This window comes from Pseudoalteromonas sp. QJM3NY_22 (genome assembly GCF_056173065.1).
In genome coordinates this window covers 3,514,514-3,572,184 of the sequence record NZ_CM149655.1, presented here as the reverse complement: position 1 = coordinate 3,572,184, position 57,671 = coordinate 3,514,514, and the positions used below count along the sequence as shown (strand labels likewise).

Sequence of the window (57,671 nt, the reverse complement as noted above, 5' to 3'; positions counted from 1 at the left end):
GTGAATACGGCACAGCAAAAAATATTCCCTGTATGTTTAAATTTTCACGCGTTTTAAATTGGGCTGAAGTGATACCAACTAAATCACCGTTAGAATTGACTAATGCGCCACCTGAATTCCCTACATTAATAGCGGCATCCATTTGTAATAAGTTATTATAAGGGCTGTCTGTAATTTTTTGCTTACCAGTAGCGCTAATAATACCTTGGGTAATTGTCTGTCCTAAATTAAGTGGGTTACCTATGGCTAGTACTACATCACCTACACTCGACGTATAGCTATCGCTTATAGGAATAACGGGAAGGTGGTCTGCGTTTATTTTAAGTAATGCAAGATCAGTAATCGTATCAAAGCCGATTAGTTGGACATCAAAAAAGCGCCTGCCGTCTGTCAGAATAACCATAATTTGATCTGCATTATTCACTACATGATAGTTAGTAAGAATGTAGCCATCTTGCGACATAATCACACCAGAGCCTAATTCTTGTACGGTATTTTGTCTTTTATAACGAGGCTCTTTCGAAATGCTCTCAGAAAAAATAGTCACTACGGAGGGGGCTGCACGTTTAACAGCATCTGAGAAACTTAAATGACTAGTACTCATTGCACTCGCAAGAGGCACGTTCGGTAATAGAGAAGCTCGCATATTAGGGCTGAAAAAAACCACTAAAAAAGCAATGCTAAGCCCTGCAAATAATGGCGGGAGAATAAATTTTATTAGTTTCAGCACGGGATTCTTATTATAAGGAAGTAATTTCTTTATGATGGCATAAAAAAAATAACAGCGGCAAGTGCCACTGTTACTTTTATTTCATTTATAGCAATATTTATTACTGAATTAAGATAAATATAGATTCACGGCCACGTTTCACGCCAAGCACTATATTGCCTTTTGTGTCATCGATGATCTTATTCATATCACGAATTGTTTCTACGCGTTGACGGTTTACCTGCATTATAATGTCACCCTCTTCAAGGCCAACACGGGCAGAAGGTGAACGAGGATCTACAGAGGTAACTTCAACACCTTTATTACTATTTTTTTGCACGTTTTCAAGCTCGGCACCTTGAAAAGCAGGATGTAGCTCTTCCCCTGTTGCCGTAACGCCTGATGCACCATCGAGTGTAACTTTAACTGTTTTAATTTTTCCGTCACGATAAATGCCGAGCTTGATTTCTCTACCTTCACCCAAGGTTGCTATTTTGCTTCGTAATTCATGGAAGCCGCTAATATCACCGCCACTAATACTTACAATAACATCACCGGCTTTGATTCCTGCTTTACTTGCAGCGGTGTCATCCATTACTTGCATAACGTAGGCACCTTGTTTGACGTCAAGTTGCTGTGCTTTAGCTAGGCCTGCATCAAGTGGGCGCCCAGAAATACCAAGTGAGCCACGACGTACTTCACCGTGTTCAATAATTTGATCTACTAGGTTTTTCATCATGTTAGACGGGATAGCAAAACCAATACCAACATTACCGCCTGAAGCCCCTAAAATAGCAGTGTTAATACCTATTAATTCACCATTTAAGTTAACTAAAGCACCACCAGAGTTGCCTTGGTTAATCGCTGCGTCGGTTTGAATGAAATCTTCGTAGCCTTCAATGTTTAAACCACTGCGACCAAGTGCACTCACAATCCCTGATGTAACAGTATGGCTAAGGCCAAACGGATTACCGATAGCAACGGCAAAGTCACCCACACGCAAATTATCTGAGTTTGCTAGTTTTACTTCAGTTAAATCATCAGCGTCGATTTGTAAAAGCGCAATGTCGGATTCTTTATCAGTCCCAATTTTAATCGCTTCAAACTCACGGCCGTCTTCAAGGGTAACAATCATTTTTTCGGCATCTTGAATCACATGGTTATTAGTTACTACATAACCTTCATCAGCATTAATAATAACGCCAGAGCCTAAACCGCTAAATTGACGTTTTTGGCTTCGGGGTTGTTGCTGTCCGAAAAAGTATTCAAGTGGATCCGCACGGCGACGCACTTCTTTTGAGCCTGAAACTTGAATGCTTACAACGCCTGGAGTAATTTTTTCGAGCATTGGGGCAAGTGTTGGCAACTGCTGGCCATTTACGGCAACCGGTATTTTTGCATAAGACGCTACCGGGCTTAATAAAAGGCTAGTAGAAAGAATAGCTGCGCTGATAAGTGATAATTTCATTTTCATAGTCTGGGTTTACTCCACTTCGAGAAAAGCAAAAAATTGAAAAGGGCTGCATAAGCAGCCCTTTTTAATTTATCAGTAAGATAAAACAACAAAGCTGTTATATCTAAAGACTATGGGGTTAAAAAAAAGTTCATCAAGATGCTTTAGAATGTTCTGAAACTTTATTTTGTCCTGCAAATAAACCTGATTCGCCTGAAACATAATCAGCAGGTTGTGCTTTTGCTGATGAGCGATCGCATCGGCGCTCTTTTATCGATGCTTGTAATTGCTCAGTAGTTTCTTTTGAAAAGAAAGGTTCAGCTGGTGTTTGCTTCCGATCCTCTAGCAGCAGTTGATTGGTTTCTTCAACATGGCTAAGTAGTTGATCGTAATTCTCTTTCATTTTATTTACAAGCTTGCCTGTACTCGCTAAATGATCGGCTACATCTTGACGATATTGCTCTAACGCATTGTTAGCTTGCTCTGCCTGTTTTTCCAACTCATCCTGTTTAAATTGTTTTTTAGTGACAAATGCACCAATAAAAAAAGCTATAACAGCAACAATAACAATTAAACCTACCCACGTGACTGTGCCCATAAATCTACCCCTTTGGGAAAATAACTAACGAATGCTTGATTCAATTATAAATCATACTAAGTGTAATATACCCCGAGTATTGATGCGTGTTAATATGCTTTGCAAATTAAACTGCATTTTAACTGTAAATAGATATGACTCCTTGGCAAACATACCAACAAGATTTGAAGCGAGATGACTTTGTACATGATGTAGCACAAGAAAATGCAGTGCGCCATTTACAGCGTTTATATGACGATTTAACCCAGAACAAAATAAAATCAAAAAGCTTTTTTGCCAAGCTTTTTAATAAAGATGAGCCAGCGCCTATAAAAGGTTTATATTTCTGGGGAGGAGTAGGGCGTGGTAAAACTTATTTAGTTGATACTTTTTATGATGCCTTACCAGGCACGCGGAAGATGCGCGTACATTTTCATCGTTTTATGCATCGCGTACACGATGAACTTAAAAAGCTAAACAATACTGTAAACCCATTAGAAAAAGTCGCGGATATTTTAAAAGCTGAAACAGACATAATTTGCTTTGATGAATTTTTTGTTCAAGACATTACAGATGCCATGCTGTTAGGCGGTTTAATGGAGGCATTATTTGCACGCGGTATTGTACTTGTTGCAACGTCAAATATAGTACCTGATGATCTTTATAGAAACGGTTTACAACGTGCGCGTTTTGTACCAGCTATTGAGTTGGTTAAACTCAATACAGAAATAGTAAATGTAGACTCAGGTGTCGATTACCGATTACGTACGTTAGAACAAGCCGAAATTTTTCATAGCCCGCTTGACGAACAAGCAGATAAAAACCTATTTGATTACTTCGATAAACTTTCCTCAGAGCCTGGCCAATTAGATGAGCCTATAGAGATAGAAGGGCGTTTAATCAAAACGCGCAAAGTAGCTAAATGTGTTGTGATGTTTGAGTTTAGTGAATTGTGCGAAACAGCGCGAAGCCAAGTCGATTACATGGAGATTAGTCGCCTATACAATACGGTTATTATTTCTAACGTGAAACAGCTTGGGCAAACTAACGATGATGCTGCAAGACGCTTTATTGCTTTAGTTGATGAATTTTATGAGCGCCACGTTACTTTAATAATTTCAGCTGAGAAGCCGATCACCGACCTTTATACTCAAGGTAACCTTAATTTTGAATTTAAGCGTTGTATAAGCCGTTTGCAAGAAATGCAGTCTTTAGAGTATTTAGCTAAAGAGCATTTAGTTTAAAGTAAGTAGGCAAATGTGTAATAGGCCAACGCTTAAAAATAAGAGGTACATATATAGTACTTCTTATTTCTAAAATTTCTTGTGGAAAAAACAACCGGCGAGTAGCAATGTGTTTTAAGTGCTGGTATACTCCCGCGTCTGCCACGTTGCGTTCTATGCCATCATATAGTCTAGCCACTTGTGAGCGGCGCAAAAGTCTAAAACTCGAAGGGGTTGTAGCAAACTTAGAGCAGTAGTTAATATTAACTACTTGTGGTTTTAATTGAAAAACATTGGATTTTTATAAATGAAAACGTTTGTTGCTAAACCAGAAACAGTAAAACGTGACTGGTACGTAGTTGACGCTGAAGGTAAAACTTTAGGTCGCATCGCTACTGAAATCGCTCATCGCCTACGCGGTAAGCATAAAGTTGAATATACACCGCACGTAGATACTGGTGATTATATCATCGTTATCAACGCTGAAAAAGTTACTGTAACTGGTAACAAATTCAAAAACAAAGTGTACTATTCACACTCTGGTTTTCCAGGTGGTCTTAAGTCTACTACTTTTGATAAACTTCAAGCTGCAAAGCCTGAAATGATCATCGAGAAGGCTGTTAAGGGCATGTTGCCACGTGGTCCTTTAGGCCGCGCTATGTACCGTAAACTTAAAGTTTACACAGGTACTGAGCACAACCATGCTGCACAACAGCCTCAGGTTCTAGACATTTAAGGAGCACCATCATGGCAAATCAATACTACGGTACAGGTCGTCGTAAAAGTTCAAGTGCTCGCGTATTCTTACGCCCAGGCACTGGTAACATCGTAATCAACAAGCGCTCTTTAGAAGAGTACTTTGGTCGCGAAACAGCACGCATGGTTGTTCATCAAGCTCTTGAGCTAGTTGATATGACTGAAAAATTTGATCTTTTCATCACCGTTTCTGGTGGTGGTACAACTGGTCAAGCTGGTGCTATCCGTCACGGTATTACTCGTGCACTTATGGAGTTTGACGAGTCATTACGTCCACAACTTCGTAAAGCAGGTTTCGTTACTCGTGATGCACGTAAAGTTGAACGTAAGAAAGTGGGTCTTAAGAAAGCGCGTAAGCGTCCACAGTTCTCAAAACGTTAATCTATACGTTATCAAAAATTCAAAACCCAGCTTATGCTGGGTTTTTTGTTTTTAAAAATAGTAATTCCAACAATGAAAGATATGCCTAAATTGACTCGTTATCGTGCCTAGGCTTAATAATTACAGTTACTTGTATTGATCAAACTCCTCAATAACAGCGTATTTAATAAACGAAAGTTAAAAAATACTCAGATAGCTGCAAAAAAGTTAAATAATTATCGTAATTAGTTTAAATCCATCAGTTAATTGGTGGAATTTTTTGCTACAATTGGCATGGAAGTAAAACGATCGAGTTTTACGACACTACGCACCGTTTTAGAGTTTTTGCTTAGTGACGTTGATCTTGGTCAGTACATAGTTTTTACAGAAACGGTATTATGACTATTCGGCCCTATACTCAAACTGGCTTACTGAACCCTAGGTGAAGTTAGGTGTGTTAGAGCATGAGGCTGTGAATAACCTTGTTTTAATCAAGGGTTTTAATTATGATCGTTTCTATTTTAAAAATTTCGAATAATTAACCTGCTGTAACTGATGTTCTCAATATAGCAAGTGTTGAGAATCGTAAGTGGAGATAAGTGGATGAGCAATGCGCCTGTAGACAATGGCCGACGTCGCTTTTTAACCATAGCTACCTCTGTTGTTGGTGGTGTTGGTGCGGCTGGGGCTGCTGTTCCTTTTATTGCGTCTTGGAATCCAAGTGAGCGAGCTAAATCTGCGGGTGCGCCTGTGGAAGTAGATATCAGCAAACTTGAGCCGGGACAATTAATACGTGTCGAGTGGCGTGGTAAACCTGTATGGGTTGTATCACGTACCCCAAAAATGCTTGAGCAGATGAAAGAACATGAAGGTCAACTTCGTGATCCACAATCGCAAGAGCCACAACAATTAGAATCATCAACAAATGATTACCGTTCATTACGCCCAGAAATATTTTTGGCTGTAGGTATTTGTACGCATTTAGGGTGTTCTCCTGGCTTTTTACAAGGTAACTTTGGCGAAAAAGTAGAAGGGACTGACGATGGTTTCTACTGCCCATGCCACGGTTCTAAATTTGATATGGCTGGCCGAGTTTTTCAATCGGTACCTGCACCATTAAACTTAGAAATACCACCTTATACTTTTCTAGATGAAACCACTATTTTAGTGGGCGAAGAAAGAGGGGTAGTCTAATGTTTGGTAAGATTATTGGTTGGATAGACGACCGAATCCCAATGACACGTGTTTGGAATATGCACATTGCACAGTATCCAGCACCTAAAAACTTTAACTTCTGGTACTTTTTTGGCTCACTAGCCATGCTGGTACTAGTAAACCAAATTCTTACAGGTATTTGGTTAACGATGAACTTTGTGCCATCTGCTGAGGGCGCATTCGCCTCGGTTGAATACATCATGCGTGATGTAGAATATGGCTGGTTATTGCGTTACTTGCACTCAACAGGTGCTTCAGCGTTTTTCATCGTTGTATATATGCATATGTTCCGTGGCATGATCTACGGTTCTTACCAAAAGCCACGTGAATTACTGTGGTTATTCGGTATGTTTATTTTCTTGGCATTAATGGCTGAAGCGTTCATGGGGTACTTATTACCTTGGGGTCAAATGTCATTTTGGGGTGCGCAGGTAATCATTTCTCTATTCGGTGCAATTCCGGTTATTGGTGATGACTTAACACTTTGGATCCGTGGCGACTACGTAATATCGGGTGCAACGCTTAACCGCTTCTTTGCATTACATGTAATTGCACTCCCACTGGTTATCGTAATCTTAGTTTTCTTACACATTGTTGCATTGCATGAAGTGGGTTCAAATAACCCCGAAGGTATTGAAATTAAGCGTAAGAAAGGCTCTGTAGCTGAAGAAGATAAACCTAAATTTAAATTTCATGAGTATTACACTGACAAAAAAGATATTGTTGATGCAATACCGTTCCACCCTTACTACACAGTTAAAGATATTGTTGGTGTGGTTGGTTTCTTAATATTGTTCTGTTGGGTTGTGTTTTTTATGCCTGCGATGAATGGCTTCTTTTTAGAAGGTCCAAACTTCGAAGCAGCTAACCCTCTTAAAACACCAGAGCACATTTTCCCAGTTTGGTACTTTACGCCATTCTATGCAATCTTACGCGCAATCCCTGATAAGCTTATCGGTGTTGCAGCAATGGGTGCATCGATTGTTGTACTTGCGTTACTACCTTGGGTAGACCGTGGTAGAGTTAAATCGGTTCGTTACCGTTGTGGTTTCCATAAATGGAACATTGCAGGTTTTGTTGTTACTTTCGTTCTTTTAGGTTGGGTGGGTGCAACTCCACAAACAGACCTTAAGACGATAATTTCTCAAATCTGTACTGTGACTTACTTTATGTTCTTCGTACTGTTGTTTGTATACAGTAAGAACGAAAAAACTAAGCCATTGCCAGAGAGGTTAACGAAATGATGAAAAAGCTTATTATTGGTTTATTTGCTTTATCAGTAAACTTGTTGCCGAACATGGTTATGGCAGCGGGTCCATCGGTTCCTTTAATGGAAGCGAATAACGACCTTACTGATCAACCATCTTTACAGCGCGGTGCAAAGTTGTTCATGAACTACTGTCTTGGTTGTCACCAAATGCAGTATCAACGTTATGAACGTACTTTTCGCGATATTGGTATCCCAACAGAGGTTGGTTTAGAACAATTGATTTTTGACGGTTCTAAAGTCGGTAGCCATATTACTAACGCGATTACAAAAGATGATGCAGCAAAATGGTTTGGTGCGGCTCCGCCGGATTTAACGCTAATTGCTCGTGTAAAATCACCAGATTATATTTACACGTACTTAAAATCGTTTTATAAAGATGAATCTCGCCCGTTTGGTGTAAATAACATTGTTTTCCCATCTGTTGGTATGCCTCATGTTCTTCAAGAGCTGCAAGGTTTGCCAACGCCAATTACTGAAGAAGTAGAAGAGCATGGTCACACTGTGACTAAAGTTATTGCTACTGAAACAGATGGTACGGGTGAACTAAGCGTAGATGAATACGACCAAGCAGCTCGTGATTTAACGAACTTCCTTGAGTACGTGGGTGAACCTTCACGTCTTGAGTCGGAAGCATTAGGTATTAAGGTAATCGGATTTTTAATTATCCTGTTTATCTTGGCATTTATGCTTAAGAAAGAATACTGGAGAGATGTTCATTAAGTTTGAACATATTTAAAGGTAATTTTGCAATAGGGGCTTAAGCCCCTATTGCTGTTTTAGTGATTTAATGGAGGTAGGCATGGCCGTAGCTGCCAATAAGCGCCCTGTAATGACCCTTTTTTCTGGGGCTAACTGTATGTATAGCCACCAAGTACGAATTGTACTTGCGGAAAAAGGTGTAAGTGTAGATATTCATTTGGCTGAAAAAGATAACCTGCCAGAAGCACTTCACGAAATTAACCCTTACGGTACAGTACCAACACTGATTGACCGTGAGCTTGGTTTATATCAGGCAAATATCATCATGGAATACCTTGATGAACGTTTTCCTCATCCTCCACTAATGCCTGTATACCCGGTAATGCGTGGTCGTAGCCGTTTAATGATGCACCGTATTGATACAGATTGGTACAGCCTAGCTGAAAAAATCATCAATAACGCATCTGATGCAGCTCAAGCTCGTAAAGAGTTAACAGAAGCATTACTAGCTGTAGCACCTATCTTTAGTGAAGCTCCTTACTTTATGAGTGAAGAGTTTAGCTTAGTGGATTGTTACTTAGCTCCACTACTTTGGCGTTTACCAGAATTTGGTATTGAGCTTAATGGTGCTGGTTCTAAAGAGCTTAAAGAATACATGATCCGTTTATTTGAACGTGAGTCATTCCAAGCTTCTTTAACTGAAGCTGAGCGTGAGATTCGTTTATAATGACGCCTAATCGTCCTTATTTATTACGTGCTTTTTTTGATTGGATAGTTGATAACGAATGCACGCCACATCTAGTGGTAGACGCTGGGTTTGCTAATGTACAAGTGCCTACACAGTTTGTTCAAGACGGACAAATTGTTTTAAACATAAGTCCATCAGCAGTCACACAGTTTTCGTTAGACCTAACCCAACTTAGCTTTAACGCGCGCTTTAGTGGTCAGCCAATGCAAGTGTATGTGCCCTTAGGTGCAGTGCTGGCAATATATGCACGTGAAAATGGTGAAGGTACGGTCTTTACAGCAGACGAGTTTTTAGGGGACGAAGACGACTTTGCTCCAGAGCTTGAAAGTGTTGACTCATCAGCTGAATTTATTGATGAAGCACCACCAGAAAAGCCTGAAAAGAAAAAAGGATCTCATTTACGTGTTATTAAATAATACATAAATGCCAAAAAAAACCGCTTATTAAGCGGTTTTTTTATGCCTGATACAAAAGCGAGCCGGTGTATGTAATTAGGCTATCTATCATTTTACAACTACATATATTCAAAAACTTTTATTACGCGTTCAACGCCAGATACATTACGTGCAATGTTTACTGCTTGATTAGATTCAGACTCAGAGACTAATCCCATTAAAAATACTTCACCGTTCTCAGTAACTACCTTAATATTATTGCTACTAATATTCTTTGCAGTGAGTAGCTGCGCTTTTACTTTTGAGGTTAACCATGAGTCGTGGGTTTGTGTGGTGATACCAATATTTGATCCAATACGGATTTGATTATGAATTTTACGAATACCAGCAACGTCTTCAATTGTACGTTGAGCTTCACCTTTCATTTCTTGATTTGCGACTTGACCAACTAATAAAACGATACCGTTTACGCTTACTGCATTGATATTAGCAAATTTCTCAATGCGCTCTACCTCACTCAAGGCAATGCTGGCTTTTATCTCAATATTGTTATCATCAATTTGTGAGCCAATAGTGCGGCGATCGTTCGCTGCTGTTACTGCACTAGCTGTACCTGCAACAATAGCGGCCGCACAGCCTTGCAATAATACAACAGTACTTAAAACAATAAGGGAGCGTTTAAACATAGTTTTCATCCTGCGGAAAGAGGGTTAAATCAACAAGTTCGCTTAAACAGTGTAAGTTAACTAAATGCGATTCGATAATACGGCTAGGGCGCTTAGAAGGGGTTCTAATTTCAACGTCATTAGGGCCAAGTAAGCCAACTAATTCCCCTCCATCATCACCGACCATCACGATTACTTTCATATCTTTAGTAAGTGCAGCCTCTACAGCAGAAATAATATGTTTTTCGTTACCGTTTATAGCAAGTGCAAGAAGTAAATCCCCTTGCTGGGCAAAAGCACGAACTTGTCGCGCAAATGTATCGTGATCATCGCCTTGGTTATTTTGACCTAAATTTATATTTTCTTGAGACAAAGCTATCGCGGGGAGACACGGCCGCTCAGTTTCATAATGGTTAACAAGTACACCCGCAATATGTTGGGCTAGCATATGGCAATTTGCAGTGCCGCAACAAATGAGTTTATTACCGTTTATCAAGCTTTGTGCAATGGTAAATGCTGCTGATTCAAGTGCACTGGGTAATACTTCACCTGCAGCGATTTGTACTTGAATGCTCTCTGTAAAAATTTCTTTAATTGTATCTTGCATAGCCTACCAATAATTTATACTTAATCTTTATATGAACTTAAGCCTATATTGCCTAAGTATTTAAAATACGTTTTTAAGCCAGTTAATTTTGGGAGATGATTCTCCTGTAATGGCTACATAATCAATTCTAAGCGCTTCATTTGTTAAATTTTTAGCGGCTAAGTAATGATAAATACTGCGTTTTAGTCTTGCCTGCTTCTGCGGGCTTAATGCATAATTAGCGCCGCCGCGCGCATTGTTTTTGCGAAATTTAACTTCTACAAAAACAAGGGTGTCACCTTCTTTCATAATGACATCAAGCTCACCAAAGGGGCAGTAATAATTACGCTCAATGGGGGTTAATCCCTGAGATACCAAATATTTTTGCGCTTGGAGCTCATAATATTGACCTTTTTCACGGCTATTTTGCCACAGCTCTTTAAACCACGACATGTCGCCCCCTTTAATTACTTGTTTGTATTGTATTTGCAGATTGCATAAATAGTGGTATTGGGCGCTGCGTTTTTAACTGCACAGGTTTTATACGACGATTAGAATACTGCGCCCAATTTAATGTTCGCTCTATGTGCCCACTGCTGTTTATAGATAACTTACCGCTTAAACCACTTAATTCGTTGCCAGGCACAATACTTAGTTGCCTTATTTCTGGAAGTACTAATATTGCATCATACGCCATAGCAAATAAACGCTGGCTTATATCAACTTGTTCAGGCCATAAAGTGTCATATTGTGCTCGCAAGGTATGTAGTTTAACTTGTGAGTTAAGCATCCATGGGAGCTCAGTAAAATATAGTCCTTCTAGATCACCTTTATCTGTACGGTCAATTTGTTTGCTATGACTTTTAGAGCTGGCATAAAGTGGGATACGATCAGCAAATGTACTTACATTTACATCAAGGTAAGGTTTAATTAAACGGGTTTCTATTGCATCACCTAAAATGTAAATAACATCTATGTCACTACGCGATCGCGTTTCGTTCTCTACTTCTTGTTTAAAAAGTGCTTTTACAGTTTTTATACGCTCTTTAGACTTATCAACTTCTAGTAAGCTGGTAATTGTATTAGGCATGTCTTTTTTATCATTATACAGGCCAATCTGAGGTTTGGTTTCACTGTAGCGTTGCCACTGTAAATTAAAGTAGTCAATTAAACGTTGGCCATTTACATTATTAGGTGCAAGCAACATTGGTTTTTGGTAGCCCATGGCTAAAAAGTGTTCTAAAGCTTGTTCTACTTCGTGTTCAGGACTCAGTGCAAAGAAGTAATGCTGCAATGAAATACGCTCACCATCAAAGGTATTTAAATGCAGAGCCGGTATATTTATCAAGGTATTAGCTGCTGTAAGTTTATCAATATTGGCTTTTAACAAAGGTCCAACAACAAAGTCGGGGTTTATTTCCTCAATTTTAGCTGCAAGTTCTTCAGTGTTTAGGTTTTCATCTAGAAACAGAGTTTCACTAATGTTTTGTTTATCAAGCGCAGCTAGAACACCGGCTTTGAGTGCATCGCCTAATCGCTCATTTGGGCCTGATTGTGGGAGCAGTATAACTAAACGTTCTATATTTATAGGGGAAAACTCTGTAAACAATTCATCTTGTTTAGGTAATACCGTTACCGCTGGGTGTCCAACATAGCGGCGTCGCCAGTTATTGATTGCTTGATCTAACTCAACACCGCTGCTTGTATATACTTGATGATATAAGGCAAGGTTAGCCCAACCCTGTTGAATTACTGAACCTCGGTTAAAGCGCTCTAATGCATAAGATGACAGTTTTTTTAAGTTATCCCACAAGTTTTGATTAAGCTGTGGGATCTCAATATTATTCTTAGCTGCTGTCTCAGATGCCCTAAAGAAATAAGGGGCCGCTTTTTTAGGAAAATTTTGTGATGCGTAAATACTGGCAGTTAAAAACTGATGCCATGCAAAGTGCTCGGGTTGGGTTAGTTGCCCGTCTAGCGATTGTAGAATAACCAAGGCTTGAGCATTTTTATCCTGTTTTTTTTGCGAAAACGCAATATAAAGACGGTTTTGAATTTGATCAACACTGGCTGTTAATTCAAGGTCGCTACCTATTTTTTCTAGTAGCGGCCAGTTTTGCTCTGTAATAGCTGCATCTCTTGCGCTATACAACAATTGTATTTTATCAGCCCCTTGACGATTTTGAGCCAATTGATAGATAGATTGTGCGCTGGTAGCTTGATTTTTTAATGCATTTGCACTGTTACTGAAGTTATCACTGTTTTTAGTTGGTTTTTCGGTTGTGCTGCACGCCGATAACCCTGACAATATAATTAATAGACTAACTAGTTTAAGTCGCACAATGATTTCCCAATACGTTAACGCGATTTGCTTATATTACTGACTGACGCAGGAGACCTCAATGTTAAATGAGGAGAATTCACAGAAAATTGGCACTCTTTACATTGTAGCCACCCCAATTGGCAATTATGACGACTTAAGTCAGCGTGCAATCGCGACATTATCGCAGGTTGACTTAATAGCTGCTGAAGATACTCGCCATACCGGCAAGCTACTTAGCCACTTTGGTATCAAGGCTAAAACATTCGCATTACACGACCACAACGAAAAGCAAAAAGCACAACAAATTATTGATCAACTTAATCAAGGTTTAAATATTGCTTTAGTATCTGACGCTGGTACACCACTAATTAGTGATCCAGGCTACGCGGTTGTAAACTTATGCCGTGAGCAAGGCGCGCATGTTACACCTATACCTGGTGCGTGTGCTGCTATTACCGCTGTATGTTGTTCTGGTTTACCCACTGACCGCTTTCAGTTTTTAGGCTTTACGCCAGCTAAAAGCAAAGCTCGGCAAGACTTTTTTACCGAAGCTGTTAACTCAGGTATCACCAGCATAATGTACGAAAGTACGCACCGTATTATGGCAAGCCTTGATGATTTAGCACTAGCACTTGGCGACGATCAACACATTGTGTTTGCTAAAGAGCTAACCAAAACCTTTGAAACATTTTTTAATGGTAGTGTAAGTGAGCTTAAACAGTTTTTAACAGATGATCCTACCAAGCAGCGCGGCGAAATAGTGCTTATGCTTGCGGGCAAACCAAAGCAAATAGACGATGTTCCGCCTGAAGCGCGCAAAATGCTGGCACTTCTTGAGAGTGAAATGCCAATGAAAAAAGCCTGTGGCGTGGTTGCTGAATACTTTGGAATGAAGAAAAACGCTTTATACAAAACAATTATTGAAGAAAAAGAGTAAATTTTACTGCGCTTGGTATTAGCCTCATGTATACTGCGCGCCGAGTCAGCCAAGATGATCGCTGCCTGTGACGAAAATGATCAGGGGGAGGAAAGTCCGGGCTCCATAGGGCAGAGTGCCAGCTAACGGCTGGGGGGCGTGAGCCCACGACAAGTGCAGCAGAGAGGAGACCGCCAATCTTCGGGTTGGTAAGGGTGAAAGGGTGCGGTAAGAGCGCACCGGGCCGCTAGTAATAGTCGGTTGCAAGGTAAACTCCACTCGGAGCAAGACCAAATAGGGTTCTATCATTTTAAATAATGAACGCGTGGCCCACGTGAGAACCGGGTAGGTTGCTTGAGCCATAGAGCGATTTATGGCCTAGACGAATGATTATCACTTTCTTCGGAAAGGACAAAACCCGGCTTATAGGCTGACTCACTCATTCAATAAAAAAGCCCGCAGTTAACGCTGCGGGCTTTTTTGTGCTTAAAAATTAAGATAAGTCACTTTTTTCAGCCGTATGCTCATGGCAATTGGTAGAATTTCAATAAAAAGTAATAATCGGGCTGTGAGAAATTATGATGTATGAAGTCAAGATTTGACCCTGTTGACCTTCCTGTTGACCTTCCATCAACGCTTAATCGAGCTTGGCTTTTTAGAGTATGTAGAACAAGCAGAGGAACGTATTTTATATGAAATAACGTCGGCTGAGAGTATAACTAGTTGGTTCGGTCGTTTAGTTGTAGAGCTTGAAATACCAAGTGTGAATGAATTAGATGAACTACGCAGTTATCACAGCTTTAGACATACGTTCATAAGTAACATACGTAATAACCACTCGTTTGATCTTTCACTGATACAACAAGTGGTTGGTCATGAACTTTCAAAAGGTGGGATTACAGATAAATATACACATGGTGGCGCTAATTTGAAAAGGTTGGAAGAAGTAATAAGTAGTTATAAGTTTAATAACTCGAATAGAAACTGCACTGCTTGACGTAATTTAAATTTTATCCTTTTGCGCTTGACAAAGTATTGTTTTTGTCCGAAGATTGCTTGACAAACCCAGCATTTCACAAAAAGGTTAATTTACTATGTCTGACAAAAAGCCATCTCATTTCGTTGATAGTTTTACGGATGAGAGACTTACAATAATAGCAAAAGCTCTTAAGGAGCAATGTTTTGAAACTGATGATGATCTACAGTCTGAATTTGACTCTGGTTACTCGGTAGGCTGTACTCGTTTTGATCGTCAAAAGAATAAATTGAAACAAATGGTTCTTGATTATGAATGGTTAAATATTAATGACGGTTCAAATCGTTTAATAATGAATATTAATGGAGCACCTTTTAGATTTACACGCGATAATTATTTGGCCCCTAAGAAGCGCTCTTCTACAGCAGTATCTGAAACTGAAGCTATTCAAATAGAAAAATTTACAGCTCATCATCAAGAGAGCTTTAATTGGGGGGAGGATAGTGGCGAATCGATGGAGAGTGTGCTTAAATGGCGCTTTTTTATTGAAGTCATAGAAGCTCCGGAAGGCGAGGAGCGAGATTATGAAATTTACTTCGTTGGTTTAAATGAAGTAGATCAGGTGAAATGTGTTTGGAGCTTACCAGAGAACTCAGCTTCGGGAATATCATCTTCTGATGATACTCGACCTGAAAAGGTTACTACTGAGGCACCTAAAACGACTTTACCCACAAAAGAAGTTCGGAAACTTTCAGATGAATAAAGATGAATAATATTACCAATACAAACCTGAATTTCATAGGTAACAACTTAAAGCTAGCCCGTATATTAAACGGGCTAACTCTTGCTGAATTGGCAGATGCAATTGGAACATCTAGGCAGTATGTTCATCAGTTGGAAGTAAGCTCAAGATTTCCAACTAAGGAGCAGCTTGTCAGTTTGGTAACTAATCTTAAGGTTACAGAAGATTTTTTTTATGTAGTACCTAATAGCGTTTTAGATGATGCAAGTATTCACTTTAGAAGTAAAAGAACAACAAAACAATCTTCAAAAGTTCAAGCTAAAGTTAATATAGCTTTATTTATACGGTTAGTTGATTTACTAAGTAAGTATGTCAACTTTCCTGAGTTAAACTTTCCAAGTTATGATGATTTCACTACAAGTAATGATATAGAAAGAATTGCTGAAAGGACCAGACAACATTGGGGGCTAGGTTTTGGCCCCATTGACAATATGACTCGGGTTGCTGAATGCGCAGGAGCAATCACCACTACTTTTAAAGGAGTTTCAGCCGAGGTTGATGCATTGTCTAGTGTGATAAGAAGACCCGTTATCGTTCGAAATGATGCCAAAGATAGCCCTGGACGTCTCCGCTTCGATATAGCGCATGAAGTTGGTCATATTATAATGCATCAAGATTTAGTTACGGGATGTAAACAAACTGAATCAGAAGCTAACCGGTTTGCTAGTGCTTTTTTGTTGCCTCGAAGTGCTTTTATAAAAGAATTCAAAGTGGGTAACAGGATGGACTGGAAAATGCTTTCTGCTCTTAAAGAGCGCTGGGGAGTAAGTAAAGCCGCCATACTATACAGAGCCAGACAATTAGATCTATTAACAGAAGGCCGCTATAGAGGCCATATAATTACATTAAAAAAATATGAAGCAAAAAAAGAGAAAGATGATTATTTGATTCCATTCGAACGGGCAGAGTTAATTCCTGATGCTATTGATAAATATATAACTGCATATGGTAAGTCTTTAGAGGATTTATTGGGTGAATTGCATGTAGATATTGATTTATTAAAGAATATACTAGATTTTGATGTCGAGAAATTTAGAGCGAATAAGGTTTTTAATAACGTTATTCCTATTTCTTTTACTAGGTAGCGAGCTTAGCCAACAATCTTAACTTTTTAAGATTGTTGGTTTCTTAATCTAAACCCTAAGCATGTTAGCTTTGTATGACTTTTATTCTTCTAAATGACATATACTTAGTAAAGCCTGTTTTAATTATTGCTTTCCCTTTGGTTGAAAATCCAACATGACCTACAATAATAACATCTGATCCATCTAGTTCAGATACATCTTTGAGCTTGAAGTTTGTAAGCAATTCCTCTTTCAAGCGAGAATTAAGAGCTATACTTGGTTCTGTTCTATAATCACCATAGTTGAGCCAAAGGTCTCCATTTTTATCTGTGCTCAGATTATTGACCTTTCCCCAGAAAATATAGTCTTTACCAATATGTTTGTTAGTTACATTTTCTATTTTTACTAAGTTTTGTTTAAGTCCGCCTTCGATAACTATTCGTCCTGAATTAGCTACGATGGTAATCGTTTGATCATTATCTGCGTAGTCAGGATTGCGACATAGGTTGGTTAATAGTTGACGAAGAGACTTTCCTAAAGGGAAACCATCTGAATTACCAATAGCTCTTTTTTTGGACTTGCCTTTCCATTCAGATTCATCATCACCATGTTTGTTATTATCATTAGACACATATATGGATTGTGTTGATACTTTATCTAAATCTACTCTAATATCGCTATTTTGATTTGATTCATCACCTTCATTAACTTCATGATCGTCTGAAATAAACTCTACGGTAGATGCATTACAGCCATCTTTATGCTTTGCACCGAAGCACGCCATTCTGTTTATTTTTTGCGTTTCATAACCTTTGGTAAACCATGCTTTTGCACCGCATTCTATACAATAAATTAAGCCGCGATATTTATCTGGGCTATTTTCATAATCAGTGGTTGTGCAAATTGAGTTATCTTCTTTATAGATGCAGTTGAGCATTTACCGTCCTTAGTTCAAGAGCTATTTTTGTAAATATATAGTTTTCTTTATGCTTAGCATAAAGTTACACGTAAATGATATGAGCGTAAACCAGCAACTTCTAAAAAAATTAGTGACCTATGTTAGATACCCAACTAACGTTAATACATATTAACGTTAGTTTAGACTTAATATTTCAAGGATACTTTTTATAGTCGTGAGTGAGGGCATTCCGAATTATAAAGCTGCGTTTAGAGGCTGCTATGCAAAAATGCTAAGTAAGTCACTATTAAAAGTAATCCCAGTTAAATTATTTTCTTCCACAAGAGTTTTAAATGCGGCATTACAGTAAATTGATTTTCCACCTTGCATGCTCGACTTAAAAATTAGATTTAGATCGGACTTAAAGGCCAGAGATTTTAGACCATCTTCAAATCCATCTAGATAAGCTTTTTCCGTCAAATCTTTATCTTCTTCTTCAAAAATTAGTGGATTGAATAAAAATAATTCTTTCTCACAATTCAATGGAACAAATTCCCCGCAGCCTTGTAAATGATTACCTATGGCCGTGTAAGCTTTTTTATTTAACACCAAGTAACTCGAAAATAAGTTTATATCATAGTCTTGTTGCTCAGCTTCTTTCTCAACTTTACAGTTAAACCCATTTTCTACAACGTCTAATATTTTAGCTTTCCCTCTTGGGAAATCATCCATAGCTATTTTCACTGCCTCGTTAAAACTGCTATCTTTTCTTTAGCAATTTGCTTTGCCATAGAAATAGTCGTGAGGTCGATTATGTCGTATGTTTTTGATGGCTTATGTGTTTTGGGCAATTAGTTGATTAGTAACTTTTACGCTTTGCTATGTAAGTTATTCACACCGTTACACATTGCTGGCAAATATTCACTAAATACATTTATTTTGGTAAGACCAATTAACAATTGGTCCTTTGTTTTTGTGTTTCCTATGATTTTTCATGTTTTTTTTATTTAACCGGATAGTTAATTAACAACTTATATATAACTATTAGCTATAGTCATTATTTCCTGTAACTATTGTAGGCTGCGTGATTGCAGGGTTCTGGTATGTAAATTAGTTGAGTTTTATGTTGATTATAGTTTAATTGGTTTTACCAATTTACAAGAAGTAGACAAAATAATTAGTTTTGTTATTATCCAGTGAATAAATATTTAATTAAATCGATTTTTTATTTTCGATATGGGTTTCAAGGGGGAGAAAAATGGATATAGGTGCTCTACTCACAACGGCTGGTAGTTTAATGCTTACTGGTATGGTTGGGGTGTTTGTATTTCTGTCGATATTAATTGGTGCCGTAACGCTTATGTCTAATTTGGTGACGCGCTATAGCGAACCAGAAGCATCACCAGCTAAATCACCGTCTTTTAAATCTCAAGGTGTGCCTAATGAGCACATCGCTGCTATTAGTGCTGCCATTGCTCAGTACAAATCAAATAATAAATAAGGGGCACACATGGCTAAATTAAAATTAACAGAATTGGTATTACGCGATGCGCACCAATCATTGCTCGCAACACGTATGCGTTTAGACGATATGCTACCGATTGCTAGCAAGTTAGATGATGCAGGTTATTGGTCTATTGAATCGTGGGGCGGTGCTACATTTGATTCGTGTATTCGTTATTTAGGCGAAGATCCGTGGGAGCGTATTCGTGCGCTTAAAAAAGCGATGCCTAATACTAAACAGCAAATGCTATTACGCGGTCAAAACCTATTAGGCTACCGTCATTATGCTGATGACGTAGTTGAGAAATTTGTAGAACGCGCACATAAAAATGGTGTTGACGTATTTCGTATATTCGATGCAATGAATGATGTACGTAACCTAGAAACAGCGATTAAAGCGGCTATAAAAGTAGGCGCGCACGCTCAAGGTACTATTTCGTACACAGTTAGCCCAGTTCATACACTTGATATGTGGCTAACTCTTGCAAAGCAGCTTGAAGATATGGGTTGTCATTCAATTTGTATTAAAGATATGGCGGGCTTATTAAAGCCTTACGATGCTGAAAAACTAATTAAAGCACTTAAAGAAACCGTATCGGTTCCTATTGCTATGCAGTGCCACGCTACAACAGGTTTAAGTACTGCTACTTATCAAAAAGCGATTGATGCAGGCATTGATATGCTCGATACCGCTATTTCATCAATGAGTATGACTTATGGACATTCTGCAACTGAAACTATTGTATCGATAGTTGAAGGGACTGAGCGTGATACTGAGCTTGATTTAAACCACCTAGAAGAAATTGCTGCTTACTTTAGAGATGTGCGTAAAAAATATGCGGCATTTGAAGGTAGCTTAAAAGGGGTTGATGGGCGTATTTTACTAGCTCAAGTACCTGGTGGCATGCTTACAAACATGGAAAACCAACTTAAAGAGCAAGGCGCGGCAGATAAGCTTAATGAAGTTTTACTTGAGATCCCACGTGTACGTGAAGATCTTGGTTTTTTACCTTTAGTAACACCAACGTCGCAAATTGTTGGCACTCAAGCGGTACTTAATGTGCTAACAGGTGAGCGTTATAAAACAATTACTAAAGAAACTGCTGGCGTATTAAAAGGTGAATATGGCTTAACACCAGCACCAATGAATAAAGAGCTACAAGAGCGTGTGCTTGATGGATCAGAAGTTATTACTTGTCGCCCTGCAGATAACATTGCACCAGAACTTGCAACGCTTGAAGCTGAGTTATTAAAAGAAGCGCAAGAGCAAGGCTTAACACTGGCTGATGATCAAATTGATGACGTACTAACTTATGCATTATTTCCGCAAGTTGGTTTGAAGTTTATTAAAAATCGCAATAACCCAGATGCATTTGAACCAGTCCCTTCTGTTGAAGATAAAAGCAGTAAAGCACCCCCTAAATCAGCTTCAAATAGTAATGGCGTAAAAGCTGAGCAATACAGCGTAAAAGTAGATGGTAAAGTTTATGACGTAGTTGTAGCGCAAGGTGGTGAGCTAAAAGAAGTAACCTTAAAAGATTCGGAGCATATGCCTCAGTCTGCTTCGGTTGCATCAGGTGAAACACTTAATGCGCCTCTAGCCGGTAATATTTTTAAGATTAAAGTAAAAGCTGGGCAAGTTGTTAACGAAGGTGATGTAGTGATTATTATGGAAGCCATGAAAATGGAAACTGAAATACGCGCTACGCATACCGGAACAATTGCTGAAGTGTTAGTTGGTGAAGGCGATGCTGTAACTACCGGCGACGCTATGATTGCATTAGCTTAGGAGTAAATAGAGGATGGACGGTATTTTAAACCTCTGGAATGCGACAGGTGTTGCTAACTTTACAATCCCATCGTTAATAATGATTGCGGTAGGGTGTTTATTACTGTTTTTAGCGATAGCTAAAGGCTTTGAACCACTATTATTACTACCTATTGGTTTTGGTGCAATTTTAACAAATGTACCAGTGGCAGGTTTGTCAGACCCAGGTGGGCTTTTGTACTACGTTTATTACGTGGGTATTGATACGGGGATTTTTCCACTGTTGATATTTATGGGAGTAGGGGCACTGACCGACTTTAGCGCGCTTATTGCAAACCCACGTATGTTGTTATTAGGTGCGGCTGCACAGTTTGGTATTTTTGCTACATTGTTTGGCGCCATATTACTTAACTATGTACCAGGTTTTGAGTTTACCTTACAAGATGCCTCAGCTATTGCCATTATAGGTGGTGCCGATGGGCCAACGGCAATATTTTTAGCATCAAAACTGGCACCTGATTTACTAGGCGCAATAGCGGTAGCTGCATATTCATACATGGCACTTGTGCCAATTATTCAGCCGCCAATTATGCGTGCGTTAACCACACCAGAAGAGCGCCAAATTAAGATGCCTGAATTACGTAAGGTATCTAAAAAGGAAAAGATTATTTTCCCCCTTATGGTACTTAGTTTAACGGCAATGTTTTTACCGGCTGCTATACCGCTTGTAGGTATGTTTTGTTTAGGTAACTTAATGCGGGAGTCGGGTGTTGTTGATAGATTAAGTAACAGTGCTCAAAACGAAATCATCAATGTTACAACTATATTTTTAGGCTTAGCTGTAGGGTCTAAATTAGCAGCAGATAAGTTTTTAACTGTTGAGACGATTGGTATTTTAGTGCTTGGCGCACTGGCTTTTGCAATTGGTACGGCATCTGGCATATTCATGGCAAAAGGACTTAACCGTATATCTAAAACACCTATAAATCCATTAATTGGGGCGGCAGGTGTATCGGCTGTGCCAATGGCGGCACGAGTAGTTAATAAAGTTGGCCTTGAAAGTAACCCACATAACTTTTTACTTATGCATGCAATGGGACCAAACGTAGCAGGTGTACTTGGTAGTGCCGTTGCTGCGGGTATTTTATTAGCACTTGTTGGCTAATAATTAACGTGGTAGTTAATAAATGATTTAGCGCAGTTTACTGCGCTTTTTTTGGCTTTTATTTCTCGTCGTTAATAGTTTCTTGTTTCTGTATTTTTGTTTAAAGTGGATGTTCTTCGCAATTTTAAGGATAGTCATAATGCTCCACACACCTTTAGCAAAGTATTTACCTAATGTTAGTAAGCTTGTATTTGGATGTATGGGTCTGGGCGGCGGTTGGAATAAAGACGCAATCACTGATGCACATGTTAAGCAAGCTCATGAATGTATAGATAACGCCATTGAAAGTGGTATTAATTTTTTTGACCATGCTGATATTTATACTTTTGGTAAAGCAGAACAGGTCTTTGGTAAAGCATTAAGTGAGCGACCTGAGCTTAGAGAACATATATATATTCAATCTAAGTGTGGGATTCGATTTGAAGATGACTTAGGGCCGAAGCGTTATGATTTTTCAGCTAAATGGATTGAGCAATCAGTCGAAGCGTCCTTAAAGCGATTAAACACAGAGTACTTAGATGTACTTATGTTGCACCGCCCTGATCCACTCATGGAAGTTGATGAAATTGCACGTGTGTTTAGTTGTTTAAAAGAAAGTGGCAAAGTACGCAATTTTGCAGTATCTAATATGCAGCAGCACCAAATGAACTTTTTACAACATGCGCTCGACATGCCAATTGTTGCCAATCAAATAGAAGCGAGCCTGCAAAAACATCAGTTTGTTGATGAAGGCATATATGCCGGTAACAGTGACGGTAAAGATCTTAATTTTACACCAGGCAGTATTGAGTACTGTCGCCATTTTGAAATCCAAATTCAAAGCTGGGGCAGTTCATGCCAAGGTTTGTACACTGGTAGTGATTTATCAAATGCATCGCAGGCCGATATAAACACCAGTATTTTAGTTAATAAGCTGGCAGCACTTTATGGTACTTCTGCTGAGGCAATTGTACTTGCATGGTTGCTTCGGCATCCCGCATCGATCCAACCAATTATTGGGACGACTAACGCTAAGCGAATTAAAGACTCTTGTGATGCTGTAAATGTAGAGCTAACTCGTGAGCATTGGTATGCACTTTATGTGAGCGCTAAAGGCCATGAGCTACCATAAGTAGGGCACTGATATGAATATATTCGTTATTTTAATTGGTTTGTTTGTAGCACTTGCTGTGCTTATTCCGTTACTTGAAAAGTATCAAAGTAAAATAGGGCTCAACGGCGCAACCAAATATAGTAAATATATTTGGCCATTAGTGATGGTGTCTTTAGTTATTCAGCTCATTTATGTACTGATGTACTAATGGTTTATAGCGTATACAAAAAAGCCTTTGCAGGTTAAACCTGCAAAGGCTTTTTTAATGTTTATTAATAAACTTTATTTAAGTGCTAACTGTAGCTCGCGATTGCGCTCAAGCTGGGCAATAAAGTTATCAGCAATAGGTTTAAACTTGGCAAGTTCTGAGCGAGGTAATGGCTCTGACTTAGGAAGTTTTACAGTTTTAGGGTTACGGTGAACGCCATTTACTAAAAATTCATAGTGTAAATGTGCACCAGTAACACGACCTGTAGAACCTACAGTACCAATTTGTTGGCCCTGTTTAACTTTTTGGCCCGTTTTAACTAGCTTCTTATTTAGGTGTAAGTACTTAGTTACATATTGCGTACCATGGCTAATAAATACGTAGTTACCGTTGTACTTGCTGTAACCCGCTTTAATTACTTTACCGTTACCAGATGCAACAACAGGTGTGCCAGTACGTGCAGCAAAGTCGATACCACGGTGCGCTCTAACTTGCCCAGTAACAGGGTGTAAGCGGCGAGGATTAAAGCTCGAACTAATATACTTAAAGCTTACAGGTGCACGTAAAAATGCTTTTTTCATGCTACGCCCTTCAGGCGTATAAAAATTGCCGTCGGTATGGCGAATAGCTGCAAAGCGCTGACCTTGGTTTACAAATTCAGCTGCAATAATTTTACCGGTACCAATAAACTCGCCATCAACATAGTGAGACTCGTAAATTAAGCCAAATACATCGCCTTTACGAATGTCGTTTGCAAAATCAACATCCCAACCAAATATGTCAGCAAAGTTCATTATTTGGCGTTCGCTTAAACCTGCTGCAATTGCTGAAGTCCAAAAGTTGTTAGATATTTCGCCGCCAGCGGTTTTGGTTAGCGTTTCAATTTCTTTGCTATCAATAGCTGTATCGTAGTTACCTTCTTCATTTAAGGTAACAAATAAAGTATCTGTTTTTGAAATTACATAGCGCAGTTGAGCTAAGGAGCCATCTTCAGCTGTCGCAAAACTAAGTATTTCACCTGGGTGAATTTTAGTCAGTTTGCGAGTCTCTGCATTAGTGTTAATTAGTTTATGAAGCGTTTGAGCCGAAAAACCAGCACGCTTAAAGATAATTGCTAAATTGTCGCCATTTTTAACTTTATGATCGACAAAGTCGTATTCTGGTAACTTTTCTGCTGCTTGCTCTGAATTTAACTCAGTTAATTTTTCGTTGTTATCAACTTTAACTTGTAACTCATAGCGCTTACCAATCTCTAGTGCATTTACACTATTATCTTTAGATGCAGTTGCTTTTTCAGAAGGAAGAAAGAGCAAGCCGGCAATAGCAGAAACCAAACCTAGAATAAGCAATTTGTGTTTTTTGGGGAGGGTGTTAACCACGTGAACCATAACGTGCCTTTTTCTGCTGTCAAGATAATAAATACATAATATTGCAGGATATACCTAATAATGTGCGAATACTAGTGTTTTGTAGATTTAAACTAACGCTGAATTGCGCTAGAATCGAGGTTTGAAGACCTTTTTTAACTGCTTCGTTAACTCAGACTATACGTATTATGTTTAGTTGCATTAATCACTTAAAAAGTTATTTTAATTAGGTAAAATTTGTTATGTTAGTTACATATATAATCTTGGTTTAAACCTGTATTAAATCGAGATAACGCAACTAGCTAGTCGCCTCTTTCGTTGGCAGAATTTTGGAGTAATACACAGTGGATTTACAAACCGCTCTTGCAGAGATAAAACGCGGTGCAGAAGAAATATTAATTGAAGACGAATTAGTTGAAAAACTAAAGACGGGTAAAAAGCTAAAAATAAAAGCGGGTTTTGATCCAACAGCACCCGATTTGCATTTAGGGCACACTGTACTAATTAATAAAATGAAAACCTTTCAAGATCTTGGTCATGAGGTTATTTTCTTAATTGGTGATTTTACAGGCATGATTGGTGACCCAACAGGCAAAAATGTAACGCGTAAACCACTTACTCGTGAAGATGTACTGGCTAATGCTGAAACGTATAAAGAGCAAGTATTTAAAATACTTGATCCAGCAAAAACAACAGTTGCGTTTAACTCTACTTGGATGGAAAAGTTAGGCGCTGCAGGTATGATAAAACTTGCTGCTAATCAAACCGTTGCGCGTATGCTTGAGCGTGATGATTTTAAAAAACGTTACGGTAGCGGTCAGCCAATTGCGATTCATGAATTTTTATATCCACTTGTACAAGGTTGGGATTCGGTTGCACTAGAGTCTGACGTTGAACTGGGTGGTACTGATCAGCGCTTTAACTTGTTAATGGGCCGTGAGCTACAAAAAGTAGAGGGTCAAAAGCCGCAAACAGTATTAATGATGCCATTACTTGAAGGCACTGACGGCGTTCAAAAAATGTCTAAGTCGCTTGGTAACTACATTGGTATTACTGATGCGCCAAACGATATGTTTGGTAAAATAATGTCAATTAGTGATGTGCTAATGTGGCGTTATTACGATTTATTAAGCGCGCTTTCTATTGAGGAAATTGCAGCTCAAAAAGAACGTGTTGAGCAAGGTACTAACCCGCGCGATATTAAAATTGAGCTCGCAAAAGAGTTAATAGCGCGTTTTCATAGTGAAGAAGATGCACAAGCTGCTCATAATGATTTTATTCAACGCTTTCAGAAAAAAGCGCTGCCAGATGAAATCCCTGAGCTGACAGTAACAATTGCCGAAGATGCTATTTTAATTGCTAACTTGCTTAAAGAAGCAAACTTAGTCGTAAGTACATCAGAAGCAATGCGTATGATTAAGCAAGGTGCAGTTAAACTTAACGGTGAAGATAAAATCACCGATACCAAACTTGAAATAGCAAAAGGCACAACGGCTATTTACCAAGTAGGTAAACGTAAGTTTGCAAACATCACTGTAGCTTAAACACAGTTTAAAAACGTAAAAACCAGCCTCGGCTGGTTTTTTTGTGCTCGTATTTTGAGCTCTTTAAATCACTTTTAATATTTCTATGCTGACTATCACTAACAACCAAAATACACGTGCCTGATTCAGTCTATTAATTATTACGGGTACATCATTGGGTGTGGGTAATCTATCAGTACCAATACGCATTTTATTAAAGCGAGTTCCAAAATAAACAGCTGGTCCGCCTAGTTGTACCCCAATAGATGCAGAGCATGTACTGAGTAGCCAGCCCGTATTTGTTTGATAAAAGTGCCGGCCATAATGCTTTATATAATGCATGCTTTGTTTGCTGGCTTTGCTTGCAGCAATTGTTAATGCAAGCAGCCGTATTGGAATAAATTCGATTATAAACAAAAGTATTTTAAGCGGTTTTAAAAAGTGGCTATTGGGTGATATATCGGTGCGCCAAGCTTGCTGCATTAAAGTGAGAAGTCGATATGCTAAAGCGGCAATCGGGCCAAACAATAAAAATATGAATATAACCACAAAGTAATTACGAGCAGTTCGTAAGATTAAGCTTTCAATTAAGGCTTTAATTATACCTGGTGCTGATAGTTTATTAACCTCTCTGGCAAGTAATGGCTTTAATAGTTCACGCGCGGTAGATTTTTGGTTTTGTTTTACTAACTTTGCAATACGCAGCGCTTTTTTATCAATACTTTTACTTTCGAGGCATAAATATAAAATAAGGCCTGCGAGTAATTCAGGGTAAAAAGCGAATTCAAGCAATAGCACCACAATAATGAGAATGACACTTAAAATAAGCGTGCTTGCGAGTGTTGCAGCTAAATATTGGTAACTTTTAGGTTCTTTGCTTTTATATATACGCTTACCAATAGCACTAAAAACAGCATTTAACGCTGTATTGGGGTGATACCAACTAACAAGAGGAATAAAGCGCTCAGCAAAGAGCGCTATAATAAAGGCAATAAAGTCCAAATGGTTCTGAACAATATTGCTAAGCATTTAAAGGCTTACAGCCGTTAGTTTTTCTAAAAGTGCGACAACCATTTTAGATGAGTTGATTGAAGCTGTTTCTAAGTACTCTTCAAATGATTGCGGCGACTCTTTTCCGGCAATGTCAGACATAGAGCGAATAACAACAAACGGTGTATTAAGTGTAAAACATGTTTGTGCAATTGAAGCACCTTCCATTTCAACGGCAAGCATTGTAGGAAAATCGCTGCGTGCTTTATCAATGCGTACAGGGTCACACATAAATGTGTCGCCAGTACAAATTAAGCCCACTAATGTTTTAACATCACTAATTTTTGCGATTGTTTGCTCTGCTGCTTCAACCAATTTAGGGTGAGCTGCAAAGCCTGCTGGCATTTGTGGTACTTGGCCAATCTCATAACCAAAAGCAGTGACGTCTACATCATGGTGACGTACTTCTGACGAAATGACTACGTCGCCAACACTTAGCGATGGATCGAATCCACCGGCTGAGCCTGTGTTAATTACACAGTCAGGTTTAAAGTTATCGATAAGTAAGGTGGTTGCAATAGTTGATGCCACTTTACCAATACCAGATTGAACAAGTGTTACTGTGTTGCCAGCTAGTTCGCCAGTATAAAAAGTGAAACCTGCTTTAGTTAAAATTTGTGGATTTTGCATAGCTTCGCGTAAAATTTTAACTTCTGGCTCCATTGCGCCAATAATACCAACATTCATAATGTTTAATTCCTGAGTTTGAATGACTTGATTATACGTGAAGTTAGCCATAAAAAACAAAAAAGCGAGCAGTTTTCACGGCTCGCTTAAAATACTTTTAGAAACGTGTTTAGCTCAGAGTATTACTAAATTTCAGCTAAAGCTGTTGTTTGTGCCTTTGCTTGAGAAGGTGATAGTACTGCCGGTTTATGAACACGATTACGAATTGGGCGTTTTGCTTGAGAGGCGCCAGGTTTACCAATTTTATACATAATAGCATCGCGTACTTCAGAAGGGCGGTATCCCGACTTTACTTTCATTCGAATATGAGGAATACCTGCTGCTTCAAGTGCACCATTAACAAACCAATCACGCTGTGCTTTGTGGCCATCTTTATTTGCGTTATTAACTAAATCAACTGCGGCTACAATAGTCATTTTATCTTTATCGATTAATACAAAATCAAGTTGTTTATTTTTTGCTTTAGCAATTGCTGCACGTTTAGATTTAGGTGATAAGCCTTCTTTACAATCAATTACATCGACTAATTTTACGCGGCTTACAATTTTGTATTGATCGCCAACAGCACGTTCTAATAAACTTAAAAAGGCACTCTCTACTTGTGTAAATACGCTCTGCTTGCGAGTAAATGGATACGGATTCCCACCATCGTCACTAAATTTTGATACAACAACAGACGCACCCACAACTAATACTAAAATAGATAATAAAGCGAATTCCATACGGTAACCTCATAACAACAAATTGACACTGCATAACTAAAGCAATTAGTGTGCCTAAATAATGTGTATTAAGGTTTTATTGTTATCGCGTTTTTATGCTTTATTCAGTTTATGGTTAAGCTTGATAACCGTTAGTGAGCCCTTTAACTGCAATAGCAACTGCATCATGGGCATGGAGTGATTCATAATGGTTTATTTGTAGCCAATAATCTGCGTAATTATTATGTTCAAGTAATGCTTTTATTTTACGTGCAGCATCTTCGCAAAACATTAAGTTTTGACCATTCAAACGAGCAAACTCCTGTTCATCTTCGCGCTTAACTGCGGCTTGAACAGGTGTTTTTAGTTCCTCCTCAAGCATGTTTATTAAATTTACGACGTCAAATTCATCAGTTTTGCTATTAAGTTTTACTTTTACATTAGCAATAGAGCGTTGTGAGTGAGGGGTGGCAACAATACCTTGCGTTGTACCAAGCCACTCATGTACGTCTTTCTGGCTCAGTGTTTCTTGATTAAACTTTTCACTAAATGCATTTTGTATCAGCTGACGAGCAAGCGCCGCTGAACAGGGGCAGGTTGAAGAATAAGTAACGTTGACTGTTAGCTCATAATGAATATTGTTATTTTCAAGTGTACTAGTGAGCGTAATTGGATAGCTTTTCCAACCTGTTTTACCACTTAGTAGTGATTTACGGCGTAATGGTAGTTCAAATTTAAATTCAATTTGTGCTTTATCGCTCAGGCCTTCGTGACTAGTAATAAATGTATCGAGTGCTTGCGCTATAGTTTGAGGGTTAACTTGCTGCTCAGTAGACAACATATCAAGGGCTAAAAATAGGCGCGACATATGAATGCCTTTAGCCTCTTTTTTGTGAAGGTTAACAAATGCACGGGCTTTAGCATTAACAGTAACAGGCGCTAAATCACGGGATTCAAAAATGAATGGCAGCTCAATTTCACCCATACCAACCCAGTCTAATTTACCTGTTTGTAAAGCGGGGGCGGTGTCAGCTATATCGGGCATATTAGTTTGCATGGTATGTTACTCGTTAATTGCAATGATAAGGCGTCGTATTTTACACGAAATAATCATCTCCTGAAATGAGGACTTTAATAGTGTTTACTTTCGAGCATGAATTTTTTCTGTTTTTGTCGCACAACATGAAAATAGCTAATAGAAAAATGCTAAAATCGGCAAAAATAGTATGTTTAGCAATTTTTACTGCCTTACTTATGTTTAAGCACACCGCTAAGAGATAAAATTACGTATGACCGATTATTCTTTGAGCCCTTGGGTTCGGGTACTTTCCAGCTTAATAACACGATTTGGTGAGTTTAAAACTGCCGCTATTTGTTATTCTTTATTATTAGCCGCATCTCTTATTTTATCGAGCATGTTTTATTATGTCGCAATAGGTGAATTTAACTTTGTTGATATTTTAGCCGTGGTTTTTTTTGCTGCTGTTGTGTCTCCGCTAATTATTAGTGTGCTACTCAATTCAATCCGTCAGTTAGACGCCTCATATGCATATTTAGATAGCGCAACCAAACAAGAAAAATTACTAAATCAGACGCTTAAAGATAATATCAGCCGATTAAATATTGAAATTGATGAACGTAAAATGGCATTTCATGCTAAGCATCGCGCTATTGAAGAGTTACGCCGAGAAATAGCAGAACGTAAAAAAACACAGCAAGAGTTAGCACAACAAAGTATGTTGCAACGTTCTATTGTTGACTCATCACCTGATTTATTTTATTACCGCGATAATAATGGTGTGTTTGCTGGATGTAATAAAGTATTTGAAGAAGTGATGGGAAAGTCCAGCAGTGAGCTTATTGGTAAAACAGTTGAGCAAATATTTCCAAGTGATTTTCTATCTGAAGTTTTAAGAACCGATAAAGAAGTAGAGCAAAATCATCAACCCCTAACTATCGATGTTGGTTACGAAGTAAACGGTGAAACTCGTTGGTTTGAACTACGTAAACTTCCTTTTATTAATGATGAGGGCGATTACATAGGTTTACTTGGCTTTGGCCGTGACATCACCAGCCGAAAAGAAGCCGCGCAAGCACTTGAAACAGCATATAAAGATAAAGGGAAGTTTATTGCAACATTGAGTCATGAGTTACGTACTCCGCTAAATGGTATTGTTGGGTTAACTCGGATGTTACTTGATACGGATCTTAATAAACAGCAACGCAGTTGGTGTAATACAGTCTTCTCGAGTGCTGAAACATTAGGTAATATTTTTAACGATATTATAGATTTAGATAAAATAGATAGAGAACAACTCGATATAGCCACTAATTCAATTAATGTTTCTGACTTCATTAATGACGTTGTGAATTTTGCTGGGCTTATTGCTGAACAAAAAGAACTAAAGTTTAATATTGAGCGTCATGGTGTGCTTGACGTATATGCAGAGTTAGATCCGACCCGATTGCGTCAGGTTGTATGGAACTTAATTAATAACGCTGTTAAGTTTACTCAGCAAGGTGAAGTTAAGCTTGTTTGCCGTAGAGAAAATCGCTCTGAAGGCGCTTGGTTAGTCATGAAAATTTCAGATACAGGCCAAGGCATACCGCAAGAGCAGCTCCCGCGAATATTTGATATGTATTATAAAGCACCAGATATAAAAGGGACTAATGCAATTGGTTCAGGAATAGGACTTGCTGTTACAAAGGCCTTAGTGAGTGCTATGAATGGTATTATCACTGTCGATAGTACCGAAGGGAAGGGCAGTTGTTTTACGGTTCAAATACCGTTAAGCCTCTGTATTGCTCCAACGGAACAAGGTTATGTTGGTCGAAGCTTGCATATTTTACTGGTAGAAGATGTGCCGCTCAATGCAGAGATTGCGACTAACTTATTAGAGCAGCGAGGACACGAAGTATTATGGGCCGAAACAGGTGAAGATGCTCTATCTTTTGTTGAAACTGAAGACGATTTAGATTTAATTTTACTTGATATGCAATTACCAGATATAAATGGTGACGAAGTAGCTAGGCAGATACGAGCAGATAGTTATTTTGATAAATTACCGATTGTTGCACTTACTGCTAACGTTCGAAGCGCAGAAGAAGAGCTTGCGGGAATATCAATACAAGGAGCACTTGCTAAACCTATTAATACAGTGAAACTTGATAAAATGCTTGCTGACCTATTTGATATTAAAAAAATAGAGAATAAAGCGCCTCAGTTAAAAGTAAGTGCAGAAGCACTTAAAGGCATTGATGCTCATTTACTTGATGTTGAGACAATAGAAGACTTTGTTAACTCAATGGGAGTGGTTGTATTTAAACGCAGTAGTCAGTTGTTTGAAAAGTTAAACCCACAATACCAACAAGAGTTACTTGCTTCATTAAATAGCGGTGATAGAGAAGAGTACAAATCGGTAGCGCACAAGCTTAAAGGAGCCGCTGGATCTGTTGGTTTAAATGATGTGCAACTTCATGCAAAAGTAATGGAATATGGCGCTATTGATGAAACTGATGAAGTTTTGAACGAATGGTTAGATGTTCTAGCAGATAAAATAAATGAAGGACAACAAGCCCTTCATTTATTTTTACAGCAATTAGAGTAAATGTTCGTTCTAATTAGCTATCAATTTTACCAATAAAGCGATAACCCTCACCATGGATAGTGCTGATTAACTCTGATGTTGAGTTGTCGCTTTCAAAGTGTTTACGAATACGACGAATTGTAACATCAACAGTACGGTCGTTTGCACGAAGCTCACGGCCCGTCATGTGTTTAATTAATTGCTCACGGCTAAAAATGCGGCCAGGGGAATCAAGCATTAAACGCAGTGCTCTGTACTCACCTTTAGGTAAACGCTTAGCATCACCATTGGGAGATGTTAGGCAACGGCTGTTTTCATCAAGTTCCCAACCATTAAATGTAATAACACCATTTGTTTCTAGTGCTGATTCTTCACCACCTAGCGCTGTACGTGTAATTAGGTTACGCGCTCTAATTGTCAGTTCGCGTGGGTTAAACGGTTTAGTGATATAATCATCAGCACCAATTTCAAGCCCCAAGATACGATCAACATCGTTATCTCGACCCGTTAAGAAGATAAGGCCCACTTTGCGCTTTTGGCGTAATTCACGAGCTAATATAAGACCGTTTTTACCTGGAAGATTGATATCCATAACTACAAGATTAACGTCATCGTTATTTGTAAGCTTGTCATGCATGTCATCGCCATCAATGGCTTCAATAACTTTGTAACCTTCAGCTTCAAATAAACTAACGAGGTTTAGTCGAGTTACGTCTTCATCCTCTACGATTAGAATGACTGGCGTTTGCATTATTAATTAACCTTTTGGATTATTTACAAAAAAATCGGTATTACACATAAAACCGATTACTAGAGATTATAGGATTATATCCAATTGTTAACAAGAAAAAACAATGTGGATAAATTTTAAACAGTAGCGTATTCAAAGTTTACTAAAAAGGGCCGTGCAAAAACTACTGTTTAATAGATATATCTACGGATGTACTCATTTGAATAGTAAAGTCGAAGCCATTTTCTTTTAATAATCGATACATCCATCAATTATGTAAAAGTGCTTAAAATAATCAAACCAATTCAAAGCGAAATTATATCATCATCTAACCTTTCATCAATGTATGTGATATCACAAAGATGATAAAGTTCACAAATGACTTCGTATTAATTATTTAATATTACGTATTTTACCACATGCACTCTTTATGTGGTCATTAAGTAGTAATTCAAGGACTAAATTTTAAATTAATGTACTTTTTAGTTATATTCCATTAAGGAATTGTAATTATAAAGCGTGCACCCTGTTGTTCTTCTAGATCAAAGAGTATTCGCCCCCCAAGTGATTGCGTAACTAAATTATAAACTAGATGCATTCCAAGACCGCTTGCACCTTGCCCTCTTTTAGATGTAACAAAGGGGTCAAAAATTCTATGCTTAATACTGTTATCTACACCTTGGCCATTGTCACTATAAACGATAGTGAGTTGTTTCCCGATTAGCTCAATATCAAAGCGTATTTTGTTGTTTTCAGCATCTAAAAAACCATGAATTACAGAATTAAGTAATAGTTGTTGAAATATTTGCTGTAACGGTTCTGATTTACTCTGTATGGCTAAATCAGTAGGACAATTAATAGTAACGACAGGGTTTTTATCGGTAAGCTCTGATTGCATTGATGTTAGAACATCGCTGATAAGCTTATGGATGTTTAAATTGGTATTATCACCATCATCTTGGATAACCGCAACTTTTTTAAAGTTAGAAATTAAATCAGCAGCGCGATTTAAGTTACGATAAATTAAATCAAGATTTTCTATACCTTCATCTATAAAGTTTTTTAATTGGTTAGACGTAAGTTTTTTATCATCAAAGCTTAGTTTTATATCAGCGAGTTTATCACGCAACAACGTAGAGCCGGTGATCCCAAGTCCAATCGGTGTATTAACCTCATGAGCAACGCCTGCAACCATTTGCCCAAGTGAGGCCATTTTTTCATTTTCTACAATTTGTGTTTGATACTGGTGCATACGCTCAAGTGTCGTTAAAAGATCTTGATTTGCTTCTCTAAGTGCAATAGTACGTCGATTTACTTTTTCTTCTAGATTCTGGTTTAATTGTTTTATTTCTTCTTTATCTTTTTCGTGTCGGGTAAGTTGCTTTTGAGTTCGGGCAAGCATGATATTTAAACTGTTAGAAAGCGCGGTAATTTCTTTTACATTGGTTGATGGCGCTCGTGCGTCGTAATTATGGTTCTTTGATACGTCTTGCAATAGTCTGTTTAAATGCTCAATTGGCTTTGCAATCCGTTTTTGTACTTTTATAGCAATAAAGTACACCACAATAAGTATTAGTAGCGTTAAAAATATATCGATTAGTATTTTTTGTTTTATATATACATCAAGGCTCTCAAGGCTTCCACGCATGTAAACGTAGCCAACTAATTTTTCATCATTTAAAATTGGGCGTATAAGTTCAATATATTCATTGTTGATACGTGGTGTTTCTAATTCGTCAATGCTATCTATTCTAAGTGGCACCGGAGGTGTTTTTTTTGCATTAAAACTGATAAAAAAAACTGGTTTTTGTGAGGTTTTTTCTATTGAATAAATATGGATGTTTTTAACAAGTGGGATTTTATCAAACGATTTAAGCCGTCTTTCTTCATTTTTTCTATTGTTTGTTATTACAGAGTTTCCTGCATCAAAAGCAACAATTTCAGAAAGAATAACCAGTTTGCTAATAATTAACTGCTTTTGTTCTTTAACACTTAAATAAGTTGAAATAGAAATAGATAACGACAAGCAAATAGCTGTTATAAGCATAATTAAGTTTATTAGCGCTTTGCGAATACTACTTTGATGTACTTTTTTAGGCATTGTTTGATTGTCGCCTGAGTTAATTTAATTAGTTAAGGTTATAGTTTAGCAAAGACGCAGAAAAATGAAGGAAAAAACGAGGCTAATTCTTATATTTATTCGAAAGTTAGCGCGAGCACTTAACGTGCTCAATCAGTTAAATATTTAAATTAGCTACTATAAACAGCAAATTTATTATTTTTAAATACCGTTTGATAGTCTGCAAATTGAGACTCTAGAATAGGCGGGTACTTTAAAAAGCTGTTAGCAACAATATTCAGCTTGCCCACTTTCGTCAAATGTAATTTTGCGTTTGCAAGAAAAGTTTCAGCAACAGTGTAATCAGTTGCAATACCAGTATGAAATGGTGGGTTACTTACAATTAAATCAAATTTTCCGCTAATATTTTTCAGACCATCGCTTAATATAGCAATGCCTTTTATACCATTTAGCTTTAAAGTTTGTTCTGTTGCATATGTTGCTAAGGCGCTAACATCGCTACAGACAAACTCAAGGGCTGAGTTTTGCAGTCCTAAATAGGTTGCTATTAAACCAGCGCCGCAGCCAAAGTCGAGCACTTTACCTTGTTTTATCGTTGGTGCGTTTTCAAGTAGTATTTTTGTTCCTGCATCCAAACTGCCGTGGTTAAATACCCCAGGAACACTAATAGCTGTAAACTCAGTGTCGGCAACATTAACAACAAACTTTTTGTGATAGGTCGTAATATCAAAGTGTGGGTGTTTGGTTATTTCAGCAAATGAGTAAAGAACGCAGTGCTTAGCTGAATCAATCTTGTTACTAAACTCAGCTTTACCAGCTAATTGTTTTTCAATTGATTTAACACCACTTTTGTTTTCACCTACCACCAATAGCTCGGCATCATCAGTAATAGCAGAGCGGATATTATCAAGTGCCATAAGTAATTCTGGTTTTGATTTAGGGTAGTAAAGAATAACTAAATCGTAGTCGTTACCAGGTATTGTGTGACTTACATGAATATCAACATCTTTGGTGTTTTTAGCAAACTCTCCGTTAGCATGGTTGTAGCTAAATGCAGTTACTTTGCTTTGCGGGTTAAGTTCTTTAAGCTCTGTTAAAAAGCCATCTTGAACAAAGTTGACCACCAAGATAGATTTACCCGTTAGTGCCTCGCTATTTCGAAGTAACAGTAAACTTGGGTTGGTTAATACGCTCATAAATGGCTTTGCCTTACAGTATGTTTAGTTTTATTAAAAGTGAGATTAAGTAATTAAAATTTAATTACTCAGTACGCTCAAACATTAAATCCCATACGCCGTGGCCTAAACGATGGCCGCGTTGCTCAAACTTAGTAAGAGGGCGCAAATCTGGGCGTGGAACATAATCGTTTGTTTCAGATTGGTTTTTAAAACCAGGTGCCACTTCCATAACTTCAAGCATATGCTCTGCGTAGTTTTCCCAATCTGTAGCCATGTGAAAAACACCGCCCATTTTTAATTGAGTTCTTAATTTTTCAACAAACTCAGCTTGTACAATACGACGTTTATGATGACGTTTTTTATGCCAAGGATCAGGGAAAAATAATTGCAGTGTGGTTAAGCTTTCATTAGGTATGCAATCTGCAAGTACTTCAACTGCATCGTGTTCAAAAATACGTAAGTTGGTAATGCCTGCTTCATCGGCATCCATTAAACAAGCACCAACGCCTGGGCGGTGTACTTCAATACCGATAAAGTTTAGATGTGGGGCATTTGTTGCCATTTCGACAAGCGATTTACCCATACCAAAACCAATTTCTACGACTACATCGTTGTTGTTGCCAAAAACTTCGCTTAAATCAAGCATACCGTTTTTATGCTCTAGGCCCATTGTTGGCCAGCATTTTTCGATTGCAGCGGCTTGGCCTTTGGTTAATCGACCTTCGCGTTTTACAAAACTACGAATGGTGCGGATGTATTTACCTTCTTGCTTAGCTTGCTCAAGGTTAGTGTTGCTTGATTCACTCATATTATTGGCCTGACAAAAACAATGTGTTTAAAAATGGTTGCATATTATCCCTGACCGAGCCCGCAATCACAAGTATTAGCTGGTTTTACACCCCGTATAGCTTGATCTTTTTGTTAACTGCAATAGACTGAGCCGCCATTGGGCATCAGTAAAAGTTAAAAATGTTGGATTTAAATAAAGAACAGTCACACTTTTTTTCTAATCAAGTTGTTGATTGGTATCACCTTCATGGGCGTAAAACACTCCCGTGGCAACTAGGTAAAACTCCTTATAAAGTGTGGGTGTCTGAAGTGATGCTGCAGCAAACCCAAGTTATAACTGTTATTCCGTATTTTGAGAAATTTATGGAGAGCTTTCCAGATATCATAGCTTTGGCCGATGCTGATGAAGATCAAGTATTACACCACTGGACTGGTTTGGGTTATTACGCACGTGCGCGCAACTTACATAAAACGGCTAAAATAGTGCGTGACAAATACCAAGGTGAGTTTCCGAAAACACTCGATGAAGTAATGGATTTACCTGGAATAGGGCGCTCTACTGCCGGGGCTGTTTTATCATTGTCGCTTGGGCAGCATCACCCTATTTTAGATGGGAACGTGAAGCGAGTTTTAGTGCGCTATTTTATGATTGAGGGCTGGTACGGCGTTAAAAAAGTCGAAAACCAGCTTTGGCATTTATCAGAGCAGTTAACGCCTAAAGATAATGTTACCGAGTTTAATCAAGCTATGATGGATTTAGGGTCGAGTGTTTGCTCACGCAGTCGGTTTGATTGCGAGGCTTGCCCATTAAACTCAGGCTGTGGTGCTTTTAATGCAGGCAAGGTAAAAGAGTTCCCACATTCAAAACCTAAAAAAACAACGCCTAAAAAAAGCTGTCATCAGTTAATAATTAAGTGTAATGACAAAGTTTTAATGGAAAAGCGACCTAATTCGGGAATTTGGGGGGGGTTATTTGGCTTTTTTGAATTTGCTGAGTACGCAGATCTAGAATTATTTATGGCGCAGCAAGGGTTTAAGGCTCAGCTAAAACAGCTTGATCCATTTGCACATATATTTTCGCATTTTGAACTAACGATAAATCCACACGTACTGAATATAGAGTGTATTCCTGATGTTGTTAATGACAGACAGTTAATATGGTATCCATTAGATCAGTCGATAGAAGTTGGTTTGGCCGCACCGACTAAAAAGTTGGTTAAACAAATTGCACCAATAGGTTAAACTGTTTGCATTTATCGCTAAAGAGAATTAATTATGGCACGTACAGTATTTTGTCAAAAGTTACAAAAAGAAGCAGAAGGTCTTGGGTTTCAATTATACCCAGGTGAAATTGGCGAAAAGATTTTTAATAATATTTCCAAAGAAGCATTTGCTCAGTGGCAACATAAGCAAACAATGCTGATTAACGAAAAGCATTTAAATATGATGGATCCAGAACATCGTATATTTTTAGAAGAGCAGATGGTTGGCTTTTTGTTTGAAAATAAAGATGTAGAAATTGAAGGTTATAGACCTCCAGAAAAGTAATTTTACTTTAAATTAAAAAGGGCTGTCTAACAGCCCTTTTTAATTTTGTTAAACGATAGCTAAATTAGCTCATCGTCTTGTGAGGTAATTTTAACTTGTTCTTTTAAAAATTGAGCCGCTTTTGAATATTCAATCTCTAACTTATCTCTTAAATTAATTAGCTCATCACTTGTTAGTTCATCAGCCTTACATTTATCTTCAAATGACGTTGCTAAATCGGCCACCATTTGCGCACCGATTGTCTTTGATATTGACTTTAACTGGTGACAGCCTTCAATTATTTCATTTAAGTCACTTACCATAACACCCGAATTAATAGATTTAATTAAACTTTGGCTTTGTTCTAAATACATTTTGAAAAAACGCATTTGTTTAGCTTTATCACCGTTTACATATTTAGCAACGGCATCCATATCAACAGGTAAAGTGGTATTTTGATGAATAACAACATTTTTACCGTTGTTTTGTTTATCGCTCCAGCGTTTTAAAGTACTTTCTAATGCATTCAATTCAATGGGTTTAGTGATGAAATCATTAATACCTACTGCTAAACAGCGCTCTTTCTCACCTTTTAAAGCATTGGCCGTGACGGCTACAATATAAGGCTGGGCATCGATTGCTTCTAGTAACTCAGCTTCACCTCGGATTTTTTCAACCATGTCGTAGCCAGACATTTTAGGCATATGTAAATCAGTTAAAATAAGTGAGTAATTGCCTTTACGCCACATATTAAGGCCTTCTACGCCATCATTGGCAACTTCTACTCCGTAACCCAATATGTGTAACTGGTCGGTTAATACCTGTTGATTTAAGAGGTTATCTTCAACAAGTAGTATTAGTTTGTTAGCTTGTCGGGCTTGCTCAACATTTAAATAGTTGTTAAGCGTTTTAGTTTTTTTAATCTGTTTTGGTTGGTGCAGGCCAGCGGCAACAAGTATTGAAAGCATAAAGTTAGATTTACATAATGGAGCTGCATTAATATAAAAAATATTTTTATGATTTATGGCTGCTTCATCTAGTTTGCTCAGCACTACCACTTGTTGGTTATTATCTTCCAAAGAATAAAGCAAACGTCTCAAAAGTGCGTTAATTTTATCCATATTGTCGATACCGTTGACGACCCAAACTATATCCGGATCATATTGATGCTCTTCAATTTCCTGCTCATTATACACATTCGTTATTTTAGCACCCATAAATGATAAATAACGATACATTACTTTTTGACGCTCAAGGTGATTACTCACAACAACAATATGTTTAGCGTTTAATGCTCCTTTGTGATCATATTTTATTTTCCCCGAAGTGCTAAATGGGAGCTCAACAGTGAATTCACTACCAATGCCAATATGGCTGTTTACGTGTATGGTTCCAAGCATTAGCTCTGTTAAGCTTTTACAAATAGATAAGCCTAAACCGGTACCGCCATATTCTCTTGTAATTGAGTTTTCTGCTTGAATAAATGGATTGAATATTTCTCGCAATTGAGCTTGTGTCATCCCTTTACCGTTATCGGTTACACAAAAACGTAAAGTGAAGTGATCGGCTGTATTATGTGCAACTTCAACTGAAATTTTCACATGGCCCTGCGTTTTTTCATCCGTGCTAGTAAATTTAATTGCATTACTACATAAGTTATAGAGTACTTGGCGTACTCGAACAGTATCACCTATAAGGTTAATCGGAATGTCTGGGGCAATAGATAGCTCTAAATCAAGCTCACGTTTTTTTGCCACTGAGGAAAGCACTCGAGCAACTTCTTCAATAGTATCAGTTACTGAAAATGGGATTGGGTCTATATTGAGTTTACCAGCTTCAATTTTTGAGAAATCTAAAATGTCGTCCAATATACTTAGTAGAGAAAATGCAGACTCACGAATAATGGTACTCAGACGATGCTGAGCGCCATCAAGCTCTGTTTGACGAAGTAAATCAATAGTACCTATAACACCATTCATCGGTGTTCTGATTTCGTGACTCATAGTCGCTAAAAAAGTTGTTTTAGTTTCACTTGCTCGTTCGGCCTTTAACGTTGCTTGTTCAAGGGCCAGTGTGCGGTTGTGCACTTCTGTTTCTAAGCTGTTTTGAAGCTTTTGTAGCTCTTTTTGGGCTGTGTCGTTATTTGTCATTGCCGTTTGTACTTTTTGCAGCAACAGATTAATATTTTGCGCAACAACATTTAAACCTATTTCAAGTTGTTCACTTACATTACTATCGTAATTACCGTTCTCAGCGATGGCTTGAAGCTCTTCGGTTAGCAAACCAGTGCTTTCACGTAAGCGATTGTTTATATAAGCATTAAACATTAATGCAAATATAAACAGTGCTATAACACTGGCAATAGCGATTAGATAGGGAACAACTTGGGAGTTCTGCATGGTAAGTAAAAGGTTGGATTGCTTTTGCTTAATTATAAGCTCTCCAATAGGTTGGTCGTTTAACATTAGTAAGTGATGTAAAACACCATCGTCAATTAGGTGCTCATTTAGTTTAATAGAAGCGATTGCTGGTTTGGTACTGCTATATACTAATTCTGTTTGTGAAGTGGAGTTAAAGCGATACAAAGTGTAATGAAAGTCATTATTTAATAATGAGGTTAAATCGAGTAACTGCCTTACTTTACCTTGGCCATACATAGTTAAAGCATCGACCATAGGTAAATCAAGCCTAGTTGCGAGATCTGCAATATTTATAGACGGCTCTATTTTTTCAGAACGAGTTTGATTTTGTGAGTAAAGTGAATAGGCAACAATAGCAAGCGATGTCACTACTATATTAATGATTAAAAAAAGAGGTAGTAAGCCCTTTACCGGCGAAGAATATTTACTCTGCATTGATTGTTCCCGTTGGTATATTTTACTACGATAAGTCCTTATCGTATTTATCTGAGTAATCGTAACACCTAAAAAAAATAATTCACTACGTTTTTAGTCTGGTTTCAGTGTATTTATATGCTACATCAACTTTTGTTGTAGGAAAAATAAACATTATTAATAAAAAATGTACGGGGTTGGCTGAAAACCGTGCAAACGGTTATAAAGGATAAAAAAAAAGTTGACTTGTAAGGGCAAAACTCGTTTAATACGCCGCACGCCCAGATGGCTCAGTCGGTAGAGGTGAGTGGGAATTGCATTAAAAATCATTTAAGATTTTTAATTAGCACTGTTTAAGTGCCTCGATAGCTCAGTTGGTAGAGCAGAGGATTGAAAATCCTCGTGTCCCTGGTTCGATTCCGGGTCGAGGCACCATTTATTAAAGTAGTGGTGTTTAATCAACAGTTTAAACATTATTACGCGTGCCTTAGCACACAGTTTTGTGTGCCGACTTAGCTCAGCTGGTAGAGCAACTGACTTGTAATCAGTAGGTCAACCGTTCGACTCGGTTAGTCGGCACCATTTATAAAGCTAAAAGTTAAATAATTATTTTACTTTTAGTTAGCACAGTTTATGTGCCTCGATAGCTCAGTCGGTAGAGCAGAGGATTGAAAATCCTCGTGTCCGTGGTTCGATTCCGCGTCGAGGCACCATTTACTTTAAGTTCTCAATCTTTAAAATTGAACGTGCCTTAGCACACAGTTTTGTGTGCCGACTTAGCTCAGCTGGTAGAGCAACTGACTTGTAATCAGTAGGTCAACCGTTCGACTCGGTTAGTCGGCACCATTTATTTACTAAACTAGTTTAGTAAAAAGTTAACTTAGAAAATTTAGTTAACTAGCACAGTTTATGTGCCTCGATAGCTCAGTCGGTAGAGCAGAGGATTGAAAATCCTCGTGTCCGTGGTTCGATTCCGCGTCGAGGCACCATTTATTGAAAAGCCTTGCTTATGCAAGGTTTTTTTATTTTAAGTGCTTTATAAAAGTTCTCAATCTTTAAAATTGAACGTGCCTTAGCACACAGTTTTGTGTGCCGACTTAGCTCAGCTGGTAGAGCAACTGACTTGTAATCAGTAGGTCAACCGTTCGACTCGGTTAGTCGGCACCATTTATTTAAAGCCCCGCTTATTGCGGGGCTTTTTTGTATCTATTGATTGGTTGAATTCTATAGTAGATTTCATTAGTACCAATAAACTCCCATACCCCACCTATTCTGCACGCTATACGTGATTTAACCCTGCCGTACCAATATATTAACAGGCACGAAATACACACCCTTTTGAATCCCCCTGACTAGGGCACTAATTTGAATTAGGGGAAGTGTGCTTGGATTGATTCATTTATCTATAATATAACGTTATATTGGACTATTAGGTTTAATTGATCTAATAAATTATATTTCCTGTAATTTCATCATTAGTGTTCACCACAGCTAGCGCATTTTAATCCCTGACTCTGCATGGACGATATCATGCGTATTTCCACTGGATAACTCATAATAAACGGGCAACCCTGCGCTATATACTGCAAGGTGAATTTTAGTTGAATTGCCATCTCGACTCTTACAGATTTATTCATTGTCAGCGGTTCTTGCGCCGTAGCTATGTTGGTGAGCCCTGACAATACTGCCATCAATGAAGACCCAATCCATGTCCGCATCACGAGATAATACGCGAAACAGTTCATTCAAAATCCCTTTTTTGGACCATAAATTAAACCGTCTATAGAGAGCACTCCAACAGCCAAAATCAGAAGGTAAATCTCGCCATGGAATACCTGTGCGCATCTTATACAGTACGCCTTTGAGCGTTTTTCTATGGTCAGGCTTATTATAAATTCGACCACTTAGGTACATTACTTTAGACAAGACATTCCATGTCGCGTCTGTTAACATTAATTTTGGCATGAGGATTAGGTGTAAGGTTTTTAGGAATTCAATTATACCTTATCTTCATGCTGTTTTTTTCATAACGAAAAGATCAACACGTCCTAATCCAAAAGAAAAAATTACATAAAACTCATATAACATGATGATTATTTGATCTTAAATTATATAGTTTTTAGCTTGCTGCTGTTATATTAACTTTAAAAATAAGATGTAAAAGGAATTTATCTATGCAGATTTTAAATGCAATAGTCCACGAAGTAAAAAAAGAAGAGGACTCTGCCGCGGTTGAAGTAATATTTAGACAAAGTGAAAATGAAATTGACTCTCATGCAGTTGATTTAAGTAAACAATTAACTGGCTTATTTAAAAGAACAGGCCTAAATTCTGGTGGTTTTATCCAACCAGAAGAAGACGAGCAACAACCACAATTTGTAAATCTATAAAATATATATCTCAATGAGTTATCCTTTACTGACTTTGTTAAATTTACACAGTCCGCAACCAAAGAATTTCAAAAACAATTATTTAAAGCACCTACTGCAAAAGGTGGGTGTCTTTGGTTTAATCATTATATACATAACGAAGAACACTTTTTATCTGTGGTTTTATTGAGAAAAAAAGCAGGTTTGGCATTATCTGAAAACCTTACACTTGCTCAAATAGAACAGATTGATCTTGATAAACTTCACATGGCTTCAAGAATAAATTTATCAAATTGGAGCGATGGGAGCTCTAATCGATATATTTCATTTAGAATTGGTAAAAACGCCAAAGACGTAACTAGTTATTTTGCTAAATTTATTGGATGTGAAGAATTTACAAGAGCTAGAATCGATACTCAAAATCTAGTAGCCGTTACAAAAGAATATTGTCAAACTAACGGTTTCGACGATAGTGCTTCGGAAAATATCAAGCAGTTTGTTTTCGACAGATGTACCGAATGGTTAGCAAATGATGAAGCTATATTACTAGAAAATATTTCTACTGCTCTAGATGCATGTTTTCAACCTGAAAATAAAGATACCTTTCTCGAAATTTCACAAAATGAACCATACAGTTTAAATAATGAAATGTCCGTAGAAAAAGCAGCACTAAGATCGCTCACTAGATATATTGGAAAAAATAAAGACCTGTCCATCAGCTTCTCTAGTGATTTACTAAATGTTTCTGTTTTTTATGATACAAAAAATAAGTCACTTAAAATTACAGATATACCACAGTCTTTGATTGATCAGTTGCCAAGCTAATGCTTTCTGAAATATATCATTCATTACAACAACTTTCTGAACAATATAAACTGAAAGTGGATGGTCAGTTTTTGTCAATTAAGTTTGAAGTAACGGGCAATTGTTTTAAAAGATTACCTGATTGCTTAGAAATTGATTCAGTTGAAGTTGATAATGTATTTATTGATGTAAATGAGCTTGAAAAATACAATGGAAAAGTTGCTTTAATAAAACTTATTAAGCCTCAAGGGATATTTCAGTCATGGAAAGAGTTCCTAGATTTCAAGCCGAATCTAATTAAATGCCCCGATAATTTCTATTTGTTAGATGACCATCTAACTTATCCTACAGATGTAATTGAAAGTGAATTAAAACATTATTTAGGTGTTGTAAAATTAGTAGAGCTATTAATAGAACATGCAGATCATGCTGAGCACTTATCTGATGTAGTTGTCAACAAAGTAACTTATTTACATAAGTCGAGAATCGATATTCAGCTACAATATGGAAAGGATGATTTAGTTGATTCGCTAGATGGCATAACAGCAATTTATGCTTATTTTGGTGATAATAGCCATAAAGAGCAAAAAGTAAGTATATTAAAAGAAGCTTTGTTTGGACTAGGTATAGCTAATAACTCAGAAAACAAATTGTCATATTTGATTCAAAACTTCGGAGAATTCTCAAAAAGATTTATAGAAAATTACAATTTGTTTGTAAGTGAGTTTTCATTCGATGAGGTCAGAAAAGAGTACGAAGAGAAAAAGCGAGACTATTTTATAAAATTAGACGAAATATTTTCTTCGGTTCAATCTAAAATGTTAGGCATTCCAATTTCATTGGCTTTAGCATCATTTAAATTAAGTACTATTGTCGATGAAAAATCATTTTGGGCAAATTTATTTCTGAGCATTTCTATCATTGTGTACTCCGCAATGATGATAATGTTGATTAAGAATCAAAAACATTCTTTGAAAGCATTGAAATCAGAGTTCACTAGCCAAATGAACCGATTAAAACATCAATACAGTGAGCAATATGAAAAAATTCAAGGCATGATAACTGACCTTGATAATAGGCATGATTATCAAAAGTCATGTTTAAATTGGTTTTATGTCATGTGCTGCACCTTATTTATAATTGTAATCGCCCTTTTTCTTTGGCACTTACCATGGAAGTTAATTTTAGGCATTTAGTAGGAGCAGTTGTAGCGTGCCCAAAAGAACTAACGAATATCAAAAACTTATTTTAGCAATAAACCAACACCTTGCATCGTCTGATGCAATAGTAACTGAATCAAAAATGCTATGGGCTCCTCTCTCTGAGCAGGATAGAGAGATAGATATTTTAATTGAGGATAATTCAGGTCCTTATAAAGTTACTATAGGTATTGAATGCACAGCGAAGTCTCGCCCAGTAGGGGTTCCAACAATGGAACAACTGATTAATAAACATAAAAGCGTTGGTATTCAAAAAACCGTAATTGTTTCAAAATCTGGGTTTGCAGTATCAGCTAAAAAATATGCAAAAAAAATGCAAGTAGACGCCATATCTTTTGGTCAGGCATTGGCTAAACCTTGGCCTTCATATTTGAATAAAGCTAAAGATGTGAAGTTAAGACTCAATTCAACAACAATTGACGATATTGATTTCAATGTAACCTTTCTAGAAGATTCTGAAAAAGTTGAATATTCGCTAGAAGCCATAGTTTTAACTTATAAAAATGAGAGATTGTTAATTTCAGATTTTGTTTATAATTTGATTTCATCACCTTCAACTCAAAATATTAAAGAAAGCAATATAGTTGATGTTGAAATGACAAATGATGCCTCTAAGCATTATGGTGAATGGGAATTTAAGCGTGAAATAATAATTATTGATAAGAACGGAGTAAAAGCTAAATGCACTAAGATGTCAGCCAACTATACTGTTGCATATTCTTCATCAGCAGAACAACTTAGCTATGAAGATTTTAATAATAAACCTGTAATATACGGTTCAAGTGATAACTTAGGAGCTAAGAAAGATACTAATATAACTGTTACAGCAACAGGTAATAACGAAGGGGTTTCTATGGCTTTTAATATCAGTTCCCGTTCAGGATTAAATTTAAGGTAATGTTTTAACTAATCATGGATGAGAGAAAATTTTTAATATTAGTATTCCAATCGAACAGCTGGCTGGATAAAACAAAAGAACTTTCTTCAATTATTGAAAATGGAAATAAATACGAGGTTTACTTTGGCAAAAGCGATAAAATGTACGCTTATAATAAAGAGAAAGTGCAGTATTTTGATCAACCTACCCAAATAGAGCTGAATAAAAATCTCGTCCGCATTAAGAATAAAGGTACCTCTAAGTGGAATTTTGCACTCTCCTTTGGAATTTATGTGCGCTTATTTAGTGATAAAGAGAAAAGAATAGAACTAACTGAAAACATCGAATTAGTTCCCAACATTGCAGAATATGAAGATACAAAACAATTAATTGATTACTACTACTTTTTAGCTAAATCACTTGAAAATAAAACACCACATTTAAATTTATTTTACGATAAAAAACTAGGTGCCATCCAACCTGAATGTGTCATTAGTAATTTTGTTACGCTAGCGGAGCTATAGTCGTTTCTGGTGTATGAGAAAAAGTCATTGCGATGTAATCTGTTAATTGATCTTGACCAGATCAACAATTAACCAGAGAGACATCGCAATGACTGAAAATGATAATGTTATTTCCATTGAAAAACCAGACAATCCGTTAGAGCAGTTGCTTAAAAGCGGGGCGCAGCAGTTGTTAGCTCAAGCGATTGAGGCTGAGTTGGCTGTTTTATTGGCTCAATACCAGCATGAGACCGTCGAGGGACTTCAGCGGATCGTCAAAAATGGTCACCAGCCTGAGCGTACGATCCAAACAGGCCTTGGTGATATTGAGGTCAAAATACCTAAAGTCAGGGATCGAAAAAAGGAAGGCATTAAATTCAATAGTGCCTTGATCCCGCCTTATCTGAAACGGACAAAAAATATCGAAGAGCTGATCCCATGGCTCTATTTACGAGGAATTTCGACGGGTGATATGCAGCCCGCTTTAGTGTCTCTTTTAGGCGAGCAAGCCAAAGGTTTGTCGGCCAATAGTGTCTCTCGGTTGAAATCCACCTGGGAAACGGAGTATCAGCAGTGGTCTAAACGTTCCTTGGCTAAACGTCGATATGTGTATATCTGGGCCGATGGGATTTACAGTAAAATTCGAATGGATGATAAGCTGTGCTTACTGGTAATTATGGGGGTAGATGAAACGGGCAGAAAGGAGCTATTGGCGGTGGTTGACGGGGTTCGTGAGTCTGAGCAGAGCTGGACTGAAGTGTTAAATCAGTTGCGCTCACAGGGTCTAGAGTTATTGTCAAATCTGGTGTATGAGCTCATCTTGATGCTCTGTTTGATCTTGAGTTATTCTTTCGCCGTCTTTAAATTTTACCCCTGTAATTACTTCAGCCAGTAGCTTAAATCCTCGCAAGCGGTACCATTTTTTCTCTGCCGACTGCGCGAGTTTAAAAACCATCATTAAGGTGGTTGTCCGGCTGCCACAACTCTTCACTTTATGCGTTCTCAGCCTTACCGTCGCAAACGTTGACTCTATCGGATTACTCGTTCTTATGTGCATCCAATGCTCAGCAGGATAATCATAAAATGCCAGCATTTCATCTTTATCCTTCATCAAGCAATCCGTCGCTTTTGGGTATTTGACTGAGTAATTTTTAACAAATAAATCATACGCTTTATAAGCAGAAGCTCGACTCTCTGCCATCCAGATATCTTGTAAATTCGCTTTGATTTTAGGTTGCATTGATTTCGGCACTTTGTTTAGCACATTCGCGATTTTATGCACCCAGCAACGTTGATGTTGGGTTGTTGGCCATACTTTGGTGAGGGCATTCCAAAACCCCAGCGCACCATCCCCTATGGCCAATTTTGGTGGTATTGTTAGACCCTGTGAGCGCAGTTGATTTAACACTTCAGTCCAGCTCTGCTCAGACTCACGAACCCCGTCAACCACCGCCAATAGCTCCTTTCTGCCCGTTTCATCTACCCCCATAATTACCAGTAAGCACAGCTTATCATCCATTCGAATTTTACTGTAAATCCCATCGGCCCAGATATACACATATCGACGTTTAGCCAAGGAACGTTTAGACCACTGCTGATACTCCGTTTCCCAGGTGGATTTCAACCGAGAGACACTATTGGCCGACAAACCTTTGGCTTGCTCGCCTAAAAGAGACACTAAAGCGGGCTGCATATCACCCGTCGAAATTCCTCGTAAATAGAGCCATGGGATCAGCTCTTCGATATTTTTTGTCCGTTTCAGATAAGGCGGGATCAAGGCACTATTGAATTTAATGCCTTCCTTTTTTCGATCCCTGACTTTAGGTATTTTGACCTCAATATCACCAAGGCCTGTTTGGATCGTACGCTCAGGCTGGTGACCATTTTTGACGATCCGCTGAAGTCCCTCGACGGTCTCATGCTGGTATTGAGCCAATAAAACAGCCAACTCAGCCTCAATCGCTTGAGCTAACAACTGCTGCGCCCCGCTTTTAAGCAACTGCTCTAACGGATTGTCTGGTTTTTCAATGGAAATAACATTATCATTTTCAGTCATTGCGATGTCTCTCTGGTTAATTGTTGATCCGGTCAAGATCAATTAACAGATTACATCGCAATGACTTTTTCTCATACACCAGAAACGACTATAGCTCCAGGGTCTAACAATACCACCAAAATTGGCCATAGGGGATGGTGCGCTGGGGTTTTGGAATGCCCTCACCAAAGTATGGCCAACAACCCAACATCAACGTTGCTGGGTGCATAAAATCGCGAATGTGCTAAACAAAGTGCCGAAATCAATGCAACCTAAAATCAAAGCGAATTTACAAGATATCTGGATGGCAGAGAGTCGAGCTTCTGCTTATAAAGCGTATGATTTATTTGTTAAAAATTACTCAGTCAAATACCCAAAAGCGACGGATTGCTTGATGAAGGATAAAGATGAAATGCTGGCATTTTATGATTATCCTGCTGAGCATTGGATGCACATAAGAACGAGTAATCCGATAGAGTCAACGTTTGCGACGGTAAGGCTGAGAACGCATAAAGTGAAGAGTTGTGGCAGCCGGACAACCACCTTAATGATGGTTTTTAAACTCGCGCAGTCGGCAGAGAAAAAATGGTACCGCTTGCGAGGGTTTAAGCTACTGGCTGAAGTAATTACAGGGGTAAAATTTAAAGACGGCGAAAGAATAACTCAAGATCAAACAGAGCATCAAGATGAGCTCATACACCAGATTTGACAATAACTCCGCTAGCGCCACCAAAGCATGAAAAAATCACAACCTATCCCATATTTCCTTTTGGTATAAATCCTTCACAACAAAAAGCAGTTATTAATGCCTTGGAAAGTCAAATTAGCCTGATACAAGGCCCTCCCGGCACAGGCAAAACACAAACTATTCTCAACATAATTACCAACATAATCATGCAAGGAAAAAATGTTGCTGTGGTAGCCGGTAACAATTCCGCAATTGATAATGTTTTTGAGAAGCTAGAGAAAGAGCAAATAAGCTTTATCGCTGCAAGGCTAGGTAATAAGGACTCACAAAAGCAATTTTTTAGTGTTAAAGGGGATCTACCTGAACTTAAAGGTTGGTCAATGGACAGCAACACTGTTTATCATCTTAAAGATCAATTAAACCAAATAAGTAGTCAGATAACTAAGTTACTAGAAGCTAACAATGCACTGGCAGTTATTAAAGAAACCCTAGTACGTCTAGGTATAGAAAAACAATATTTCGATAAATACTTTGATATCAGACCCTTAAACATCAAACGTTTATCATTTATGACTAAATGGAATACCCCTAACCTTTTAAATTTTTTAGCCGATTTTAAGTACCACTCTCAATCTGAAAGATTAAGTTGGCTAACAAAATTTAAATGGTTATATAGATATAAAATTTACAAATTTGGTGATTTAAGGCTACTAAACGAAAATGTCTTTAAAAGCATCATTAGCGAATATTATCAACGTAAAAAAATTGAGCTAGATCAAGAAATAAATGGCTTAGAGCAACTTCTCATTAATGAGAATTATGAAAGCCTTTTACAAAGGCAAACACAACTATCTAACACCTTATTTAAATCATTTATCGCACAAAAATACCAGTCTATTAAAGATAGCAATGTAGACGTAAAGTCTTATAAAAGAGAGCTATAGTCGTTTCTGGTGTATGAGAAAAAGTCATTGCGATGTAATCTGTTAATTGATCTTGACCAGATCAACAATTAACCAGAGAGACATCGCAATGACTGAAAATGATAATGTTATTTCCATTGAAAAACCAGACAATCCGTTAGAGCAGTTGCTTAAAAGCGGGGCGCAGCAGTTGTTAGCTCAAGCGATTGAGGCTGAGTTGGCTGTTTTATTGGCTCAATACCAGCATGAGACCGTCGAGGGACTTCAGCGGATCGTCAAAAATGGTCACCAGCCTGAGCGTACGATCCAAACAGGCCTTGGTGATATTGAGGTCAAAATACCTAAAGTCAGGGATCGAAAAAAGGAAGGCATTAAATTCAATAGTGCCTTGATCCCGCCTTATCTGAAACGGACAAAAAATATCGAAGAGCTGATCCCATGGCTCTATTTACGAGGAATTTCGACGGGTGATATGCAGCCCGCTTTAGTGTCTCTTTTAGGCGAGCAAGCCAAAGGTTTGTCGGCCAATAGTGTCTCTCGGTTGAAATCCACCTGGGAAACGGAGTATCAGCAGTGGTCTAAACGTTCCTTGGCTAAACGTCGATATGTGTATATCTGGGCCGATGGGATTTACAGTAAAATTCGAATGGATGATAAGCTGTGCTTACTGGTAATTATGGGGGTAGATGAAACGGGCAGAAAGGAGCTATTGGCGGTGGTTGACGGGGTTCGTGAGTCTGAGCAGAGCTGGACTGAAGTGTTAAATCAGTTGCGCTCACAGGGTCTAACAATACCACCAAAATTGGCCATAGGGGATGGTGCGCTGGGGTTTTGGAATGCCCTCACCAAAGTATGGCCAACAACCCAACATCAACGTTGCTGGGTGCATAAAATCGCGAATGTGCTAAACAAAGTGCCGAAATCAATGCAACCTAAAATCAAAGCGAATTTACAAGATATCTGGATGGCAGAGAGTCGAGCTTCTGCTTATAAAGCGTATGATTTATTTGTTAAAAATTACTCAGTCAAATACCCAAAAGCGACGGATTGCTTGATGAAGGATAAAGATGAAATGCTGGCATTTTATGATTATCCTGCTGAGCATTGGATGCACATAAGAACGAGTAATCCGATAGAGTCAACGTTTGCGACGGTAAGGCTGAGAACGCATAAAGTGAAGAGTTGTGGCAGCCGGACAACCACCTTAATGATGGTTTTTAAACTCGCGCAGTCGGCAGAGAAAAAATGGTACCGCTTGCGAGGGTTTAAGTTACTGGCTGAAGTAATTACAGGGGTAAAATTTAAAGACGGCGAAAGAATAACTCAAGATCAAACAGAGCATCAAGATGAGCTCATACACCAGATTTGACAATAACTCTATAAAAGAAGCCAAGAAGCATTCGAAGGGTTTGTTAATCGATACCCTATAGTGCTTAGCACTACTGATTCAATTATTAATAACAAAAGTGAAACCGAGCTATTTGATTATTTAATTGTTGATGAAGCATCGCAGGTAGATTTATTGACCGGCTTTTTATCAATGTCATGTGCCAAAAACATTGTCGTCGTTGGTGATTTAAAACAACTTCCACACATTCCTGACAGTTCATTAAACAATATTATAGATCTACGATTTAATGTAATGAATGGCTATAGTTATTTTCACGAAAGCCTATTATCTTCACTAGATAAACTGTTTACTTCAGTACCTAAAACACTTTTAAAAGAACATTATCGTTGCCACCCTAGAATTATCGACTTTTGTAATCAAAAATATTACGACGGTCAATTAATCATAATGACATCTTCTTCAACTGATCCATTCAAAGTCATCAAAACGGAAAAAGGCAATCACGCAAGAAAGCCAGCTTCAGGTAGTGGATTTATTAATATTAGAGAATTAGATGTTATAAATAATGAAGTTTTAAGTGATGAATTAAGATTATCAGAGGTTGATGAAATTGGTTTTATTTCCCCTTATAGAGCACAGGCAGATCAAGCTAAATCACGTCTTGCAATAGCAAATATTGCAGCGGATACAGTACATAAATTTCAAGGTAGGGAAAAGGAAAGCATAATATTTAGTGCTACATCAAACACATTAACTGCATATATGGATAAACCAAATCTTTTAAATGTAGCAGTGTCTAGAGCTAAGAAACGATTCACCTTAGTAACCTCTCAAAACGTATTAAAAAAGCAAGGTTCAAATATCGGTGATTTACTGCGACATATTGAGTATCAATCGTTATCCCCTTGCATTTTTGAAAGTAAAACTATTTCTATTTTCGACTGTTTATACAAAGAATATTCAAATGCTTTGACTGCATTTAGACACAAAATAAAAAGGAATTCTGACTATTTATCTGAGGATATTATGTCCACCTTGTTAGATGATATTTTAAGCCAAAACTTATATAGCTCCTTTTCATATCGGAGAAACTACACGTTAGGCTTATTAATTAGCAATTTATCAATACTCACCAAAGAAGAGCAAAAGTTTGCTAATCACCCGTTTACTCATATCGATTTTTTATTGTTTAATAAACTCGATATGCAGCCAATTTTGGCGATAGAAGTAGATGGGTATGAATTTCATGAGCTTAATGAGAAACAGAAGATTAGGGATAATCACAAAAACAATATTTTAGCGAAGGTATCAATACCACTACTGCGATTATCAACTGTTGAGAGCGGAGAGAAAGAAAAGATAGAGAATGCACTCAATTGCATATTGGATTTACCTGTAGATATCGGAGAGCAGTAAATCAATCTAATTATAAATAAAAATATGAAGCTAGGGTAAAGATTGAATAATCAGTGATATTTGGATCAACAGGTCGATTATTCAAAACTACAAAATATGGATCAGTCAGTTTTTATTGGTTAATTATTGAAATTTACAAACTGATTTTTAATTTGATAATTACCACATTAATCTCACAATTAGTACAATAAATCCAGGGCAAGAGCATGAAAAAAGTCTATGCGTTCAGTACCTTTTCAAGGTAGGCTGTACTGCGCATAGCTTTTTTCTGTTTTGCGGGCATGCCTTTACTAAAGCTTTTTTCTGCTTTTAGCTGATTAAATGCGATGTGTCTCAGCCCCGCAAATACAGGTGCTGCACCTTCGCGCCTAATTCGACACTCATCTTCTTTAAATCCTACATCTAAACGCCAATGTAATCCATTTTCTATTTGCCAATGTTGTCGTGCTCCTCTCGCGAGTTCTTCCGCTGTTAAATTCGCTGAACTAATATAGTATCTATAGCATAACTCATTGCTTAATTTACCTTTTTCTTTCCTATAAGAAACAATAACACCCACTGTTTTTACACCCTCCCAGTGTATCGTTTCTGATAAACTGCTCACGTTATGGCTCACTGCACAGCACCTAAATTCTTCTCTATTTTTTTGATAATCGACTTCGTTAAACAAGAGCCCATCAGATGCTTGTCGTGCTACCTCAGGTAATAACACATCTTCTATTTGTGACAGTAGCTTTTTATGGTTTGCTTTTACCGCAAGTAAGTAATCGGCTTCTTTACCAACTATTTTTTTTGCAATTGATTTTTGACACCCCATAGCGTCAATCGTTACTAAGCAGCCTTTTATCTCTAATAATTCAAGCAGCTCTGGCAACGCTTTTATTTCGTTCGACTTTTTATCAACTGGGCATTGTGCCAAAACAACACCATTTTCGCATGCAAATGCACTGATCATATAAAGCGCATCGCGCCTATCTGACTGATTAAATGAACCTTTCAATCGTTTACCGTCAATAGCAACTACACCGCCTTGAGTTAATTTGGAGCAGGCTTTCATCCAAGAAGAAAAGGAATCTTGGAATTGCGTCATGTCAATACGGCTCATTACACGAGCAATTGTGTCATGGCGAGGGATCCCTTGTTCAAGAAGAACATATTTTCTGAGCCAATCTAGTCTATCATGACCAAAATCTTCAATCTCTTCCCAGCCCTGACAGCCTGAAACAACAGCGCTAACAGCTAAGAATATGATATCAAATAGTTTATGAACAACTTTACCTTGTTGGCGAGGGTCGTCGATTGATTCGAAATATTTAAATAGCTGAATGTTAGACATGGGGATGCTCCTTAAAAAAGGAGTATAAGATCATACTTTTAAGTCAAGGTAAAGTTCGTGATCTTGCCCTGACAATAAATCGGGTTGAAAACGATAGGGCCATTATTATACTTCAATAAATTATTCATATAGTTAATCCGCATGACCAGTGGTTTTACTGATACCACGTAACTGACTTTTAATCAGCAGGTCAACCGCTCGAGTCGGTTAGTCGGCACATTTATTTAAAGCCTCGCTTATAGCGGGGCTTTTTTGTTTTTGTATATTTAATCTCTTAAACACATTACAAAAAATTAATTTTTTATTGTTAAAAATTGCTGATCATTTGCTCATTTTTACCGTATAACTGGCTATTATGTTAGTTCATCGCTAGCTATGTAATGTTATGTAAAGTAGGTTGAGCAAAATTTGCCAAAGTGCTTGAATTAACCTCATAAATAGCAGTAATTTAGGTTTAATTATGATTTGGCAATGCAAGCCAACCCTATTGGCAATTAGTGTGATGCTGCTTAGCGGCTGTGCGAGTGATTTGAACTCGTCGCAGCGCATGCAAGCGCCTAATAATATGCCTCAGCAATGGCAGCAAGAAGCATCAAGCTCAGCATTAAAAGTACAAGAGCAATGGCTTACACAATTACAAAATCCTACGCTTAACAAATTTGTACAACAAGCACTTAAAAATAACCAACAGCTTTTGCAAACGAGTTATGATGTTGAAATTCAAAAGCAGCAACTTATAGTCTCGGGCGCTGCACTTTGGCCAAGCCTCGATTTATCAACACGTACAAGCCGTAGTAAAGACAACCGCCCTGTAAGTTACGACAACGCAAGCTCCGTAAGTTTAAATTTAACTTACGGGGTTGATTTATGGGGTAAGCTTTCTGACGCTAAGCGCGAAGCTAATCTTAACTATTTAGCGCAACAGGCACGGTTTGAGCAAGCTAAACAGCAACTCGTTGCTGATGTAGTAACTGGCTGGTTTGATGTTGTTACATCGCAGCAATTACTGGATTTATTTAAGCGTCGTGAAGCCAATGCACAACAAAATCTAGATATTATTGAGTCTGGCTATCGCCAAGGTATAAACGAAGCGCTCGATGTGTATTTAGCGCGTAATGAGCTTAATAATGAACGCTCTCGCATTGCCACTCAAACAGCGAGTTTATCGGCATCAGCACGTGTACTTGAGCGTTTACTTGGTGAATACCCAAAAGGTGCCATTACTGCTAGTAGTGACTTACCTGTTATTAATACCGATATTCCTCTAGGATTACCTTCTGAGCTTATAACGCGAAAACCTACTCTACGTGCAAGTTGGTATGAGCTTTTAGCAGCCGACGCATCATTGGCATATGCGCATAAACAACGCTTTCCAAGTTTAGATTTAACAGCTTCATTAAGTGATAGTACAGACCGAGTAAGCGACTTGTTTTCTCCATCAAGCCTTGCATGGTCTTTATTAGGTAGTATTTCAGCGCCACTTTTTGAAGGAGGGCGCTTAAAAGCCAACGAAGAAATAGCGCGTCTTAATACTCAAAAGCAAGAGCAGCTTTATTTACAAACGCTTTATGACGCGTTTGGCGATGTTGAAAATGCAATTTCGCAGCAGCAGTCCCTCAAAGCTCAATATACAAGCACATTAGAGGCACAAGAAAACGCACTTGCTGCAGAGCAATTGTCGTTTGAGCAGTATCAAAGTGGCTTGGTAACTTACACGACAGTGCTTGATGCCCAAGACCGTTCTTTTGACGCGCAAAGCTCCTTAATCGATATTAAAAACCAATTAATAGCCAATAGAATTAACTTACACATTGCCCTTGGTGGTGATTTTGCAAAGCCCTCAAGTGAACTAAAGAGCAATAACGATGAAAACTAAAACAGCAAAAATTATTATTCCAGCGGTGGTTATAGTTGCCACTATTTTAATTGTTATGTTTATTAAAAATAACACGCCTGAGGCTAAACGCTTTGGGACACCTCCTAAGGCATCAATAAGTGTGGCTGCGCTTGAGCTAAAACCACAAAATTATCAAGTGATGATAGACAGCTACGGTACTGTAAAACCACGTACACAAAGCTTGTTAGTGGCTCAGGCATCTGGGCAAATAATTGAAGTAAGTGATGACTTTAGAGAAGGCGGTTTTTTTGAAAAAGGCGATGTACTTTTAAAACTAGACGACAGAGATCATCAGGCTGAAGTTAAATCTGCTCAAGCCAATTTATTAACCGCAGAGCAAGGTTTGCTAGAAGAGAAGGCGCGTGGGCAACAAGCTATTACCGATTGGAAGCGCCTTGGCGGCTCAAATCAGGCAAGCAGCTTAGTACTACGTGAGCCACAACTAGCAGCCGCTGAAGCGGAGGTTTTATCGGCGCAGGCAGCACTTGAAAAAGCGATGCTTGATTTAGAGCGCACTAAAGTAACGGCGCCATATGCGGGGCGTATACTCAGCCGTAGTGTTGATTTAGGGCAAGTTGTTACTAACAACACACAGCTAGCCACCATTTACGCAATCGATAGCGTTGAGATTCGCCTACCAATTAAAAATAAAGATCTCCCATTTGTAAATTTACCAGAGCAGTATCGCGATGGTGCTAAAAACCAAGCGGGTTCAATTGTTAAATTTACTTCTGACTTAGTAGGTGAGCAAACGTGGCAAGGTCAATTAGCACGCACAGAAGGTGCTATAGATGAAGGCGCACAGCAGCTTTATGTCGTTGCTAAAA

Annotated in this window: 52 protein-coding genes, 6 tRNA genes, 1 other RNA gene and 4 pseudogenes (2 of these 63 running past the window's edge); 41 read left to right on the top strand and 22 right to left on the bottom strand. The window is 38.0% G+C overall.

Annotation, left to right across the window (positions count from 1 at the left end; all coding sequences use genetic code 11):
- The 3 genes from AC0VZ4_RS16440 to AC0VZ4_RS16430 all read right to left on the bottom strand — a co-directional run.
- A protein-coding gene (locus tag AC0VZ4_RS16440) for a trypsin-like peptidase domain-containing protein (RefSeq protein ID WP_007378314.1) crosses the window boundary here: on the bottom strand, positions 1 to 730 show its 5' portion. It extends 353 nt beyond the left edge of the window; 730 of the gene's 1,083 nt are visible here — the first part of the coding sequence; the start codon lies at positions 728 to 730; its stop codon lies beyond the left edge, outside the window.
- Between the two features lie 100 nt (positions 731 to 830).
- Positions 831 to 2,183, bottom strand: coding sequence for a Do family serine endopeptidase (locus AC0VZ4_RS16435; RefSeq protein WP_475440190.1), 1,353 nt, complete (start codon positions 2,181 to 2,183; stop codon positions 831 to 833).
- 133 nt (positions 2,184 to 2,316) lie between these two features.
- A complete protein-coding gene (locus tag AC0VZ4_RS16430; RefSeq protein ID WP_007378316.1) occupies positions 2,317 to 2,760 on the bottom strand; it encodes a Z-ring associated ZapG family protein in 444 nt (147 codons plus the stop codon).
- Positions 2,761 to 2,894: 134 nt separating this feature from the next.
- On the opposite strand from AC0VZ4_RS16430, the gene zapE reads away from it, so the two are divergent.
- From zapE to AC0VZ4_RS16390, 8 genes are all read left to right on the top strand, one after another.
- Complete coding sequence (gene zapE, locus AC0VZ4_RS16425; RefSeq protein WP_475440189.1) at positions 2,895 to 3,983, top strand: cell division protein ZapE; 1,089 nt, start codon at positions 2,895 to 2,897, stop codon at positions 3,981 to 3,983.
- A gap of 286 nt (positions 3,984 to 4,269) precedes the next feature.
- On the top strand, positions 4,270 to 4,698 hold the full coding sequence (gene rplM / locus AC0VZ4_RS16420) for a 50S ribosomal protein L13 (RefSeq protein WP_007378318.1): 429 nt from the start codon (positions 4,270 to 4,272) through the stop codon (positions 4,696 to 4,698).
- 8 nt (positions 4,699 to 4,706) lie between these two features.
- Entirely contained in the window at positions 4,707 to 5,099 is a 393-nt protein-coding gene (gene rpsI / locus AC0VZ4_RS16415) for a 30S ribosomal protein S9 (RefSeq protein WP_086007041.1), read from the top strand.
- Positions 5,100 to 5,681: 582 nt separating this feature from the next.
- Positions 5,682 to 6,272 carry a ubiquinol-cytochrome c reductase iron-sulfur subunit gene (gene petA, locus AC0VZ4_RS16410; protein ID WP_007378319.1) on the top strand — a complete coding sequence of 197 codons (591 nt, stop codon included), beginning with the start codon at positions 5,682 to 5,684 and terminating at the stop codon, positions 6,270 to 6,272.
- Complete coding sequence (locus AC0VZ4_RS16405) at positions 6,272 to 7,537, top strand: cytochrome b (protein WP_007378320.1); 1,266 nt, start codon at positions 6,272 to 6,274, stop codon at positions 7,535 to 7,537. The genes petA and AC0VZ4_RS16405 overlap by 1 nt, the downstream gene beginning before the upstream one ends.
- Positions 7,534 to 8,283 (top strand): cytochrome c1, encoded by a 750-nt coding sequence (locus AC0VZ4_RS16400; protein ID WP_008135840.1) that lies wholly within the window; start codon positions 7,534 to 7,536, stop codon positions 8,281 to 8,283. The genes AC0VZ4_RS16405 and AC0VZ4_RS16400 overlap by 4 nt, the downstream gene beginning before the upstream one ends.
- Positions 8,284 to 8,362: 79 nt before the next feature.
- A complete protein-coding gene (gene sspA, locus AC0VZ4_RS16395) occupies positions 8,363 to 8,989 on the top strand; it encodes a stringent starvation protein SspA (protein WP_007378322.1) in 627 nt (208 codons plus the stop codon).
- Positions 8,989 to 9,426, top strand: a complete 438-nt coding sequence (locus tag AC0VZ4_RS16390; protein WP_475440188.1) for a ClpXP protease specificity-enhancing factor — start codon at positions 8,989 to 8,991, stop codon at positions 9,424 to 9,426. The genes sspA and AC0VZ4_RS16390 overlap by 1 nt, the downstream gene beginning before the upstream one ends.
- A gap of 98 nt (positions 9,427 to 9,524) precedes the next feature.
- Here AC0VZ4_RS16390 and dolP read toward each other — a convergent pair whose 3' ends face one another.
- Genes dolP through AC0VZ4_RS16370 form a run of 4 tightly spaced genes read right to left on the bottom strand, consistent with a single transcriptional unit; the run spans position 9,525 to position 12,997 of the window.
- On the bottom strand, positions 9,525 to 10,091 hold the full coding sequence (dolP, locus tag AC0VZ4_RS16385) for a division/outer membrane stress-associated lipid-binding lipoprotein (protein WP_096793712.1): 567 nt from the start codon (positions 10,089 to 10,091) through the stop codon (positions 9,525 to 9,527).
- Positions 10,084 to 10,677 (bottom strand): SIS domain-containing protein, encoded by a 594-nt coding sequence (locus AC0VZ4_RS16380; protein ID WP_007379077.1) that lies wholly within the window; start codon positions 10,675 to 10,677, stop codon positions 10,084 to 10,086. Before AC0VZ4_RS16380 ends, dolP begins: the two co-directional genes overlap by 8 nt.
- Before the next feature lie 60 nt (positions 10,678 to 10,737).
- The gene (locus AC0VZ4_RS16375; RefSeq protein ID WP_007379078.1) at positions 10,738 to 11,109 is read right to left on the bottom strand and encodes a YraN family protein; all 372 of its coding nucleotides are present in this window, start codon (positions 11,107 to 11,109) and stop codon (positions 10,738 to 10,740) included.
- A 10-nt stretch (positions 11,110 to 11,119) separates the two neighbouring features.
- Positions 11,120 to 12,997, bottom strand: coding sequence for a penicillin-binding protein activator (locus AC0VZ4_RS16370; protein ID WP_475440187.1), 1,878 nt, complete (start codon positions 12,995 to 12,997; stop codon positions 11,120 to 11,122).
- A gap of 61 nt (positions 12,998 to 13,058) precedes the next feature.
- Between AC0VZ4_RS16370 and rsmI the strand changes: the two genes are divergently transcribed.
- The 5 genes from rsmI to AC0VZ4_RS16345 all read left to right on the top strand — a co-directional run bounded on the left by rsmI (position 13,059) and on the right by AC0VZ4_RS16345 (position 16,758).
- Complete coding sequence (gene rsmI, locus AC0VZ4_RS16365) at positions 13,059 to 13,916, top strand: 16S rRNA (cytidine(1402)-2'-O)-methyltransferase (protein WP_475440186.1); 858 nt, start codon at positions 13,059 to 13,061, stop codon at positions 13,914 to 13,916.
- A 41-nt stretch (positions 13,917 to 13,957) separates the two neighbouring features.
- Positions 13,958 to 14,337: RNase P RNA component class A (gene rnpB / locus AC0VZ4_RS16360), an RNA gene on the top strand.
- A gap of 177 nt (positions 14,338 to 14,514) precedes the next feature.
- Entirely contained in the window at positions 14,515 to 14,892 is a 378-nt protein-coding gene (locus AC0VZ4_RS16355; RefSeq protein WP_475440185.1) for a site-specific integrase, read from the top strand.
- 97 nt (positions 14,893 to 14,989) lie between these two features.
- Positions 14,990 to 15,634 (top strand): hypothetical protein, encoded by a 645-nt coding sequence (locus tag AC0VZ4_RS16350; protein ID WP_475440184.1) that lies wholly within the window; start codon positions 14,990 to 14,992, stop codon positions 15,632 to 15,634.
- Between the two features lie 2 nt (positions 15,635 to 15,636).
- Positions 15,637 to 16,758, top strand: a complete 1,122-nt coding sequence (locus tag AC0VZ4_RS16345; protein ID WP_475440183.1) for a helix-turn-helix domain-containing protein — start codon at positions 15,637 to 15,639, stop codon at positions 16,756 to 16,758.
- A 64-nt stretch (positions 16,759 to 16,822) separates the two neighbouring features.
- Here AC0VZ4_RS16345 and AC0VZ4_RS16340 read toward each other — a convergent pair whose 3' ends face one another.
- Complete coding sequence (locus AC0VZ4_RS16340; protein ID WP_475440182.1) at positions 16,823 to 17,674, bottom strand: hypothetical protein; 852 nt, start codon at positions 17,672 to 17,674, stop codon at positions 16,823 to 16,825.
- A gap of 240 nt (positions 17,675 to 17,914) precedes the next feature.
- Positions 17,915 to 18,367 (bottom strand): hypothetical protein, encoded by a 453-nt coding sequence (locus AC0VZ4_RS16335; protein ID WP_475440181.1) that lies wholly within the window; start codon positions 18,365 to 18,367, stop codon positions 17,915 to 17,917.
- A gap of 526 nt (positions 18,368 to 18,893) precedes the next feature.
- On the opposite strand from AC0VZ4_RS16335, the gene AC0VZ4_RS16330 reads away from it, so the two are divergent.
- From AC0VZ4_RS16330 to AC0VZ4_RS16310, 5 genes are all read left to right on the top strand, one after another.
- Complete coding sequence (locus AC0VZ4_RS16330; protein ID WP_007583814.1) at positions 18,894 to 19,136, top strand: OadG family protein; 243 nt, start codon at positions 18,894 to 18,896, stop codon at positions 19,134 to 19,136.
- 9 nt (positions 19,137 to 19,145) lie between these two features.
- Positions 19,146 to 20,927 (top strand): sodium-extruding oxaloacetate decarboxylase subunit alpha, encoded by a 1,782-nt coding sequence (gene oadA / locus AC0VZ4_RS16325; protein ID WP_475440180.1) that lies wholly within the window; start codon positions 19,146 to 19,148, stop codon positions 20,925 to 20,927.
- A 13-nt stretch (positions 20,928 to 20,940) separates the two neighbouring features.
- A complete protein-coding gene (locus AC0VZ4_RS16320) occupies positions 20,941 to 22,071 on the top strand; it encodes a sodium ion-translocating decarboxylase subunit beta (RefSeq protein ID WP_475440179.1) in 1,131 nt (376 codons plus the stop codon).
- Positions 22,072 to 22,210: 139 nt separating this feature from the next.
- Positions 22,211 to 23,182 carry an aldo/keto reductase gene (locus AC0VZ4_RS16315; protein WP_475440178.1) on the top strand — a complete coding sequence of 324 codons (972 nt, stop codon included), beginning with the start codon at positions 22,211 to 22,213 and terminating at the stop codon, positions 23,180 to 23,182.
- 13 nt (positions 23,183 to 23,195) lie between these two features.
- Entirely contained in the window at positions 23,196 to 23,372 is a 177-nt protein-coding gene (locus AC0VZ4_RS16310) for a hypothetical protein (RefSeq protein ID WP_475440177.1), read from the top strand.
- Positions 23,373 to 23,446: 74 nt separating this feature from the next.
- Here the strand turns inward: AC0VZ4_RS16310 and AC0VZ4_RS16305 are convergent, their stop codons facing one another.
- Entirely contained in the window at positions 23,447 to 24,760 is a 1,314-nt protein-coding gene (locus AC0VZ4_RS16305; protein WP_096793703.1) for a peptidoglycan DD-metalloendopeptidase family protein, read from the bottom strand.
- Between the two features lie 323 nt (positions 24,761 to 25,083).
- Between AC0VZ4_RS16305 and tyrS the strand changes: the two genes are divergently transcribed.
- Complete coding sequence (tyrS, locus tag AC0VZ4_RS16300) at positions 25,084 to 26,283, top strand: tyrosine--tRNA ligase (protein ID WP_007378401.1); 1,200 nt, start codon at positions 25,084 to 25,086, stop codon at positions 26,281 to 26,283.
- Between the two features lie 63 nt (positions 26,284 to 26,346).
- On the opposite strand, the gene AC0VZ4_RS16295 is transcribed toward tyrS, so the two are convergent.
- The 4 genes from AC0VZ4_RS16295 to folE2 form a co-directional block, all read right to left on the bottom strand.
- Positions 26,347 to 27,291 (bottom strand): cobalamin biosynthesis protein CobD/CbiB, encoded by a 945-nt coding sequence (locus AC0VZ4_RS16295; protein ID WP_475440176.1) that lies wholly within the window; start codon positions 27,289 to 27,291, stop codon positions 26,347 to 26,349.
- Positions 27,292 to 27,999, bottom strand: a complete 708-nt coding sequence (mtnN, locus tag AC0VZ4_RS16290; protein WP_008133796.1) for a 5'-methylthioadenosine/S-adenosylhomocysteine nucleosidase — start codon at positions 27,997 to 27,999, stop codon at positions 27,292 to 27,294.
- A 125-nt stretch (positions 28,000 to 28,124) separates the two neighbouring features.
- On the bottom strand, positions 28,125 to 28,721 hold the full coding sequence (locus AC0VZ4_RS16285; protein ID WP_007378398.1) for a DUF2726 domain-containing protein: 597 nt from the start codon (positions 28,719 to 28,721) through the stop codon (positions 28,125 to 28,127).
- A gap of 115 nt (positions 28,722 to 28,836) precedes the next feature.
- Complete coding sequence (gene folE2 / locus AC0VZ4_RS16280) at positions 28,837 to 29,757, bottom strand: GTP cyclohydrolase FolE2 (RefSeq protein ID WP_475440175.1); 921 nt, start codon at positions 29,755 to 29,757, stop codon at positions 28,837 to 28,839.
- Positions 29,758 to 29,989: 232 nt separating this feature from the next.
- Between folE2 and arcB the strand changes: the two genes are divergently transcribed.
- Entirely contained in the window at positions 29,990 to 32,308 is a 2,319-nt protein-coding gene (gene arcB / locus AC0VZ4_RS16275; RefSeq protein ID WP_475440174.1) for an aerobic respiration two-component sensor histidine kinase ArcB, read from the top strand.
- Between the two features lie 13 nt (positions 32,309 to 32,321).
- On the opposite strand, the gene arcA is transcribed toward arcB, so the two are convergent.
- From arcA to trmB, 4 genes are all read right to left on the bottom strand, one after another.
- Positions 32,322 to 33,038 carry a two-component system response regulator ArcA gene (arcA, locus tag AC0VZ4_RS16270; RefSeq protein ID WP_007378395.1) on the bottom strand — a complete coding sequence of 239 codons (717 nt, stop codon included), beginning with the start codon at positions 33,036 to 33,038 and terminating at the stop codon, positions 32,322 to 32,324.
- A gap of 475 nt (positions 33,039 to 33,513) precedes the next feature.
- Positions 33,514 to 35,118, bottom strand: a complete 1,605-nt coding sequence (locus AC0VZ4_RS16265; protein ID WP_475440173.1) for a sensor histidine kinase — start codon at positions 35,116 to 35,118, stop codon at positions 33,514 to 33,516.
- A gap of 149 nt (positions 35,119 to 35,267) precedes the next feature.
- The gene (locus tag AC0VZ4_RS16260; protein ID WP_008133789.1) at positions 35,268 to 36,293 is read right to left on the bottom strand and encodes a methyltransferase; all 1,026 of its coding nucleotides are present in this window, start codon (positions 36,291 to 36,293) and stop codon (positions 35,268 to 35,270) included.
- Between the two features lie 64 nt (positions 36,294 to 36,357).
- Positions 36,358 to 37,083, bottom strand: a complete 726-nt coding sequence (gene trmB / locus AC0VZ4_RS16255) for a tRNA (guanosine(46)-N7)-methyltransferase TrmB (RefSeq protein ID WP_475440172.1) — start codon at positions 37,081 to 37,083, stop codon at positions 36,358 to 36,360.
- Positions 37,084 to 37,244: 161 nt separating this feature from the next.
- Here trmB and mutY point away from each other — a divergent pair, with 161 nt between their 5' ends.
- The gene (gene mutY, locus AC0VZ4_RS16250; protein WP_475440171.1) at positions 37,245 to 38,306 is read left to right on the top strand and encodes an A/G-specific adenine glycosylase; all 1,062 of its coding nucleotides are present in this window, start codon (positions 37,245 to 37,247) and stop codon (positions 38,304 to 38,306) included.
- A 33-nt stretch (positions 38,307 to 38,339) separates the two neighbouring features.
- The gene (locus AC0VZ4_RS16245; protein ID WP_007378389.1) at positions 38,340 to 38,612 is read left to right on the top strand and encodes an oxidative damage protection protein; all 273 of its coding nucleotides are present in this window, start codon (positions 38,340 to 38,342) and stop codon (positions 38,610 to 38,612) included.
- 59 nt (positions 38,613 to 38,671) lie between these two features.
- Here AC0VZ4_RS16245 and AC0VZ4_RS16240 read toward each other — a convergent pair whose 3' ends face one another.
- A complete protein-coding gene (locus tag AC0VZ4_RS16240) occupies positions 38,672 to 41,446 on the bottom strand; it encodes a hybrid sensor histidine kinase/response regulator (RefSeq protein ID WP_475440170.1) in 2,775 nt (924 codons plus the stop codon).
- 338 nt (positions 41,447 to 41,784) lie between these two features.
- Here AC0VZ4_RS16240 and AC0VZ4_RS16235 point away from each other — a divergent pair.
- The 6 genes from AC0VZ4_RS16235 to AC0VZ4_RS16210 all read left to right on the top strand — a co-directional run bounded on the left by AC0VZ4_RS16235 (position 41,785) and on the right by AC0VZ4_RS16210 (position 42,592).
- A tRNA-Phe gene (locus tag AC0VZ4_RS16235) sits at positions 41,785 to 41,860 on the top strand.
- Between the two features lie 71 nt (positions 41,861 to 41,931).
- Positions 41,932 to 42,007 (top strand) — tRNA-Thr (locus tag AC0VZ4_RS16230).
- A gap of 55 nt (positions 42,008 to 42,062) precedes the next feature.
- Positions 42,063 to 42,138, top strand: a tRNA-Phe gene (locus tag AC0VZ4_RS16225).
- Between the two features lie 57 nt (positions 42,139 to 42,195).
- Positions 42,196 to 42,271, top strand: a tRNA-Thr gene (locus tag AC0VZ4_RS16220).
- 67 nt (positions 42,272 to 42,338) lie between these two features.
- A tRNA-Phe gene (locus AC0VZ4_RS16215) sits at positions 42,339 to 42,414 on the top strand.
- 102 nt (positions 42,415 to 42,516) lie between these two features.
- Positions 42,517 to 42,592, top strand: a tRNA-Thr gene (locus AC0VZ4_RS16210).
- A 333-nt stretch (positions 42,593 to 42,925) separates the two neighbouring features.
- Here AC0VZ4_RS16210 and AC0VZ4_RS16205 read toward each other — a convergent pair.
- A pseudogene (locus tag AC0VZ4_RS16205) lies at positions 42,926 to 43,390 on the bottom strand (IS5 family transposase); the annotation flags it as partial.
- A 209-nt stretch (positions 43,391 to 43,599) separates the two neighbouring features.
- Here AC0VZ4_RS16205 and AC0VZ4_RS16200 point away from each other — a divergent pair.
- From AC0VZ4_RS16200 to AC0VZ4_RS16175, 6 genes and pseudogenes are all read left to right on the top strand, one after another.
- Positions 43,600 to 43,815 carry a hypothetical protein gene (locus AC0VZ4_RS16200; protein ID WP_475440169.1) on the top strand — a complete coding sequence of 72 codons (216 nt, stop codon included), beginning with the start codon at positions 43,600 to 43,602 and terminating at the stop codon, positions 43,813 to 43,815.
- Between the two features lie 3 nt (positions 43,816 to 43,818).
- A complete protein-coding gene (locus AC0VZ4_RS16195; protein ID WP_475441673.1) occupies positions 43,819 to 44,619 on the top strand; it encodes a nucleoid-associated protein in 801 nt (266 codons plus the stop codon).
- The gene (locus tag AC0VZ4_RS16190; RefSeq protein WP_475440168.1) at positions 44,619 to 45,794 is read left to right on the top strand and encodes a hypothetical protein; all 1,176 of its coding nucleotides are present in this window, start codon (positions 44,619 to 44,621) and stop codon (positions 45,792 to 45,794) included. The genes AC0VZ4_RS16195 and AC0VZ4_RS16190 overlap by 1 nt, the downstream gene beginning before the upstream one ends.
- A gap of 16 nt (positions 45,795 to 45,810) precedes the next feature.
- The gene (locus tag AC0VZ4_RS16185) at positions 45,811 to 46,716 is read left to right on the top strand and encodes a restriction endonuclease (RefSeq protein ID WP_475440167.1); all 906 of its coding nucleotides are present in this window, start codon (positions 45,811 to 45,813) and stop codon (positions 46,714 to 46,716) included.
- Positions 46,717 to 46,730: 14 nt separating this feature from the next.
- Positions 46,731 to 47,219, top strand: a complete 489-nt coding sequence (locus AC0VZ4_RS16180) for a hypothetical protein (RefSeq protein WP_475440165.1) — start codon at positions 46,731 to 46,733, stop codon at positions 47,217 to 47,219.
- A gap of 88 nt (positions 47,220 to 47,307) precedes the next feature.
- Positions 47,308 to 47,985 (top strand): annotated as a pseudogene (locus AC0VZ4_RS16175) (IS256 family transposase); the annotation flags it as partial.
- A gap of 9 nt (positions 47,986 to 47,994) precedes the next feature.
- On the opposite strand, the gene AC0VZ4_RS16170 reads toward AC0VZ4_RS16175, so the two are convergent.
- Positions 47,995 to 49,254, bottom strand: coding sequence for an IS256 family transposase (locus AC0VZ4_RS16170; RefSeq protein WP_475439694.1), 1,260 nt, complete (start codon positions 49,252 to 49,254; stop codon positions 47,995 to 47,997).
- 97 nt (positions 49,255 to 49,351) lie between these two features.
- Here AC0VZ4_RS16170 and AC0VZ4_RS16165 point away from each other — a divergent pair.
- The 5 genes and pseudogenes from AC0VZ4_RS16165 to AC0VZ4_RS16145 form a co-directional block, all read left to right on the top strand.
- A pseudogene (locus AC0VZ4_RS16165) lies at positions 49,352 to 49,942 on the top strand (IS256 family transposase); the annotation flags it as partial.
- Positions 49,939 to 50,865 (top strand): AAA domain-containing protein, encoded by a 927-nt coding sequence (locus AC0VZ4_RS16160; protein ID WP_475440164.1) that lies wholly within the window; start codon positions 49,939 to 49,941, stop codon positions 50,863 to 50,865. The pseudogene AC0VZ4_RS16165 and the gene AC0VZ4_RS16160, both read left to right, overlap by 4 nt.
- 88 nt (positions 50,866 to 50,953) lie before the next feature.
- Positions 50,954 to 52,213 carry an IS256 family transposase gene (locus AC0VZ4_RS16155; protein ID WP_475439694.1) on the top strand — a complete coding sequence of 420 codons (1,260 nt, stop codon included), beginning with the start codon at positions 50,954 to 50,956 and terminating at the stop codon, positions 52,211 to 52,213.
- 27 nt (positions 52,214 to 52,240) lie between these two features.
- A pseudogene (locus tag AC0VZ4_RS16150) lies at positions 52,241 to 52,423 on the top strand (AAA domain-containing protein); the annotation flags it as partial.
- Between the two features lie 63 nt (positions 52,424 to 52,486).
- Positions 52,487 to 53,611: an AAA domain-containing protein gene (locus tag AC0VZ4_RS16145; protein ID WP_475441672.1), complete on the top strand. Its 1,125-nt coding sequence runs from the start codon at positions 52,487 to 52,489 to the stop codon at positions 53,609 to 53,611.
- 217 nt (positions 53,612 to 53,828) lie between these two features.
- Here the strand turns inward: AC0VZ4_RS16145 and AC0VZ4_RS16140 are convergent, their stop codons facing one another.
- On the bottom strand, positions 53,829 to 54,947 hold the full coding sequence (locus AC0VZ4_RS16140) for an ISAs1 family transposase (protein ID WP_475439871.1): 1,119 nt from the start codon (positions 54,945 to 54,947) through the stop codon (positions 53,829 to 53,831).
- A 460-nt stretch (positions 54,948 to 55,407) separates the two neighbouring features.
- Here AC0VZ4_RS16140 and AC0VZ4_RS16135 point away from each other — a divergent pair, with 460 nt between their 5' ends.
- Positions 55,408 to 56,823 (top strand): efflux transporter outer membrane subunit, encoded by a 1,416-nt coding sequence (locus AC0VZ4_RS16135; protein ID WP_475440163.1) that lies wholly within the window; start codon positions 55,408 to 55,410, stop codon positions 56,821 to 56,823.
- Positions 56,813 to 57,671, top strand: the 5' portion of a protein-coding gene (locus AC0VZ4_RS16130; protein WP_007378385.1) for an efflux RND transporter periplasmic adaptor subunit. Its footprint extends 458 nt past the window's final position; only the first 859 of its 1,317 coding nucleotides appear in the window; the start codon lies at positions 56,813 to 56,815; the stop codon falls past the right edge of the window. Before AC0VZ4_RS16135 ends, AC0VZ4_RS16130 begins: the two co-directional genes overlap by 11 nt.

Coding starts and splice junctions, on each gene's coding strand:
- AC0VZ4_RS16135 (WP_475440163.1), top strand. CDS start 55,408: ATGATTTGGCAATGCAAGCCAACCCTATTGGCAATTAGTGTGATGCTG.
- AC0VZ4_RS16155 (WP_475439694.1), top strand. CDS start 50,954: ATGACTGAAAATGATAATGTTATTTCCATTGAAAAACCAGACAATCCG.
- AC0VZ4_RS16285 (WP_007378398.1), bottom strand. CDS start 28,721: ATGGAATTCGCTTTATTATCTATTTTAGTATTAGTTGTGGGTGCGTCT.
- AC0VZ4_RS16190 (WP_475440168.1), top strand. CDS start 44,619: ATGCTTTCTGAAATATATCATTCATTACAACAACTTTCTGAACAATAT.
- rsmI (WP_475440186.1), top strand. CDS start 13,059: ATGTTAAATGAGGAGAATTCACAGAAAATTGGCACTCTTTACATTGTA.
- AC0VZ4_RS16180 (WP_475440165.1), top strand. CDS start 46,731: ATGGATGAGAGAAAATTTTTAATATTAGTATTCCAATCGAACAGCTGG.
- AC0VZ4_RS16315 (WP_475440178.1), top strand. CDS start 22,211: ATGCTCCACACACCTTTAGCAAAGTATTTACCTAATGTTAGTAAGCTT.
- AC0VZ4_RS16305 (WP_096793703.1), bottom strand. CDS start 24,760: ATGGTTCACGTGGTTAACACCCTCCCCAAAAAACACAAATTGCTTATT.
- mtnN (WP_008133796.1), bottom strand. CDS start 27,999: ATGAATGTTGGTATTATTGGCGCAATGGAGCCAGAAGTTAAAATTTTA.
- dolP (WP_096793712.1), bottom strand. CDS start 10,091: ATGTTTAAACGCTCCCTTATTGTTTTAAGTACTGTTGTATTATTGCAA.
- rplM (WP_007378318.1), top strand. CDS start 4,270: ATGAAAACGTTTGTTGCTAAACCAGAAACAGTAAAACGTGACTGGTAC.
- AC0VZ4_RS16345 (WP_475440183.1), top strand. CDS start 15,637: ATGAATAATATTACCAATACAAACCTGAATTTCATAGGTAACAACTTA.
- petA (WP_007378319.1), top strand. CDS start 5,682: ATGAGCAATGCGCCTGTAGACAATGGCCGACGTCGCTTTTTAACCATA.
- zapE (WP_475440189.1), top strand. CDS start 2,895: ATGACTCCTTGGCAAACATACCAACAAGATTTGAAGCGAGATGACTTT.
- AC0VZ4_RS16240 (WP_475440170.1), bottom strand. CDS start 41,446: ATGCAGAGTAAATATTCTTCGCCGGTAAAGGGCTTACTACCTCTTTTT.
- AC0VZ4_RS16350 (WP_475440184.1), top strand. CDS start 14,990: ATGTCTGACAAAAAGCCATCTCATTTCGTTGATAGTTTTACGGATGAG.
- folE2 (WP_475440175.1), bottom strand. CDS start 29,757: ATGCAAACTAATATGCCCGATATAGCTGACACCGCCCCCGCTTTACAA.
- AC0VZ4_RS16170 (WP_475439694.1), bottom strand. CDS start 49,254: ATGACTGAAAATGATAATGTTATTTCCATTGAAAAACCAGACAATCCG.
- AC0VZ4_RS16400 (WP_008135840.1), top strand. CDS start 7,534: ATGATGAAAAAGCTTATTATTGGTTTATTTGCTTTATCAGTAAACTTG.
- AC0VZ4_RS16295 (WP_475440176.1), bottom strand. CDS start 27,291: ATGCTTAGCAATATTGTTCAGAACCATTTGGACTTTATTGCCTTTATT.
- sspA (WP_007378322.1), top strand. CDS start 8,363: ATGGCCGTAGCTGCCAATAAGCGCCCTGTAATGACCCTTTTTTCTGGG.
- AC0VZ4_RS16140 (WP_475439871.1), bottom strand. CDS start 54,947: ATGTCTAACATTCAGCTATTTAAATATTTCGAATCAATCGACGACCCT.
- arcB (WP_475440174.1), top strand. CDS start 29,990: ATGACCGATTATTCTTTGAGCCCTTGGGTTCGGGTACTTTCCAGCTTA.
- AC0VZ4_RS16335 (WP_475440181.1), bottom strand. CDS start 18,367: ATGGATGATTTCCCAAGAGGGAAAGCTAAAATATTAGACGTTGTAGAA.
- AC0VZ4_RS16145 (WP_475441672.1), top strand. CDS start 52,487: ATGAATGGCTATAGTTATTTTCACGAAAGCCTATTATCTTCACTAGAT.
- AC0VZ4_RS16310 (WP_475440177.1), top strand. CDS start 23,196: ATGAATATATTCGTTATTTTAATTGGTTTGTTTGTAGCACTTGCTGTG.
- AC0VZ4_RS16375 (WP_007379078.1), bottom strand. CDS start 11,109: ATGTCGTGGTTTAAAGAGCTGTGGCAAAATAGCCGTGAAAAAGGTCAA.
- AC0VZ4_RS16245 (WP_007378389.1), top strand. CDS start 38,340: ATGGCACGTACAGTATTTTGTCAAAAGTTACAAAAAGAAGCAGAAGGT.
- AC0VZ4_RS16320 (WP_475440179.1), top strand. CDS start 20,941: ATGGACGGTATTTTAAACCTCTGGAATGCGACAGGTGTTGCTAACTTT.
- AC0VZ4_RS16405 (WP_007378320.1), top strand. CDS start 6,272: ATGTTTGGTAAGATTATTGGTTGGATAGACGACCGAATCCCAATGACA.
- AC0VZ4_RS16340 (WP_475440182.1), bottom strand. CDS start 17,674: ATGCTCAACTGCATCTATAAAGAAGATAACTCAATTTGCACAACCACT.
- AC0VZ4_RS16435 (WP_475440190.1), bottom strand. CDS start 2,183: ATGAAAATGAAATTATCACTTATCAGCGCAGCTATTCTTTCTACTAGC.
- trmB (WP_475440172.1), bottom strand. CDS start 37,083: ATGAGTGAATCAAGCAACACTAACCTTGAGCAAGCTAAGCAAGAAGGT.
- AC0VZ4_RS16380 (WP_007379077.1), bottom strand. CDS start 10,677: ATGCAAGATACAATTAAAGAAATTTTTACAGAGAGCATTCAAGTACAA.
- mutY (WP_475440171.1), top strand. CDS start 37,245: ATGTTGGATTTAAATAAAGAACAGTCACACTTTTTTTCTAATCAAGTT.
- oadA (WP_475440180.1), top strand. CDS start 19,146: ATGGCTAAATTAAAATTAACAGAATTGGTATTACGCGATGCGCACCAA.
- AC0VZ4_RS16260 (WP_008133789.1), bottom strand. CDS start 36,293: ATGAGCGTATTAACCAACCCAAGTTTACTGTTACTTCGAAATAGCGAG.
- arcA (WP_007378395.1), bottom strand. CDS start 33,038: ATGCAAACGCCAGTCATTCTAATCGTAGAGGATGAAGACGTAACTCGA.
- AC0VZ4_RS16330 (WP_007583814.1), top strand. CDS start 18,894: ATGGATATAGGTGCTCTACTCACAACGGCTGGTAGTTTAATGCTTACT.
- AC0VZ4_RS16430 (WP_007378316.1), bottom strand. CDS start 2,760: ATGGGCACAGTCACGTGGGTAGGTTTAATTGTTATTGTTGCTGTTATA.
- AC0VZ4_RS16200 (WP_475440169.1), top strand. CDS start 43,600: ATGCAGATTTTAAATGCAATAGTCCACGAAGTAAAAAAAGAAGAGGAC.
- AC0VZ4_RS16390 (WP_475440188.1), top strand. CDS start 8,989: ATGACGCCTAATCGTCCTTATTTATTACGTGCTTTTTTTGATTGGATA.
- AC0VZ4_RS16265 (WP_475440173.1), bottom strand. CDS start 35,118: ATGCCTAAAAAAGTACATCAAAGTAGTATTCGCAAAGCGCTAATAAAC.